We start from the raw sequence: 40,493 nt of genomic DNA, 5'->3' as shown, positions 1-40,493 counted from the left end.
TTTCCGATTTTGTAACCCTCTGCGGTAATACGTGGGTTTATCAGCTTCACTTTCTGTTCTGGCTGGAAATGCTTTTCCCCAGCTTCAGCAGGAAGTGTTACGATAACATCATCGGCTTTCTGTACATCGGAGTAGAGGTTGTAGCTTCGGGACACTGCCGTCAAGCGTCCGTTGATCCTACGCTGTACAACCTCGTTTTCTCCTGCAAATTCCAAGTTTCCAAAAGTCTGTGCCATGTTCGGCACTACAAATTTTAATTCCATATATATTTACCTCGATTCTTTCTGTAAGTTTGTAGTTTCTATTCGGGCAGATAGATTGATACCAGCAAGCTCCCAGATTATCAAGGGCAAGCGTTGTGCTTTCAGCACCCTTGACAATCCGCTCTCTTGCAGGTCATTGGCAGACAAGCCCGAATAAAGGTAGTCTGCCGACACGTTTTCTGTCGGGGAACGGCATTTTTGCTTCATTGTATCAAACCGTCCTATACGTTTTTAGATTTACGTCTCTTTAAGAAATACGCAAGTCCCAAGCCACCACCAGATGTTGCAAGCAGGGCAAGAAACCCTAAGATATTTGTAGTGTCGCCTGTCTTTGGGGCGTTACTGGTTTTCGTTGGTGTGCTGGATTCTGGTGTATCTGGTTTTTCTGGTGTGGGCGTTTCGGGAACTTTCTTGATTGTTACCGTCTGTCCCTTATCTGTGATGTCCTTATGTTCTAATTGACACAGTATTACAATGATTTGCTAAGTGTTCCAGAAGTACCACGAGCAAACAGACAGGCGACTGGACGTTGTGTGCAACCTACCAATATCAAAAAGATACATGACATTATTCGCTGTGCATTGAATCAAGCAATCGGCTGGGAATACCTTGATACGAAAATGAGGAATCCTGCTTCTCTTGCTACTTTACCTACAATGAAAAAAGTAAAGCGTAAGGTCTGGAAGATTGATACTTTCAAAGAAGCAGTACGGCTTGTAGAGGACGATTTACTACTTATCTGTATGCACTTGGCGTTCTCGTGTTCTATGCGTATTGGAGAGATTACAGGACTTACGTGGGAAGATGTGATTATTGATGAAGAATCAATCAATAACAATCAAGCAAGAGTAATCATTAACAAGGAACTGTCCAGAGTATCTGTAACAGCTATGCAGAAGTTAAAGGAAAAAGACATTATCAAAATTTTCCCTACCTTAAAACCACATTGCACTACTAGACTTGTATTAAAGATACCTAAAACAGAAACAAGTAACCGTATTGTCTGGTTGCCTAAAACAGTAGCTTTATTGTTGGTTAAATTTAAAGAAGCCCAACAGGAGTTAAAAGAATTTTTAGGAGATGCTTACAATGATTACAACCTTGTAGTTGCATTGGAAAACGGAAATCCTGTTGAGAGCCGTATTGTAAGAGACAGATTCCAAAATCTCTGTGAAGAACATGGTTTTGAAGTTGTAGTTTTCCACAGTCTACGTCATTTGAGTACAGGTTATAAACTTAAAATGACAGGTGGAGATATTAAGTCTGTACAAGGAGACACAGGACACGCAGAAGCAGAAATGGTTACAGAAATCTATTCCGAAGTAATTGACGAAGATAGACGTTACAATGCTCAAAAGATGGACGAAGAATTTTATGGTTCTTTAAACGAACCAGCAAGCACAGAACCGACAGAATCATTAACAAATGAGGAAGAACTTCTATTACAGTTATTAAAGGCAATGTCGCCCGAAATGAAAGAGAAGCTTTTGAAACAGTCGCTTAATGCTTAAGGATATACTGTGACTGTTCCAGTCTTAAAAAAACTTGCTAACAAAAAGTGTTAGCAAAACTGTGAAAAATCTTCAAAATTTAAGTTTCAAGAAAAAAGTGTTAGCAAATATTTTCAGATATAGAGTACAAAAAACATATAGAAAACATCTACTTATTTCTTTATAACAAGCCACATAAAGATATAACAAAAAAAGCTGAAAACCTTGTGTTTAAAGGCTTTCAGCGTTATTATCTGGCGTTCCAGACAGGAATCGAACCTGCGACGTTTCGCTTAGGAGGCGAACCCTCTATCCTACTGAGGTACTGGAACTTATTTAGTTTTGGCTGTTGTTGCAACGCTCGCTTAGGAGGCTATTGTTATATCCATTTAACTAAGGGAACATAGTGCCTAATAAATGGCTTAAACACTGGGTTTGTAGCACTTTATCAGGTTTTGGTTTTCATAAACACTAATCGATTTCTGAATTAGAAAATATACATTTTTTCTTGCCATTGAACTGCAGAGACATATTTATTTTCCTTTAGTATTCTATACTATCCTTGCATTTCATGCAAGTCTTTTCTATTTTTCCTGTTAAAAACTATCTTATCTTTATTTTTATCTGATCAGATCAGGGTACGGGTCAAAGCGGATATTTGCAATCCGCTCCGCCACTTTCCCATAACCTTATATCACTGCTCATTGTTATTATGAGCACCCTGTCTTTTTAAAAATTAATAAATCCCTGAAGCCAGATATTTCCCTTAAATCTTCTTCCTACCGCTGGTTCTCCAAGCACCTTCTCCACCGGAACGCATACATCGAACTTTAATTCATTGATATGTAGACACATCTGATACAATTCTTCGTTTGTGGTAGTATTTACCACCGTTTCTACTCTCAGAATCTCTCCCAGCACTGAATATTGATCACATTCCACACCGAAGGGCATGAAGTAGGTATCTACAATGCTGAATACGTCCTCAGAAATCAATCTTCGGGACACTTTTGAATACATATCTATGTCATCCAGTGTAAGTGTCTCTATGGCCGTCTGATCGCCTTTGCGGGCCGCATTAAGGAGTGACAGTCTGTTCTGGCTCTGCTCATTTCTGATTTTCGTCTGTTCTTCATCCTTTTTCACGGGAAACAATATCTTTCCTCCCATTGATAATCCGGATAATGTGACAGACGTAGACTGCTTCGGAATAAGGCCGAGCTGCTTCTCCTTCATGTACTCAACACCGTTCTGCAGGTGGAAGATCAGGCTGATATCCACCCGGATATCCTCACAGATTCCCATGTATTCTTCCTTCTCAATGCGGCGTTCCACTGTAATATCAGCATAGGACGTGACTCCGTCACCGCGAAAGTAAGGAAAATAGTAATCCGCCTCGAAATGTTCTTCCGTATCGAGTTCTCCGCAGATAGCGATACCGATCTTCTTTCCATACTGTTTCTTATATTCACAAAAATCTGCATTTTCATCATAAGAAACTATGGTCTGATGAGTAAAGGTATTCTCAATCTTGCGGAGTAATTCTTTTTCTTCTCTTTTACATTTTATATCCGAGAAGCCGATTGCTTTCAAATACTGATGCATATATTACTCCCACTATGGATTATATTTCGCCAATAGTCTTTATTTTGTAAGTTCTGTATGTCCGCCCATGTATGGCTGTAATGGTGCCGGGATTCTCACAGAACCGTCCGCCTGCAGGTTGTTTTCCAAAAATGCGATCAGCATTCTCGGTGGTGCGACTACCGTATTGTTCAATGTATGAGCAAAATATTTGTTTCCATCTTCATCTTTTACACGGATTCCAAGTCTTCTTGCCTGCGCATCTCCGAGATTAGAACAGCTTCCTACTTCAAAGTATTTCTGCTGTCTCGGTGACCATGCTTCAACATCACATGATTTTACTTTCAAATCTGCCAAATCTCCTGAACAGCACTCCAGTGTACGAACCGGGATGTCCAGTGAGCGGAACAGATCCACTGTGTTCTGCCACAGTTTGTCATACCATGCCTTGCTCTCTTCCGGTTTACATACCACGATCATTTCCTGTTTTTCAAACTGATGGATTCTGTATACACCACGCTCCTCGATACCATGTGCACCCTTTTCTTTGCGGAAACATGGAGAGTAGCTTGTTAATGTTTTCGGAAGTTCACTTTCCTCAAGCATTGTGTCAATAAATTTTCCGATCATGGAATGCTCACTGGTTCCGATCAGATACAGATCTTCTCCCTCGATTTTGTACATCATGGCATCCATCTCGGCGAAACTCATGACACCGGTCACAACGTTGCTTCGAATCATAAAAGGTGGTACACAGTATGTGAATCCACGATCAATCATAAAATCTCTTGCATAAGAAATCACTGCTGAATGAAGTCTTGCGATATCGCCCATCAGATAATAAAATCCATTACCCGCAACTTTTCCTGCTGCCTCCAGATCAATTCCGTCAAAGCTTTCCATGATCTGCGTGTGATACGGAATTTCATACTCAGGTACTACCGGCTCTCCGTACTTCTGGATTTCAACATTTTCACTGTCGTCTTTTCCGATTGGCACAGAAGGATCAATAATATTAGGTATAATCATCATATTTCTCTTGATTTTTTCCTCAACTTCTTTTTCCTCTGCAGATAAAATTTCAATTTTTTCTCCATCTTTTGCAATCTGTGCTTTTACTTCTTCTGCCTCTTGTTTTTTACCCTGAGCCATCAATGCACCGATCTGTTTGGAAACTTTGTTCTTATTTGCTCTGAGTGCTTCTACCTCACCTTTTATGTCGCGGTTTTTCTGATCTAATTCCAACACTTCATCTACCAGTGCAAGTTTCTCATCCTGAAATTTATTTTTGATGTTCTGCTTTACTATATCTGGATTTTGTCTTACAAATTTGATATCTAACATGGTTATTCTCCTTTTTATTGGCTTGATCTTATTTATTTCATTTTTTTAGTTTGATTTTATTTCATTGGCTTCATCTTGTCGGTTTAATCTTGTTTGTCTCATCTTATTGGCTTCGTCTTATTACTTCGCATTTATAGATTCGTCTTTATTTTTGTTCTTGATTTATTCGCTTTTTTACTTGTTTTACACCAGATCTTTAATGTCAAGTCCGTATGCCTCCTGGTAGATTGCTCTGTCAAGTGACTCTGCCTCTTCCTCTGCCAGTTCGATATAACTCTCTCCCTTGACGATTTCCTTGATGTAGGTATAGCAGCCATCTCTGCTGTGCATTGCATTGATGATCCATCCATTGTTATTTCCGTCAAGCATTGTCAGCGCAAAACTTAAGTTTCCGCCCATCTCATGAAATGCATCGTATTTCACAATTCCAAGTTTCTGATAATCACCTTCTATTTTTCTTGTGATATCTTTAATATCCTGCTTATTCTTCTTCGCCATCTCCATCAGAGATTCAATGTCTTCAAACCTGTCAAGAACACTTTCCTCTAAAGTCTTTCCATCTTTTCCCTTCATAAACGAGGCATAACTTGTCTTTAACCTATTATATTTCATATTTACGTTCATCAACAATACAAATAACAAAACTTGTATCAAGAACAGTAAAATTATCAAATACGAGGCGTCAAGTCCCATATTTGCAAATAATCCGCCTTCCATCTATAGTTTCTCCTTTTACTGAATTTATTTTGAAACTTTTTCTTATATACACGCGTGTTATATCATGAATTAAAGTACAAATTCATGATCGGCATTCGCCGTTCGAAAAATGCAAGTGCTTGACTTAATCTCTGATCGACATTATCAAGTCGAATATACGTTCGAGCTCATCTTCGGAATAAAACTCGATTTCAATCTTTCCTTTACCTTGCGTTTTTTGATTTACGCTGACCTTTGTTCCTACGATTTTTTTCATCTTCTCTTCCAGATCTTCATAGATAAAATTGTTTGCAATCGATGGCTTCTTAGTCTCTTTTTTAGGATTTTTAAGAGATTTTATCAACTTTTCTGTCTCACGCACACTCAATTTTTCATCAAATATCTTATTAGCAAGAATGTATTGCTGTTCTTTATCGTCAATAGCAAGTAATGCTCTTGCATGTCCGGTTGAAATCATATCATCGATAATCATCTGTTGTATTCTGCTGTCCAGTCTTAATAAACGCATTGAATTTGTAACAGCAGTTCTGCTTTTTGATACTCTTTCCGCAACCTCATCCTGTTTTAGAGAAAATTCTTCCAATAACTTTTTGAAGGCCATTGCTTCTTCAATCGGATTCAGATTTTCTCTTTGGATATTCTCAATCAATGAGATTTCCACTATTTCCTGCTGTGTATAATCCTTTATTACAACAGGTACTTCTTTTACACCGGCCAGCTTTGCTGCTCTCCAGCGTCTCTCACCTGCAACGATTTCGTAATAATCTTTTTTCTTCTGTACGAGCAGTGGCTGCAATACTCCAAACTGTTTTATGGAATCTGCAAGTTCCAACAGTGCATCCTCATCAAAGTCTTTTCTCGGCTGTTCTCTGTTAGGTTCAACAAGAGATATTTTCACCATTTTTTCCCCGGAATCATTTATTTCTTTTTTCTCTTCAATGATTTCACTTTTGATTACACTTTCTGCTTTAATTACTTTTTTATCTGACTTATCTTCTGTCTTACTTTCAATCTTCTCATCTGATTTGAGTTCTGTCTTGATTTTAGTCTTTTCTTCTGGTTTGTCCTCTATACTGCTCTCAGGCTTTTCTTCGGCTGCAACCTTAGCTTCTTTTTCAATTTTTTCGGATGCTGCCTGTTTTTTTGCCTTTTCTTTATTATCTGCTCTTCTATCTGGAATCAAACTATCCAGGCCTTTTCCAAGTCCACTTCTCTTCACTGCCATCAGTCATCTTCTCCTTTATGAATCACTTCATCTGCTAACAATCTATAACTTTCCGCACCCGTCGACTTTGAATCGTATAAATTAATTGGCATTCCATAGCTCGGTGCTTCCGCAAGTCTGATGTTTCGAGGGATAATTGTCTTATAAACATTTTGATTAAGATTATCCTTCACATTTTCAACTACCTGAAGAGATAAATTGGTTCTGGCATCATACATAGTAAATACCACGCCTTCTATTTCCAAATCTGAATTAAGACGTTCTTTTACAAGTTCGATTGTATTTATTAACTGACTTAAACCTTCAAGTGCATAATATTCACACTGAATTGGAACAAGTACACCGTGTGCTGTTGTCAACGCGTTAATTGTCAGCATTCCAAGTGCTGGCGGACAGTCAATAATTATAAAGTCATAATCATCTACTATTCCAGATATTGCGTCTCTTATGATAAATTGCTTATTATCATTATCAATCAATTCTATCTCTGCTGCCGAAAGATTAATATCTGATGGCAAAACATCAAGATTTTCTAAAACATCTTTACGTATACATTCTTCAACTGTGCTCTCCCCAAGTATCAGATCATATATGTTGGCGCCATCATCATTTTTATCAACGCCAAGTCCACTGCTCATGTTTCCCTGCGGATCCATGTCAATTCCAAGTACTTTTTTACCCTGAACAGCTAAAGCTGCTGATAAATTGATTGCAGTTGTAGTCTTACCGACGCCGCCCTTTTGATTGGCAACAGCTATAATTCTTCCCATACTCTTACCCCTTTCTATTTGCACTTTATAATTATATCATCTTTTCTTTTTTTTATCTACCCAATGTTTCACGTGAAACATCGTTTTTATCTGTATTTTTTTACCAATTAAAGTATTATGTATAGTTTGATCAGCACTCAGAATTTATATTTTCACTTTTCCTAGTCTAAGGAAGCTGATTTATTGAGTATTAGTAGTTTTTTTGTAATTATATAATATTTTCAAATGTTTCACGTGAAACATTTCACATTTTATGTATTAGATATTTCATATGAGATATTTTATGTTTTAGATGTTTCACGTGAAACATTTAAATAAAGTGGATTTAATATTCTAACCCCCGCAATTGGTGATAACATACCAGACATCAGTTAATAAAAGACTCTTTATTTTGGCAGAGCAATAATGTACGCGACAACAAAAAGCAGTGCCAACAGGTAAAGGCAAGTTTTTACGTTGTGCTTGCACATAAGAAAACACTTGTCGCTACCTGTTGATAGGGCGAAAGCCCGCGAGTGAGATGAAGCAGAGCGGAATCGAACGGCACTGCGGATGACATGATATAATGAGCACTAGTGAGACACCGTGCTTGCACGAGTGGCGAACGGCGAATGAGGCTCATGAATTTGTACTTTAAATTCATGATATAACACTCCCCACTACTTTTCACAAAGTCACTTTACAGATTATGTCTTATTAAATTTTTCTTTACTTCTAAAGAAAAGTAATAAAAACTCCTTGGTTTTGGTCGAAGTTACAAACATAATCTATAATTATTATCCCCAGCACTCAATGTTTTCCCGCTTGAATTAATGCATACTTTCGGATGATCAAACATAAGAATACTATTGCTGTACATTTGATTTCAATTAATGTTTCACGTGAAACATTAATAAATTTTCATCATTTTTTTAACTGTAAGTAATAAATTTAGATTTCTTACTCTAAATTTGCTTTACTACTTATGCCTGAAGCAGGGAGTTTAATTGATGAAATCAAATAATAAATGGACAAGTATAATTCACAATTAATCCTTTAAATACAAGCATTTCTGTAGTATAATAAGATGGATAAGGAAAGCAGGTGATACATTGAATTTAAAGAAAAAATTATTCAAAAGTGCATTTTATTCAACATTATCTGTTGGGGCGATATATGGTATAAATAAAATCATCAATTGCATATGTACAATCGATGATTTGCTTTCAACAACAGCTTGTGAATATTATGAATCGAGTTTTGGCAAGGTATGTTATACAAAAGAAGGTGAAGGAACTCCTCTCCTATTAATACATGACTTAAATGTGTGTAGTTCGCTAAATGAATGGGATAAAGTCGTCTCAGAATTAGCAAAAAATCACACTGTATACGCACTTGACTTACTTGGATGTGGACGATCAGACAAAACAAATGTTGTCTACACCAATTATATCTATATGAAAATGCTTACCGAATTTATAGATAACGTCATAAAAGAGAAACCAGATGTAGTTGCAACAGGTGATTCTGCTTCTTTCGTCCTGATGGCCTGCATGAATGAAGACAAACTTATTAATAAAATCGTAATGATCAATCCATCAAGCCTTACAGAATTAGCAAAGGTACCCACTAACAAATTAAAATTCATTCACACTATGATGGGTGTACCAGTTTTTGGAACACTAATTTACAATATCGCCGTGAATCCTAAATCAATAAAGGATGATTTTGAATCTGATTTCTTTTATGACAGAGAAAAAATAGAAGAAAATACACTGAGAACATATATAGAATCCTCTCAATCCGGGAAAACAGGTTCCAAATACTTATATGCAAGTATAAAATCAAAATACACAAATGCAAATGTATTGCGCTGTCTAAACACAATTAATAACAATATCAGTATCATAGTTGGAAACTCAAACCCTGAATATGCACTTGCAGCAGCTCAATATGAAAACCAAATACCTGGAATGAATATTATAACAATAGAAGAAACCAAGAAACTTCCACAGCTCGAAAAACCTGATGAATTTATAGCAGCATTAAAAAAATTATTAGAATTTATTTAAGTAAAGCATTCATCAAATAGAAAAACAAAAAAAACAAGCAATTTACGGGTATATAAAAGTATGCCTGCAAATTGCTTGTTTTTTATTGTACTATTAATAAAAATTTAAAATGATCACATATTATTTCATATAGTCAAAACGGATATTCGTAATCCGCTTTGCTACTTGCAGTGTTCTCCGCTGAAGCACAATTACGTTTAGCCAAAATCCAGATGATTTTTCTGTTGCATAAAGATATTGATGATTTTATTAACATTTTCAATGCATTCTATTGAGTTATCCACATACTTATACACTCTTTTCACATAAAAACATCTCTACATGTGGAAAACGTAATTAAATCCACTTCTATCCGCTTCGATGCTTAACAATAATCTCATAGCAATACCATATACTTTATACTTTTTCCTAAACTTTTATTTATACTTATATTTTCACTATATACTTTCACTGTCTGAATCAAAAATCTTTTCACTTAAAATCTTTTCAGTGTATTCCATCAACGCAGAGGCTCTTTTGCTGCCACTCCTGCTTTCCGCGGAAATTTTTTTCCGGTATTTTTCACTTTCGCGATCTTAACAAATGATCTCCCAATCTCTGTTCCCGGCAATTGAAATTTCACTGTATCTTCTACCTTTCCGCCAAGTATTCCAATTGCATTTTTTGACTCACTTAACTCCTCATCTACTTCACCGGATTTATAAGATATAAATATACCCCCTACCCGTATATAAGGTAAACAGTATTCACTGAGCGTCGACAAATTTGCAACGGCACGTGAAACACACAGATCGAACTGCTCTCTGTACTCAGCCTGTTTTGCATAATCTTCTGCACGGCCATGAATTGCCCTGATTCCGGTCAATCCCAATTCTTCAATAACCGTATTGAGAAACTTCACTCTCTTGTTCAAAGAATCCAGTAAAACAACCTCCGAATGTGGAAAAGCAATCTTTAATGGGATCCCTGGAAAACCAGCTCCGGTTCCAACATCGATCACAGTCTCAACATTTTGGATGTCAATCGCCTTCACCAAAGCCAGACTGTCCACAAAATGTTTTTCATTTACCTCTTCATATTCTGTAATTCCTGTCAGATTCATCACCTTATTCCACTCCACGAGAAGTTCATAAAACTGATCAAATTGCTGTAACTGCTTTTCTTCCAATCTGATATTTAATTGTTCCAGCTTTTTCTGAAATATTTCACTCATATTTATTCCCAGCACTTTCTCTATCACAAATTCTTTTCAACAAATTATCCACGTCACAGCCTGTTCTATTTTCATATAAACATACACATTCTAATGTGCACTCAGATACTTTTCACATAAACATACACATTCTAACGTACACTCAGATACTTTTTACACAAGCATACACATTCTAATGTACACTCAGATACTTTTCACATAAGCATACACATTCTAATGCGCACTCAGATACACAAGCAGCACGGATATATCCGCCGGTGATACTCCGGATATACGGCTTGCCTGACCGATTGATGCAGGCTTAAATTCTGTCAGCTTCTGCTTCGCTTCAATACGCAGACTCTTGATTTCATTGTAATCGATATCTTCCGGAATCTTTTTATACTCCAGCTTTTTGAACTGCTCGACCTGTCTCAGCTGGCGGGAAATGTAGCCTGCATACTTGATATTAATATTGATCTGATCGATCACATCCTCCGGCAGCTGTCTGCGGTCTGGATCTATTGATTCCAACGCTTCATAGGACAGCTCCGGTCTCCGTATCATTTCCGCGAGAGTTGTTCCTGATATTAATTCGGTACTTCCATGATCTCTGAGGACTTTCTGAACCGGTTCCGTTGTCCCGACATGGGTACGCTCAAGACGCTTGATTTCTTCATCGATCATACCGATCTTTTCATGAAGCTTATTCAGTCGGTCATCATTGATCAGACCAATACGGTGTCCGATCTCGGTCAGACGCTGATCTGCGTTGTCCTGGCGCAGGAGCAGACGGTATTCCGCCCTGGAGGTCATCATCCGATACGGCTCATGGCTTTCCTTTGTGACAAGATCGTCGATTAAAACGCCGATATAAGCCTCCGAACGGTCTAAGACTAACTGTTCCCTGCCTAACACCTTTAAAGCGGCATTTATCCCCGCTACAAGGCCCTGAGCAGCAGCCTCCTCGTATCCCGAGCTGCCATTGAACTGTCCGCCGCTGAATAAACCGCTGATCTGTTTAAATTCCAGAGTCGGTCTAAGCTGTCTCGCATCGATACAATCGTACTCGATCGCATATGCATTCCTCACGATTTTTGCATGCTCCAGCCCCGGTACACTGCGGTACATTTTATACTGCACATCCTCCGGCAACGAGCTTGACATTCCACCGATATAGACTTCATTCGTGTGAAGTCCCTCCGGCTCAATGAATACCTGATGCCGTTTTTTATCCGCAAATTTTACGACCTTATCCTCAATAGATGGACAATAACGCGGCCCGGTTCCCTCGATCATACCGGAAAACAGTGGTGAACGGTCAAGATTTTCACGGATGATCTGATGTGTGTTCTCATTGGTGTAGGTCAGCCAGCAGGATGCCTGATCGATCTGCACATCCTCCGGATCTGTTGTAAAGGAAAACGGCACCACTCTCTTATCTCCGAACTGCTCTTCCATCTTACTGTAATCCACCGAATTTTTATCAATTCTGGCCGGCGTTCCCGTCTTAAAACGGTACATTTTGATTCCCAGCGACTTCAGGCACTCTGTCAGATACTTTGCCGGCTGCAGTCCATTCGGCCCCGTATTCATGCTCACCTCTCCGTAAATGCAGCGAGCGCGCAGATAGGTTCCGGTACACAACACTACAGATTTACACTTATATATGGCACCCGAATACGTCTGTACTCCAGTAATCTTTCCATTTTCTGTGAGAATGTCTGTCACTTCCATCTGTTTGATATCCAGATTCTCCTGATTTTGCAGAACCTGTCTCATGGCTCTGCTGTATTCCTCCTTATCCGCCTGGGCGCGCAGTGAATGTACGGCCGGTCCTTTGGATTTGTTCAACATCTTGGACTGAATAAAGGTCCTGTCTATCACTTTTCCCATCTCACCGCCCAACGCATCCAGCTCACGCACCAGATGCCCCTTGGAACTTCCCCCGATGTTCGGATTGCACGGCATCAGGGCGATACTGTTCACACTCACTGTAAAACAGATCGTCCTCAAACCGAGTCTTGCGGATGCAAGTGCAGCTTCACATCCCGCGTGCCCTGCTCCGATTACCACAACATCATAATTATCATTATTTTCCCATACAGAATTTGCTGAATATTTCATTGACTAAATCTTCTCCTATCGCTTCACCTGTGATGCTGCCCAGAGACTCATATGCATCCATCAGATCGATGGAATAAAAGTCCTCCGGCATGTTTTCAGTTATACTTTCGTTTACTTTTTGCAAGGAGTTATAAGCTTCTTGCAAAGCCGTCTTCTGGCGGATATTTGTGATGTAAATCTCATCATTTAAATCTATTTCGCCGTGTAAAAACATTGATTTTAAAGTGTTTTCAAGCAATTTGATCCCCTGCTCTTCTTTTGCCGAAATTTCGATCATAGGGATCGTTATCTCAGAATTTCCATCCGAATTGCAGCATTTTTTAATTTCATTTTGCAAGATTTCCTTCGTCACGATGATATCTAAATCTGACTTATTTAATAGAATAATCGATTTCTTATCATAAATCAAATCCATAATCTTTTTATCATCCTCGTCCAGTTCTCTGGAAGAGTCCACCACATAGATAATCAAATCGGCATCCCGGGCATACTGCTTTGCCTTATCCACACCGATTTTTTCGATAATATCCTCCGTATCACGGATTCCGGCCGTATCAATAATATTAAGACAAAGCCCCTGCAGCTGAATGGATTCTTCCAGCGTATCCCGCGTCGTTCCGGCGATATCCGTCACTATGGCACGCTCTTTTCCGGCCAGCACATTCAGAAGGGAAGACTTTCCGGCATTCGGTTTTCCTACAATGACCGTCTGGATTCCTTCTTTCATGATTCTGCCGTCATCGGCGGAGTCAATCAGATCTTTTAACACGGCTGATATCTCGTCTACAGTAAGCTTCAGCGTAGCACCATACCCATCCACGCTGATGTGCTCCGGGTCATCGAGTGCTGTTTCTATAAAAGCAGTATGGTAAATTATTTTGTTTCTAATATCAGTTATTTTTTTCTTTACACTACCTTTTAATTGACCGACTGATGATTTTAAAGCATATTCGTTCCGGGAGTTGATCACATCAATCACTGCCTCCGCCTGAGATAGATCCATACGCCCGTTGAGAAATGCTCTCTTCGTAAATTCTCCCGGCTCCGCAGGTTTTGCTCCATGCTTAATTACAGTCTCAAGTAAACGGTTCACAACGAAAGTTCCTCCGTGGCAGTTGATCTCTACAGTATCCTCCCCTGTGAAGCTTCTGGGGCCTCTCATAAGCATTACAAGAACCTCATCTATCACTTCCTCACCATCACGGATAAAACCGTAATGGATGGTGTGTGAGGGGGCTTCTGCCAGCTTTTCTTTTCCCTTATATATTCGGTCGATTATCTGAAATGATTCTTCTCCACTCATTCTTACAATTCCAATTCCGGAACTTGTCATGCCTGTGGATATGGCAGCGATCGTTCTGTCTGGCATTATAGCACCTTCTCTCTTTCATAATAATTTAGATATCAAAGCAGAGTTTTCTATAATCTGCTCTGCTGTTTTACTCTGATCTCATGGCAGCTATTGCTGCCTGTATCTATAAAATTTACTTTCCCGCTAAGAACCAAAATTCACCAGTGATTATTTTCATCCTGCGCGCATTGCGCATCCCCCGGCGTTTTTTAATATAATAGGAAATCCAAAAGAATTTCCTATTATATTAAAAAACGCCGCTGCGTCGTGGGAAACTTCTGTTTCCTGATAGCAGCAGCGTTATAAAATTACTTATTTTTTCAATGTGACAACGATCTTTCTATATGGCTCCTCGCCCTCACTGTGAGTCGTTACATAGCGGTCTGACTGAAGTGCCGCGTGAATAATACGTCTCTCATATGGATTCATAGGCTCAAGCGATACCGGTTTCTTTGTTCTCTTTACCTTGTAGGCAATGTTCTTGGCCAGATTCTCAAGGGTCGCTTTTCTGCGCTTTCTGTAATCCTCTGTATCAAGCTTCACACGCACATAACCTTCCTGATTCTTGTTTGCCACACGGTTGGCAAGGTACTGGAGAGAATCCAGTGTCTGTCCTCTCTTACCGATGAGGATTCCCATATTGTCACCCTTCATATCGATGCAGAGAGCACCTTCCCCGTCAATCTCACAGGTGAGTTCTACTTCCATGCTCATCGCCTTCAGCGTATTCTGAATGAAATCTACTGTTGCTTTTTTTGTTTCTTCAGAAACTTTAGCAAGTTCAACATCTTTTTTTTGTGATGTTACTTCTGTTTTTGACCCATCTTCCGAATCCGCTTTTACTTCCTGTCTGTCCTTTTTCTCAAAGGCAGGTCTGTCAGATTTGAATTTATTATTGTCTGTTTTTTTGTAACTGTTATTCTTCTCTGACTTAAATGATTTTGACTCCTGCTTCGGTTTTGCATCGGTCCTGGAATCCTCTGTCTTAGATTCCGTTTTAATTTGTTCTTTTTTCTCTTCTTTTATTGTTTCTTTTGCTGTCTCTTTTACAACTTCCTGTACTTCCGGTTTCACAACTTTTTTGCGAACATCGATAACTGCCTGTTTCATTCCGATTCCTAAGAATCCTGCACTGCCCTTTTCAATGATGTCATATTCCAGTTCACTGCTTGGAATCCCTAATTGAATAGATGCCTCAGTAATTGCATCATCCACTGTTTTTGCTGATACTCTGATATCGCCCATGGTGAATCCTCACTTTCTCTATGAAAAAAACTATTTGTCATCTTTGTCTGAACCACTGTTGAAACTTCTGACCATATTTGCTTTTGACGCGAGACTTCCTGCTTTTGCATTCTTTGTATATTTTTCAGCGGCTTTTAACTTCTCTTCACGCTCTTTATCAGTCATCGTCGATTTCTTTGGCTCTACTGTTCTGGTACTTGTCTTCGCCATCTGAGTGATCTCTTTGGCTGCTGTTCCTTTTTTCTCACGCTTCTTCGCTGCCTTTTTCTGATTCTCTTCAAATAATTCTTCTGTAGTCTTTGTATTCAGATATTTGTTGATTGCAATCTGCTGTGCACAGCGGACAACCGCACTAATACACCAGTAAAGACCAAGACCTGAAGGCAGTGTAAAACACATAAATACTGAAAACAACGGCATAGTAAACATCATGCTTTTCATGGAGTTTGCCATCGGGTTATCAGGATCTGTCGACTGCTGTGGCTGAAGCTTCACACTTGCGAACTGTGTAACACCTGCCATGATTGGAATGATGACCGCCAAGATGATCATTCCGATTGAAAATGGATGAAGCGCATTCTGAAACATTGTTAACGGCGCCTCTGCCATATTGATTCCAAAAAAGTTATTGATGTGTTCCAACGACTGTTGTGTCGTCGTCGCAATAGAACTTATACTCGGTATCTTGTCCACCAGAGTATCCCATGTACTGTTTTGAAATTTATATAATACATCTATCAAAGTGTTAGCATGCGTATAATCAAATTTATCTGCACTGATCAGGACCGGCTTCACAGTACCGATGCCTTCCATGATCTTTCTGAAACCATCTGTTGCCATGATCTGATCGACCAGAGGCATATACATCTGTTTTACACTGTCCACGTATGCCGGTACATTACGAATTACCGCATACATACCGAAGAGAACCGGCATCTGGATCAGCAGGCCAGAACAACCGCCCATCGGTGATGTACCGTATTTCTCATAGATAGCCTGCATCTCTGCCTGCTGTTTTTCCATGGAAACCTGATCTTTTTTGTTTGCATACTTCTTAGTTATAGCCTGGATCTCCGGATTCATCATCGCAGACATCTTGGAAAACTTCTGCTGCTTGATTGTGAGCGGTATCATCAATGTGTAAATGATAACGGTCAGGATAATAATACACCATCCAATATTATGAACACCGAGTGTTGTATAAATCCAATCCATTAATTTTCCGATTATCCACGCAATCTGTGCAATAATCGGAGTCGTTGACGCTGTCGCCAATAAACCGTACATGTTTTATCCTCCTTCATATCGCCTCTGCTTCAAAATCCAAAAGATTCCTGCAGGGCTCCTCCCTCAGGGAACTGGATCAAATCCGCCCTTGGAAAATGGGTTGCAGCGTAAAATACGCCATAAAGCCATAATTCCACCTTTGCACGCACCGTATTTCTCGATGGCTTCTATTCCATACTGAGAACAGGTAGGTGTATACTTACAGGTAGAATGTGGCTTCATTCCAGATAAATACTTCTGATAAAACCGAATACATCCTATCAGAAATTTTTTTGAATTATCTTTCATATTGCATCACTCCCAGGGCAATTACCAGTTTTATTCATATATGTTATGAAGTTTTCCCAAATGGACAAGTGCACTGTCTATATCATGATACCCTGTTTCTCTGGCACCGGGTCGCGCTATTACCACTATATCATAGCCCTTTTGGAAATGTTCTTCTTTTAGTCTGTAGCTCTCTCTTACAAGTCGCGTGATGTGGTGTCTCACAACACTGTTTCCTACTTTTTTGCTAACTGAAATTCCGATACGATTATTACTCGAATGATTGGTTGCAATATACATTACTAAATACTTGTTTGCAAAGGATTTTCCCGTCCGATAGACATGCTGAAAATCTTTATTTTTCTTCAAAGATTCCATGTTGATCTCCTAGATTTCCTGCATCTGTTCCATAAAATAATAGAAGAAAAGGCCACATATATGCGGCCTACGCTGATAACTGTTTTCTTCCTTTTGCTCTTCTTGCCTGTAATACTTTTCTTCCACCTGGAGAACTCATTCTTGCTCTGAATCCATGAACCTTAGATCTTGATCTTTTTTTCGGCTGAAATGTCATCTTCATATATATACACCTCCGTTTCATACGTTTCATAAATAAAACTAAATTAAGACACTGCGATTTATTATATTAAGAAACAACCAAAAAGTCAAGTAAAACCGTGCATTTTCTGGGATATGCTTCTATTTTTATGTGGATAACTTGTTGATAAGTGGAAAATAACGTGTTTATAAAAAATAATTTGGAAAAGTGCGATTTTCTGGAAACATCTGATAATCACTGATGAAAAGTATTATTTTGCCATGTGAATTTTGAGGATAAAGTTATCCACACTGATTTGTCGTTGCTATAAACCCTGTTTTGATGTAAAATATAAGGGATTAAGGTATCATGGCTTCAGTGGCATCATACCTGGAAGTAGGAGTAATATAAATGAACATCGTAGAAGAAAAATGGAACGAAATACTACAGAAAATGAAAGTAGAATACTGTTCATCTACTACTGCATACAATGCATGGATTGCACCATTAACCGTTTATGAAGTAACAGATGATACAGTTTTTATTTTTGTTGCCTTGAAACCAAGCATCGAACACATTGAGGAAAAATACATTCTTCCTTTCAGAGTATGTGTCGCAGAAGTAACCGGAAAGGAATACGATATCGCATTCGTGACCGAGGACAATGCTTACATTAAGGAAAAGAAAGAATTTATTGCCAAAAAAAATCAGACAAACGCATTGTTTGAACAGGCAAACCTCAATCCCAAGTACACATTTGACACATTTGTAGTGGGAAGCAACAACAATTTCGCTCATGCAGCGTCAGTCGCAGTTGCGGAATCTCCCGGTGAGGTTTATAACCCGCTGTTTATATACGGAGGTGTTGGACTTGGCAAGACTCATCTGATGCATTCCATTGCACATCATATCCTGCAGAACGATCCCGGTAAAAAAGTACTCTACGTTACAAGTGAGACATTTACCAACGAATTGATCGATGCCCTGAAGCAAGGTAAAAAAAGCAATGAGATGGCGATGACCACCTTCCGTGAAAAGTACAGGACCAATGACGTGCTGCTCATCGATGATATTCAATTTATAATAGGAAAAGAAAGTACACAGGAAGAATTTTTCCATACATTTAACCATCTGCATGTCTCAGGAAAGCAGATCATCATCTCCAGTGATAAGCCCCCAAAGGACATTGAGACGCTGGAGGCCAGACTTCGAACCCGATTTGAGTGGGGTCTGATCGCGGATATTCAGTCTCCAAACTATGAGACAAGAATGGCGATTCTCCGCAAAAAGGAAGAGCTGGATAATCTGCAGAGATACCATATTCCGGACGAAGTCATGCAGTATATTGCCAACAACGTGAAATCCAACATCCGTGAGCTGGAAGGCTCCCTTAACAAATTGATCGCACTTGCGAATCTGGAAAACAAGGAAATCGATATTCCTCTTACCGCAGAAGCTCTGAAGGATATCATTTCTCCGGATGAAAACCGCGTGGTGACACCTGAACTGATCATGGACGTCGTCTCCGAACACTTTAATGTGCCGGTTACAGAGTTAAAAGGAAAGAAGCGTAACAGCGAGATCGTTCTTCCAAGACAGATTGTCATGTATCTGTGCCGGACCATGACGGACACCCCTCTGAAGACCGTCGGTATTATACTCGGAGGCAAGGATCACGCTTCTGTAAGCCACGGAGTAAACAAGATCACGAATCAGATAAAGACAGACGAGGCTCTCAGCAATACTATTAACATTATTAAAAAGAAGATTAATCCGATTTAAAGTTCATATATGCTTATTTTAAAGGTTTAAGCACTCACATACAGACCAAAAAGGCTGTTGTGAAGAAATCACAGCATTGTAGATAACTTGTGAATAATTGCAAAATAACTACTTGAAAACTTTTTGATAAATCGAATCACACAAAACTGAAAAAAGTTATCCCTATCTTTTCCAACGGTTATTTTTTAGTTTTATGCAGAGTTATCAGTTCACCTGATGCCTTGATTTTCAAGGGTTTGAAGTGGTTATTAACTTATCTACAGCCCCTACGGAGGATACGACGGAATTCTTTTATTTATTTTTTTATCTTAAAGCAGCGAAAGGAGTTATACACAGATGAAAATCATATGTCAAAAATCAAACCTGGTAAAAGGAGTTAGCATTGTTTCCAAAGCAGTTCCTTCTAAAACCACAATGCCTATCCTGGAATGTATCCTGATAGACGCTTCCACAGATTTTATAAAATTAACAGCCAATGATATGGAGTTAGGTATTGAAACAACCATAGAAGGAGAAATCATTGACAGAGGAATCATTGCACTGAATGCCAAGATATTTTCAGAGATCGTGCGTAAGCTTCCGGACAATGAAGTTACAATCGAGACGGACAGCAGTAATCAGACATTGATAACCTGTGAGAAAGCGAAGTTCAATATCGCTGCACAGTCAGGAGAAGATTTTTCTTATCTTCCCAATATCGAAAAAGAGGACTACATCACAATTTCTGAATTTACCCTGAAGGAGGTCATTCGCCAGACGATCTTCTCCATTGCAGACAATGACACGAATAAGATGATGACCGGAGAGTTGTTTGAGATCAATGACAATATTCTGAAGGTGACTTCTCTGGATGGACACCGTGTTGCCATTCGTAAGATTGAACTGAAGGAGTCTTATAGCTACAAGAAGGTAATCGTACCCGGTAAGACACTTCAGGAAATCAGTAAGATCATAAACGGAGAGGCTGAGAGCAACGTAGACATCTCATTTACGAAGAATCATATTGTGTTTGAGTTTGATAAGACTCTGGTTGTTTCCAGATTGATCGAAGGAGATTACTTCAAGATCGATCAGATGATCTCCAGTGATTATGAAACAAAGGTAAGAATTAATAAGCGTGAGTTATTGAACTGTATTGACCGTGCAACTCTGCTTATAAAAGAGGGCGATAAGAAGCCGATCATCATCAATATTGGTGACGAGGTGATGGAACTCAAAATCCAGTCACAGATTGGTTCTATGAATGAGGATATCACAATTGCGAAGGAAGGGAAGGATCTGCTGATCGGATTCAATCCGAGATTTATGATTGATGCTCTTCGGGTTATTGATGATGAGGAAGTGGATCTTTACTTCATGAATGCGAAAGCACCATGCTTTATCCGGGACGAAAACCAGAATTATATTTATCTGATTCTGCCAGTGAATTTTACAGCTGCTTAGTAAAGTTCAGAGTAAACGAAGAATGATGGAATGGTCTGTTATGATCAGACAGATAAGTACTGAAGTACTGCTGTGTGTGAAAGGATATATATAGACAACCATTTTTAATAAAAATCTGTGATTATTTTGCACAGTATCAAATTTCATAAAAAAGGAATCGAGGATTTATCATGGAAATTATTAAATTACGTGAAGGGGAAGAATACATTAAGCTTGGTCAGGCATTGAAGGCTGCCGGTCTGGTGGACTCCGGTGTGGAGGCAAAGGATGTGATACTGGACGGCCTGGTGTCTGTGAACGGTGAGATCGACACAAGGCGGGGAAAAAAGCTGTATGACGGGGATGTGGCCTCATTTGACGGGAATGAAATAAAAATTGAAAAACAGGCCAAAAAAGAGTAAAATAAGAGGGTATGGATGTTAATCAGATCTTTGAAATTAAAAAATTACAGAAATTATGATTTGCTGAGTATAGATTTTGATTCTCATACAAACATTCTATATGGCGATAATGCCCAGGGGAAGACAAATATTCTGGAAGCCCTTTATTTATCGGGAACTACCAAATCACATCGTGGGACGAAGGACCGTGATCTGATCCAGTTTGAGCACGATGAATCACATATCGAGACAGTTGTTGAGAAAAACGGAGTACATTTTCAGATTGATCTCCATCTGAAGAAGAACAGTCCAAAAGGAATAGCTATTGATAAGGTGCCAATCAAGAGAGCAAGTGAGTTGTTTGGCATTATTCATTTCGTGTTTTTTTCTCCGGAGGATCTGAATATTATCAAGGACGGACCGTCCGGCAGAAGAAGGTTTGTGGACTTGGAGTTATCTCAGTTAGATAAGGTTTATCTCAGTAATTTATCTAATTATAATCGAATAATCAATCAAAGAAATTCCTTGTTAAAGAATATCTACTATCAGAAAAACCTGATGGAGACGCTGGATGTATGGGATATTCAGCTAGTCGAGTATGGCAACAAGATAATAGAACGAAGAAAAGAATTTATAGATCAGGTCAATGAAATCATATCGGAGGTTCATTTCCGATTGACCGGTGGAAAAGAAAACCTCGTAATATCTTATGAGCAGAGCAATGGAAATATGACATTGGAGGCGGCTTTAAAGAAAAACAGGGAGAGGGATCTCCGTGTGAAGAGCACCTCGGTGGGACCGCACAGAGATGATTTGTGCTTTTCAGTGACCACCTGTTTTGCAGATAATTTGAATGGAGATCCGGAAGATTTAGGCGATAACTCAGATCAAAATCAAAAATCTGACAGTAGTGTGGATGGAAGTTATACTGTGGGAAAAGCAATTGATATCCGCAGATTTGGATCGCAGGGTCAGCAGCGAACGGCTGCATTGTCTTTAAAATTATCAGAGATAGAGCTGGTAAAGGAATTGATTCATGATACGCCAATCCTTTTGTTGGATGATGTATTGTCTGAATTGGACAAGAACAGGCAAAACTATTTGTTAGATAGTATTCACGATATACAGACCGTCATTACCTGTACAGGGCTGGATGAGTTTGTAAATCATCGTTTTTCTATAAATAAAGTATTTCATGTTAAAAATGGCACAATAGAGGATTGCCAATAAGGAGGATTTATATGGGTGCATCAAGTACAGAATTTGATCTCGAAATGGAACGTGTTTCTCAGGTAGACGAAGGGGAATATGGGGCGGACCAGATTCAGATATTGGAAGGACTGGAAGCTGTAAGAAAACGACCCGGTATGTATATCGGCAGCACTTCTCTGCGTGGACTTCATCATCTCGTTTATGAGATCGTGGACAACTCGGTGGACGAGGCACTGGCGGGATATTGTGATACAATTCGTATCACGATCAATAAGGATGGCACGGTTACCGTAATTGATAACGGACGTGGTATCCCTGTTGACATTAACCATAAAGCGGGTCTGTCTGCAGTTGAGGTTGTATTTACGGTACTTCATGCAGGCGGTAAATTCGGCGGTGGAGGATATAAGGTATCTGGAGGACTTCACGGTGTTGGTGCATCTGTTGTAAATGCGCTTTCTGAGTGGCTGGAGGTCGAGATCCGAAGAGAAGGAAAAGTATACAAACAGCGTTATGAACGCGGTCATGTTATGTATCCGCTGAAGGAAATTGGAACGTGCGAGGAACATGAGACGGGAAGTAAGGTTACATTTTATCCGGACACAGAGATCTTTGAAGACATTACATTTGACTATGATACGTTAAAACAGCGTTTCAGAGAGATGGCTTTTCTGACAAAGGGACTTAAAATTGTGCTTCGTGATGAGAGGCCGGAAGAGATTATTGAGAAGACCTTCCACTACGAGGGCGGTATCAAGGAATTTGTCACTTATCTGAACAGGAGCAAGACAGCACTTTATGATCAGATCATTTACTGCGAGGGTATCCGGGACGGCGTGGCCGTGGAGGTTGCCATGCAGCACAATGATTCTTATACAGAGAATACTTATGGATTTGTAAATAACATTACTACACCGGAAGGTGGAACACATATCGTTGGTTTCAGAAATGCACTGACTAAGACATTTAACGATTATGCGAGAAAGAATAAGATTTTGAAGGATTCTGAGTCAAATCTGAGCGGTGAGGACATCCGTGAAGGACTGACGGCCATCATCAGTGTCAAGATCGAGGATCCACAGTTTGAAGGACAGACGAAGCAGAAGCTCGGCAACAGCGAGGCCCGCGGGGCGGTGGACAACATCGTGAGTAACCAGCTGCAGATCTATCTGGAGCAGAATCCGGTAATCGCGAAGATGACCATAGAGAAATCTGTGATGGCACAGCGTGCGAGAGAGGCCGCGAGAAAAGCGAGAGATCTGACGAGAAGAAAATCAGCGCTTGAAGGTATGTCTCTTCCGGGAAAACTGGCAGACTGTTCGGACAAGAATCCGGCAAACTGTGAGATATATATCGTAGAGGGAGACTCTGCCGGAGGTTCTGCAAAGACTGCGAGAAGCCGTGCGACACAGGCAATCCTGCCTCTTCGGGGAAAGATTCTGAATGTGGAGAAGGCGAGACTGGACCGCATCTATGGCAATGCTGAGATCAAGGCTATGATCACGGCGTTTGGTACAGGGATTCACGACGATTTTGACATTTCAAAATTGAGATATCATAAGATTATTATCATGACCGATGCCGATGTGGACGGTGCCCATATCGCGACATTGCTTCTGACATTTATTTATCGGTTTATGCCGGAGCTGATCAAACAGGGATATGTGTACCTGGCTCAGCCGCCGCTCTATAAGCTGGAAAAAAACAAAAAGGCCTGGTATGCGTACAGCGATGAGGAACTGGATTCCATCCTGCAGGAAGTGGGACGTGACGGCAGCAACAAGATTCAGCGTTACAAAGGTCTTGGAGAGATGGATGCCGAGCAGCTGTGGGATACGACTATGGATCCAGAACACAGAATACTGCTCCGCGTGACGATGGATGAGGAGAACTCATCTGAGCTGGATCTGACCTTTACGACTCTGATGGGAGACAAGGTGGAGCCGCGTAGAGAATTTATTGAGGAAAACGCGAAATATGTGCGGAATTTAGACATCTAACACTATGAATATTTTTGAATTATAAATCGAATCTGAGAAGTTTTTATGATCAAAAATATTCTGCTTAAATAAAAGGAGATAACAATGGAAGACAATATTTTTGATAAGGTCCACGAAGTCGACCTGAAAAAGACAATGGAATCGTCCTATATTGATTATGCCATGAGTGTAATCGCATCCCGTGCACTTCCGGATGTAAGAGATGGTCTGAAGCCGGTGCAGAGAAGAATCCTCTACTCTATGATTGAGCTGAACAACGGTCCTGACAAACCGCATCGTAAATGTGCGCGTATCGTCGGTGATACCATGGGTAAATATCACCCGCATGGTGACAGTTCGATCTACGGTGCACTGGTTAATCTAGCCCAGGATTGGTCTACCAGATATCCGCTGGTCGACGGTCACGGAAACTTTGGTTCTGTGGACGGTGACGGCGCGGCGGCCATGCGATACACGGAGGCGAGACTGAGTAAGATTTCCATGGAGATGACGGCTGACATCAACAAGAATACCGTTGATTTTGCACCGAACTTTGATGAGACAGAGAAGGAGCCGACGGTGCTCCCTTCCAGATATCCGAACCTTCTGGTGAACGGAACATCAGGAATTGCTGTTGGTATGGCGACAAATATCCCGCCTCATAACCTGCGTGAGATCATTGGCGCGGTGGTGAAGATCATCGATGATGAGGTGGCAGTTGAGGCTTATAATCAGTCTATAGGAAATGCACCGGTACAGGCTGGCGAAGATCTGGCTGAAAGAGGTGCTGCTATCGGTATGGAAAGAGTCAATCCTACGGTTGCAGATCAACTGACGGAAGACAGTGATGGAATGCTGGAACTTCCGCAGAAGACCACTCTGGAAGATATCATGAAGATCGTCAAGGGTCCTGACTTCCCGACGGGGGCCGAGATTCTCGGAACCAGGGGAATTGAGGAGGCATACAGAACCGGGCGCGGCAAGATCCGTGTGCGGGCAATCACCAACATCGAGCCGATGCAAAACGGCAAGAATCGTATCGTGGTGACAGAACTTCCATTTATGGTAAACAAAGCCCGTCTGATCGAGAAGATCGCAGAGCTGGTCCGCGATAAGAAAATCGACGGAATTACCAACCTGGAGGATCAGTCCAGCCGTGAGGGAATGCGTATCTGCATCGAACTGCGTAAGGACGTCAATGCCAATGTCATGCTGAATCAGCTGTATAAGCACACACAGCTTCAGGATACATTTGGTGTGATCATGCTGGCTCTTGTGAATAATGAGCCACGTGTCATGAACCTTCTGGATATGCTCAAGCATTATCTGCTTCATCAGGAAGAGGTCGTGACAAGAAGAACAAAATATGAGTTAAATAAAGCAGAAGAGAGAGCACACATTTTGCAGGGCTTGCTCATCGCTTTGGATAATATTGATGAAGTCATCCGCATCATCCGCGGTTCGGCAAATGTAGCCATTGCCAAGGAAGAACTGATGAAGCGGTTCGGTCTTTCAGATGTGCAGGCACAGGCTATCGTGGACATGAGACTCCGTGCACTGACTGGTCTGGAACGCGAGAAACTGGAGGCGGAGTACAAGGAGCTGATGGAGAAAATCGAAGGGTTAAAGGCTATTCTGGCTGATCGAAAAGTACTGTTGGCAGTGATCAGGGAAGAAATACTGATCATCAGCGAGAAGTACGGGGATGAGAGAAGAACCCAGATCGGTTTCGATGAGTTTGACATTTCCATGGAGGATCTGATCCCGCAAGAAGATGTGGTGATCACTATGACGAAGCTCGGCTATATCAAGAGAATGAGTATGGATACCTTTAAGAGTCAGAATCGCGGCGGCAAGGGAATCAAGGGTATGCAGACACTGGATGATGATTACATTGAGGAGCTGTTTATGAGCAACACTCACCAGTTCATCATGTGCTTTACCAATACCGGACGTGTGTACCGCATGAAGGGATATGAGATTCCGGAGGCGTCCAGGACCTCCCGAGGAACGGCAATCATCAATCTGCTGCAGCTTATGCCGGATGAGAAGGTGACCGCGGTGATTCCGGTGGATGACAGAAAGTATCTGCTGATGGCGACTATGAAGGGAATCATCAAGAAGACACCGATCGCAGAGTATGCGAATGTCCGCAAGAAGGGTCTGGCGGCGATTACACTGCGTGAGGATGACAGACTGATCGAGGTGAAGATCACAGACGGAGAACGGGATGTGATCCTGGTGACGAAGTATGGCCAGTGTATTCGTTTTAATGAAAAAGACGTCCGTGCGACCGGAAGAACATCTATGGGTGTGCGCGGCATGAACTTAAATGACAGAGATGACGTGATCGGTATGCAGGTGGACGTACAGGGAGATTATCTCCTGGTTGCATCGGAAAAAGGAATGGGTAAACTGACCGACCTGAATGAATTTACCAGTCAGAACCGTGGCGGTAAGGGTGTGAAGTGCTACAAGATCACCGAGAAGACAGGCAACGTAGTCGGCATGAAAGCTGTCAACACAGAAGATGAGATCATGATCATCAACACAGAGGGAATTGTGATCCGTATGAGGTGCGAGGCAATCTCAATTCTCGGCCGTGTGACCAGCGGGGTGAAGCTGATCAACGTACCGGATGGCGTGACGGTGGCAAGTATTGCCAAGGTTCGTCCAGAGGAAGAGAGCGACGATGTCGTGGAGCCGGTGGAGACCGCAGAGGATGTCGTTGTAGATGAAGAGCCTGAGACGGATATAGAAGAATAAAACTTGGACTCGAATGACCGCTTTAGTCATTGGGGACAGGTTGAAGTTCAATTGGGGACGTAGCAAAGTTGCAACTTTGCTACGTCCCCAATTGCAAAATAAGGAGACACATGAAAACCAATCGCTGTATTTTTTGTATGCATGAGATCCCGGAGGGGGAGAAAAAATGTCCGCACTGCCACAAAGGCATCTGGCAGTATCAATGGAACCCGACCTGGCTGAAGCCGTATACTATGCTTGCGGGCAGATATATGGTCGGCCGGGTTCTTGGTGAGGGTGGATTTGGTGCAACGTATCTGGCTTTTGATGAAGTAACAGAAAAGTGTGTGGCAATAAAAGAGGCAGCACAGAAGCAGGAAAAACTGCTGGCGACAGCAGAGAGGCTGCCATCTTTGCCGTTCGGACTTGTAAATGTCTATGAGGTGTTTTCGGAAGAGGACAGAGCCTATATGGTCATGGAATATCTTCCGGGGCTGACGCTGAAGGAATGGATGCAGCGAGAGGGGCAGATTCCACAAGAGGAGGCCCTGGCTCTTCTGAAACCGGTCATGGAGGCATTGGCATGCCTTCATAGCGAGGGCGGTATCCACTGTGATGTCAGTCCGGATAATCTGTTGTTTGACGCGTCGAATCAACTGAAGCTGATTGATTTTGGAGCCATGCAGTTTGCAGATATAAAAGAGACGGATACGGAACTGAAAGAGGGGTATGGTCCCCTGGAACAGTATCAGGAGAAGGATAAGATTGGACCGTGGACGGACATCTATGCAGTCTGCGCAGTACTCTATGAGCTGCTGACCGGTCGGAAAGTTCCTTCGGCACCGGACCGCGTGGCGGAGGATGATCTTCATCCGATTCACGAGTATGCGCGGATCGATGTGGCAAGTGAACAGGCAGTCATGCGGGGACTGTCTCTGGATATTCAGAAGCGGTTCTTTGGTATGGATGGGCTGATGAAGGCACTGACATCGGAACACAAAAGTCAGGAAGATCAGCAGAAGGATCTGCAGCTGGCACAAAAAACACGCGAATGCTGGGGTGGTCTTTGGATTGAAATTACTACAAAAGTTGAAAGAGATAGTAAATTTATATCAAAGAAACAAAAAAATATTAAAAACCTTATAAAAATTGCTATTGTATTTGTATGTATCGTGTCAGTATGTTTCGGCGGATACTATGGTGGAAGGCAATATATGAGGGAACATAAGGAACTGATCTTTGATTATAAGCTAAAGAGTGCAATGAAAAAGGCAGAGAAAAAAAACCGTGAGATGGCCAGGGCGGAAGCACAAGGTGAAGTTATGTCATCCAAATCATATTTATCCAGTTCAGACCCGGAATTTGCGGAGACAGTTGCATTCATTAGAAAGCACGGTCTGCGGGATGAAGAGAATAAAGAGACAGAGAGATATTCTTATACGATCAAAGATGCCAGAGAATGGAAACTTTCCACGGAGGATCCTACCTTTTACCTTGATATGGATACAATACAGGAAATTGTAGAATATAAAATGAATTTAAGCGCTAATAGAAGAAGTGAGTTTTTTTATGGTTCTGCAGAGATTAGCACAGACGAGTCAGGAGTACCTTCCCAGTTGCATATATTTCAGAGTCTGTCAGAATCGATATATTTTGATAAAACTGAAGGTAAGACAGAAGGAAGATATATGAGTATAGAGGGATATCCACTGAACAAAAAGGCACGGGAAGTGTCATTGGGCGGTTCAAAAAAAGATGTCCGGTTATTTATGAAAGATGTGATGCCATACCTTGCTCCGGAGGTTATTCTGTATGACAATCAGATCGATGAAATTATCAACAGTGCAGAAGAGGCAGAATCAAAGAGATACAGTGTAATGCTAAATGCAAAATACAGATTGGCTTTTTCGGCGCCGGAGGAAAAGTCGGAAGGGTATTACATTAACGTTGCAAGAGAATAAAAATATGAGGTGAAGCATGGCAGGGGCAAATATTCCGGCAGGTGAGATTCTGCATCAAAAGTATAAATTGAATAAAGTGTTGGGAACAGGCGGCTTTGGAATTACATACCTGGCATTTGATGAAAGCATGGAACAATATGTGGTCATTAAGGAATATTTTCCATCCCGTTTCGTGGTCCGCGCAGAAGATGGGAAACACGTCCTGCATTCGGCAGAAAAAGAAAATCTGATATTATGGAAAAAAGGGAAGAATGATTTTCTGAAAGAAGCGAGGCGCATGGCAAAGCTGGCGCAGATTCGTGGAATTGTAAAAGTGTATGATTATTTTGAAGAAAACGATACGGCCTATCTGGTCATGGAGTATGTGCGTGGCATTGGGCTGGACGAGTACATGAACCGTCTGGACAGTCCGATGGATTTTGCACAGGCCTGGAATTTTCTGCGTCCGGTGGTGGATGCACTGGAAAATATGCATGAGAAGGGCTTGATTCACCGGGATCTCAATCCGTCGAATCTGTTGGTGACAGAGGACAGCATCAAGGTAATTGACTTTGGTGCATCAAGACGCTATCTTGACAATGAGAAGACCATGACGATTCTGGTGAAACGTGGCTATACGCCTCCGGAACAGTACATGGGAAGAGAAAAACAGGGTCCCTGGACCGATGTTTATGCATTCTGTGCGACAATTTACGAGATGATCACAGGAGTGCAGCCGGATCCGTCCATTGAGCGGATGCAGAAAGATGAATTATACCTTCCGTCCTCCTATGGTGTGGAAATTACGCCGGAGGAGGAGCAGGTTCTTGCAAATGGACTGGAGGTCGATCCATCCCGGCGCATCCGGAGTATGCGAAAACTTCGGGAGGCCGTGGAACAGACAGAGGAAAAAAGTATAGCTGCTGATAAATTGTCTGAAAAAAAATCCCGTAAATCTTTGATTTCAGCCGTTGCTGCAGTTCTGGCAGTGATCCTGTTCACAGCGGCCGGTGTGGGATACTATCGTTGGAATGCTTATTTTAAATTGGACGAATCGGATGCAGCAGCTGGCAATTACTCGATGCGTTCTGATACGTACCAGAAGTATCTTGATTTTGTGAAGGAGAATGCCACAGAGAAAGAAATCAACACGACAGAATCTGAGAGATATCCGGAAAGAAATGGAAGTATGATATATACATTACCACTGGAGGCAGTGCAGGAATGGGGACGCCCATGCAACCAGTTTCATTTTGAAATAACAGAAGAAAAACTGGTGGAAAAAATGAAAAATGCAGGATATGAGATGACTCTGGCAGATCAGGAGAAAGTTGAAATTAAGGTGGAAGTGCAACAATTTGGCGCTATTCGAACCATGTTTAACGTAAAAAACAAATATCAGATAAAAGAAAATCTCTGGCTTGTTTCCAGTGCGGACAGCTTTGATAGCCGTATTCATAAAGTCTGGGTTTACCGGACAGCAGATGGGATGAAGATGGAACAGATATGGACAGATGTGATTCAGATTCTGGACGCATCGGCGACAGACCGTGAGAAACTTTTATCAGAGGTTAGGAAAACTCAGGCAGAAGATGCGGCTATGGAGGGAGATAATTCTTATAGTGCGGTATGGACAGAAAACTGTATGCTGTATTACCTGAATCCAGAGGAGGCGGAATTTGAGGGACAGACTGGTGTGTGTGGTTTCATTGTGAAAAAGTATGGAGGGCTGGGTGCGGGATATGACTGGAAATAAAAACAGGTGTGTGTTCTGTATGGAACCATCGGAAAATCAAACAGAGAGCTGTCCGCATTGCCACAGATCTATCTGGGAATATGACTGGCAGGATGGTTGGCTTGAACCATTTACAATATTAAAAGATCGCTATGAAATCGGAGCGGCAGTCAGTGTCAGCAGCCAGAGTGTGGTTTATATAGCTTTTGACAGCACCTTGGAGAAACGAGTCGCGGTCAAAGAGTATACCATGGAAAAGTGGGATGCGGCGGGGCACGAAATCTGTGAAAAATGGTTCGGGCTGACGGATCTGACCGGAATCCTTCCGGTGACTGATTATTTTGCAACAGAGGATAAGGGGTATCAGGTAACGGAGTATGTACCGGGAGGCACATTGCAGCAGAGCCGGAACAACATGGAAGACAGCAGAAAAGGTTTTGAAAAAAATGATCTGGGAACAATTATGGAAGGGCTAACTTCGCTGCACAGCAGGGGGATGGTGTATGGTGTGATCTCTCCCGATCATTTGATACTGGATGGCGGGGGAAAGCTCTGTATGCTCCCCAATCAGTGGAAAGATGGCAGTGAAATAACAAAATATACGGCACCGGAACTGGAGCACAGACCAGAATATGCAGGACCATGGACAGATGTTTACAGCGTATGTGTTCTCGGATCGGAGCTGATGTTCGGTCAGATCTGTCAGACAGCGGACCAGCGTCTAAGCGGAGAGCGGGGGAAACAGGTTCGAAAGCTGGATGAAGAGGAACGGATACAGTACAAGATCTGGCAGGACGGAATGAATCTGGATATGCAGATGAGAGGGTTCTATCTGGGAAATATCGCAGAGGCGTTGGACATGAAAGAGACAGCGGATGCGGTCAAAAAGATGGAAGGTGTCGTACGGGGAAAATGGGCGGATCTCTGGCTGGAATTAACTACGGATGAAACCGCCCGGTTTGTCATACGTTCCGGGCACAGACGCATTTATATGTTAAAGAAGATTGGTTTGCTGGCATGCGGTGCAGCAGCGGCGGCTGGAATAGCTCTGGGAAGTGTTAGTCTGTATTTGTATACACATCCAGAGCAGGTAATCATGATGGAGGTCAATGAAGATTATAAGGCGTATACCACAAATCCACCGGTGGAGTATTATGAGAAGGATGACGAGGAGTATGACCGGATTATGGCATACGCTGAAAAAAATCATACGGAAAAAAGGACATCGGAAGAAGGGGAAGATCCTTTTTACATTAGTTATACTCTTCCGGAGAAAAAAACTGCTGAAAATTCAGATTTAAGAGGAACCGGAGAAACCTTTGCAATCCGAAAAGATACAGTGAAGGATGCATTTGCCCGTATCATGGACACAAATTTGACGGACGATGTAAAAACAGACTCTTATGCATTTTCAAAGGTTACTGTCCGTGGAGAGTATAATCCTTATATGACAGTTAGCACATCTTCTTCGGAAACATACAGCATCAAGGAAGAAGATCTTGAGATTACCGAGAAAATTGGCATTTCCTATGATTTGGTGAAAAACTATGTATGGCAGATCCAATTTGATGGAAAAAAGGAACGGTGCGAGAAGTTTCTGAAAAAAATGATACCGTTCGTTTTGCCGGAAAGCTATCTGACACAGTCAGAAATAGATGCGGCATTGGATGCTGTGACAAGTACCCCCACGTCTTATGAATTGGCAAAGAATGGTCGATTTTCCGTATCCTACAGTGAGAGCAGTGGATTGTATTCGATTACACTCTCTGCTCCGTATGCATAAAGAAAACGGGAGAAAGAAATCTTATATAAAGCAGATCTGCAGGACCATTTTGTAGAAGTGTCGGTCGGGGGAGCTGTGTAAATGAAAGTCGAGTGTAAGAAAAATGAACGAGAAAAAAAGAAGACGAAGAAATAAAAAATATAAGAGAATAGCCGTATTTCTTTTGATGGTGCTGTTTGCATGCGGCATATCTGCGGGAATCCTGTATGAGAGAAGCAGGCCGGTCGACAGGAGCGGAGACTATGCGGGTTCCTATGCAAGAGGATCCGCGCGATACAAAGAATATCTGGAGTTTGTCAAAAAGAATGCCTTGTCAAGGGAAGTTGTCGATGGCAAAGATACCTCCTATACAAAAAACGATGACGGCATGGTGGTGTATACGCTGGATAACACGGCAGTGAAAGAATGGGGCGAGGCTGGAAACATAGTACATTTTCAATATACAGAAGAGCTGGTGCTGGATTGTCTAAAGGAAAATGGATACACAGTGACACTGCAGGCCGAAGAAAATAAAAATCAAGTGCAGGTTCAAAACTGTGGAGTAATTAAAACCAGTTTTTTTCATCGGAAAATTTATGATGTGGGAGAGGATATACAGGTGGTCGTCGCAATAGATCAGATCAGCGGAGAAGTCTATAGCGTAGTGGTAGCTCACACAGAAAAAGAGGATTCTCATACAGAACAGGCAGCGGCACTTCTTTATATTCATATGTCTGAGGTGTTAGATTCTTCCGCGGATGCTGTTCAGGAGATAGCACAGGAAATCCATGAAAATGAACAGATAGCACGTAGTGGAGATACTGATAAAGTGGCGACTTATTATAATAGAATCGCACAGTTAAGCTGCTTAAAGTATCGGGATTATCCGGGATGGGCACAGGTGATAGCTCCATCCCAGTTTGTGAATAATAAAGAAATTTGCTGGTAATTTACAATTGATACAGGTACATTATAATTGTTTTCGAATTGGGCGTTGCTGTTCCATACTTTTTTGTTGTGCCTTATAAACGGCATATCGTTCATTATTCAAAATCCAGGCACCATCTATAACAAAGCTATCCCCATGGTTACAGGTGCCATAATTACCCATTGCAAAAGAAATAGTATCTCCCAATGACCCTCCTCTACCCATAACGGTATGACCATCCGTAATGACATGACCTCTTAATTTTTTTGCCAGATCATATGCTATTTGTCCTCCAGAATTATTTGAAATGGTCAAAGAATCCATGTTTAAATGGGTTTTATTTAAAGTATAAAATTCAAGTTCTGTATATCCATGTTTCTCAAAAAAATAGCTATCTACAGTATAATTATTAAGATCTCTTATTTCCAATCGCTTTTTACTTATATACACTCTTTCTAAACCACCGTGCTGCTGGACAAATTGATACAATTCATTTACTAACTGACTGCGATTACGCCCTTTCTTTGTGAATGTGTCAAATGCAGTTTTTTTAGTTGTATCCTTTACCCAGGAAATAAATTTAATTACCCCACATATAATCAGAATCAATAAAATTAAATTAATAAGCGTTTCCATAACTTTTCTCCTTCTCATATTTTTACAGATATTACAGCCGAATATTTAGCAATACGTAACATCATAAGACTTTAGTTTCCATAGATTTATCCATAGTCTGCTTATTAAAACAGATCTTTTGTGGACAACTTTCAAAATTTTGCTAAAATACAGGGAACTATAAATTTTTATATACAATTCCTGTGTAGCCGTCCTCTCTGCTGGTAAATTTGTACAATCCCATATCAACATCTGTCACTGCTTCTTTGTTGTTTGCTACGCAGGCGGCAAAGTTCTCTTTGTCATATCCGCTGATATTTCTTCTTTGGCAGAACAGCTCAGTAATCTCATTTTCCGTTTCAAACCCCATTCCTGAGAATCCGGCAACGTATATAGTTCCATCGAGACCAATATTGATAAAGACTTCTGAATCGCCGGTGAGTTCTTTATAAGTGATTTTGGTAAGAGTGGTTCCCACACTGCTGCTGTAACGACTTTCCGCGGTGTCGAAGGTGAGGCTCTGCCCAAAAGAATAATTGAGCTCTTCGACGAATGCATCCATTTCCTGTTTGGTGATGGATCCCAGAGGGGAAGGTATACTTTCCGGTGCACCTGGTACGAATTGGGAACCTCTTCTTTTCTCATATGTGAGAAGTGTCTGTACATTTTGCTTATCCGTTGCATCCATGTCTTCCGCATTGAGTTCCTCAGCGGAAATAGTCGGGTGATACCAGCTTTTGGTGCAGAAAAACTGATTCAGTTTCTCATCCTTGAACATGACGCCGTAGCGGGCAAAAATCTCATTGCGTGCAAGAAACAGTTCATAGTCCGTCAGATTGCTCAGCTCATTTTCTGACAGCGAGTGTTTTGCACTTTCCGGAAGAATGTACGGTCCTGTGGATGTGTTAGTCTCGGCATCGTAACCCGTTGAGGATACGACATAATCGGAAGATGCATAGCCTACTTCGTAATCAGAAGAGCTGGGGATAATTGCTTTTCTCTCAGCTGCAAATGTTGTCATGGTAAACGCACTGCTGGCTGCCAGTGTAAGGGAAAGGATTGCGATAAATTTCTTTTTCATAATGATACCTCCATATATTTGTTTTTTTATTTGCGGTTGTTGTGTTTCCTTTGATGATTTTAGTATAGATGGTGTTTTGGAAAATTTGTTTTTCGGTGTGAGATAAGCTGGATATTTTTATGGGCGGTAAAAATCCTGGAAGAAATTATCAGAGAAATATGTTATATTTAAAAGAGAAAATATCGCCGTGTGTGTGGGTAAATGTCCACCTTAATATAGAAGTATCAGGCACATTTATGACCGTCAGCAGATCAGGAAAGGATATCATTATGAAAAAAAATAAGAATAGTTTCTTTGAAGCATTATACTCGAACCTCAGTGCCAACTTTGCAGATCCGGGCAATCTGCTGGATGAAATCAACTCATCGGAGGTGGAGAGCAAGGTACCGCTCAGACTGAGGATTCTTGCGGAAGGATTTAGCCGAAAGATGACAGGGGATCAGGTCAATGAGGTCCTGGCGGAGGAAAATTGTGATACCTTGTATGCCCGCAGTTTTTTTGAGGCGACGATTTTGTATGCACTGGATCATGGGATGGACTATGAGCAGTGGAAAAAATTCTATGCGAACTGCCAGAGCTATACATCGGAGATTGAGAATAGATCGCAGTATTTCCCAGGGGGAAAGATCACGCTGCAGCAACTAAAAGAATATGTGTCAGATAATTCCACAGAAACTATGGAAACTGTGATGCTGACCCGCTGGATGGAAACAGAACTGAAAGAGACCGAGAGTGAGGAAGATTTCCATAACTTTGTGAAAAATAATCGAGAAAAATTTTCTACTGTGCGAGAAAAATCGAGATACTATTTCTGCAAATATCTCTACCTATATATAGAAGAAAAGTGTGAGTCTTATTACGAAAGCTGTGCAAAGTCCGATCAGCAGCGGCTTCAATATGGCAACATGCTGGATAAGACAGAACGGGGAGCTCTGGAGCGATTTGCGCTGGAAGAACTGAGCTTTTTAAAACCGCTGACAAAGTTGAAAAAGGATGCAGAGAAAGCAAAAAACAACATGTCTGTGGAAGAAAAAAGGGAGTATATCGAGAATACTGCACTGACACCGGGCGGCATCTTTGATGAATTTAACTACTTTTATTTTGGATACGTATCTGCGGACTGGATGGAGGTTTTATTCGAACTGTACGGTTCCTTTGACGAATGGCCGGAACCACTTCGGATCAAGGTGGCGCATTCCATGAACCTCTGCGGTATGGAGCCGGATGAGGAAGAGAAAATACAGGCACTGAAAACGCTCAGAGAAATGGAAGAGAAACAGAGGAAAAAAGAGGAAGCGCTGGATGATGCATATCAGAGAAATGACAGCGAGTCAAAAAAACTTTACCAGCAAGGCCGTGTGGGAGAAGATTATTTCCGCGAGTTTATCACTGGTGGCAGAGATATCAACCGATCCACGCTGATCTGTTTTCTGCTGTTCGTAAAGATGCGCATGCAGCTGAGTGAGGAGAACAAGATTACCATGAACAGGCTGAATCGCATTCTCCTGAACTGCAAGTTCTTACAGCTTAAGCCGGACAATGACTTCGATCAGTTCGTGATCCGGTTCCTCAGGTCACAGGAACCGATGGAGATTCTGGAGGAAGAGGTGGAAAAGCAGGTTGTGCAGGGAAAGAATTTTTATCTATATAAAGTATATAACGAGGCATACTGTCATCAGAAGGAACTGCTGGAGTATTTGATCTAGCAGGAAGACAGTAAATATAAAAGGACAATAAAAAATATAGAAAACACAAAAAAACATAAAAAAACAGGTTGATCAGGATTTGGAAAAGCTGCCACTTTTCTTAAAATCCTGATTAATCTGTTTTTTATATCATGGGAAATTTCTTCGATCTTCCTATGATATAAAAACGCTCCGCGGGGTTCGCACTACGGCGGAAGGGACTTATTTTACAGTCCCTTTTTAATTCTTAATAGGATATTCTCCGTAGAATTTCTGAAAAACAAATTTTCCAATTTGTCGTGTAGACTGGTCTTATAACAGAGAAACGCATAACAAGAAAACGCATTGCAAAAACAAATACATTGCAGCAAAAACATAGGAAAAAGGCATTTCAGAGAAAAGCGTAGGAAAAGGCAGTTCAGTAAAATGTATAAGAAAAAAACAGTTCAGCGAAATGGAAAAAGAAATTATGAGGAGGAGCATATGAATCAGAAAAAAGTACATGAAATGGTCTGTGTCATCGATAAGAGCAGATCTATGCACGGCAAGGAACAGGCGACAATACAGAGCTACAACGAGATGATCCAAAAACAGAACCAGGAGAGCAGCATCTACATCACCACAACGCTTTTTAGTGATGACAGCAGAGTTCTTCACACGCACACACCGATCAAAGAAGTGAAGCCGCTGACAGAGCGGGAATATTATACAGAAGGTAACACGGCACTCTTTGATGCCATTGGAAAAACATTTCTTCAGGTAGAGGAGCTTTTGAGAGGAGAAGTCGATCCCAGGGTGGTGGTCATGATCATCACAGATGGGCTGGAGAATGCAAGTACCTGCTTCAGCGGTGAGGAAATCCTGCAGCTCATCCGGAGAAAGCAGAAGGAGGGATGGGAGATCATGCTGTTCGGCACAAACCTGGAAATGATCGACATCGCAAAACGTGTCGGGATTAAAAAAGAAAATGTGCTGAAGTATCCGGACACGGAGGACGGACTTAGAACAAGCTACCAGATTGCTGGAAGAAGATTTACGGAAATGCTGAGTGTATAAATGCTGGTATACAAATGTAGATATCAGTTTTGAAAATGTGAAAAACAAATTTTCTCAAATGAAAGCTACAATAAAAATATGGTAAAGAAATTGTAAAAAGTATTGATGAGGAAAGTGAGGAGAAAAAGGATGAGTAAAATGAAAAAATCAAACAGAAAAGAGTCAAGAAAATTAAAATTGTGGAGAAAGCAATTGACGGCACTCGTTCTGGCGGCAGCTGTCATCGGAACATCGGTAGAAATGCCGGTCATGGTTGCCAGAGCGGCAGAGGAAACAATGACCACAAATGAAGCAGGAGAAGTTGTTTCTGAAGAGAAAAATAATGGTGAGCAGGAGAATACGGCTGTGCAGGAGGAAACTGCGGCAGAGGAGGCGGCTTCGGCGGCGGAGATGAATCCGGAAAATGAAAATTCCGATGAATCCACCACAACGGGATCGGCGGAAGAATCAAAAACAGAAGAAAATACACAGACAGAAGACGGCAATCAGGCAGAAGGCAGCAATCAGACAGAGGACGGCAATCAGGCAGAGGACGGCAATCAGACAGAAGCAGCAGAAGATCGATTTGCAGAGGCTGTTCTTATGGATCAGAATACCGTTTATGATGTGACCGGGTCTGCATATTTCAAAATTACAGCAGAAAAAAGTGAGACCTGTATATTTTCCACGACAGACAGTGAAGGAAAAGAGATTAAAATCAAGTTTCATATATATGATGAAGAAAAGAAGCTGATTGAGCATCCGGAAAAAGCTGATTCGGAAAAGGAAGATTCGGAAGAAGAGAAGGAATACATTTTCGAGGAAGGAAAAACCTACTATGTTGAAACCCTTCCGGAGGAAGAGACAATAGCCTACCAGATAAAATTCACAGCAATCAAGGATACGGCAGAGGAAACAGAGGCAGAAAATGATAAGGCAGCAAACAATTCCGGACAGGAGCAGAAGAAAAAATCTCTGACCGGAGACGATACCGGGAATATAGAGGCATGCACCACATACAGAAGCCAGGCAGACGCTCTGAACTGGGTGCGTTCCAAGGTCGGACAGGGAATTGATGCGGATGGGGTCTACGGTGTACAGTGTGTTGATTTGATACTGGCTTATTATGATTATCTCGGCGTGCCCCGTTCTTCAGGAAATGGAAAAGACTATGCGACGAACAGCCTTCCGGCCGGATGGAGCCGGATCTACAAAGCGCAACCACAGCCGGGCGATATTCTGGTATATGGCGCCAGCGGCTCCAATCCATATGGACATGTCGCGATCTACGAAGCAGACAGAATTACGTATCATCAGAACTTCGGCGGCAACAATAACCCGGTTCAGAGGGTGACATACCGATACGATGGACTTAGTAACCCGTACTGGGGCGTCATCCGTCCAAACTTCTCGAATGGAGAGGTATCCGTTTCCTTTACGGACGTCAAGACCACGATGGTAGATACATGGAATGCGGAGTTATATGGGAAAATCCAGAATCCAAGTCGTGCAAATGTATCACAGGTAGGATTTTTGGTATGGAATGGATCAGGGACGCTGGTAGCCAGCCACATAGAAAATTGCGGGCTTACCGCATCTGTGATCACCCAGACCCAGAACATTGTCGCTGATTCACTGCCATCAGGACTGGTATCCGGCACATATCACACATTTCAGTTATATGCAGTAATAAACGGAAAAAATTTTTACAGCGACAAAGTCGGATTTACAACAGGGGGAACAGCTCCTTCGCCTGATCCTACTTCGGTATCCGTGAAAAAAGTGACCCTTAACAGTGCGAAACGTGCAGCTTATAATGCCATCAACTTATCCTGGGGCAGAAATTCCAGTGCATCGGGATACGTAGTATATTGTTCAACATCTAAAAATGGTTCTTACAAGTATGTTAAGACTACCAAGAGCAACTACAACACAAAGCTGAAGGTTACAGGACTCGTAACCGGAAAAACATATTACTTTAAGGTACGTGCATATAAGACAGTCAATGGAAAGAAATATTATAGTTCTTATTCCAATATTAGATCTGCGAAACCGTCACTTGGCGCAACAAAAATAATAAAATGCAGCAATTCTTCATCCAGAAGAGTCAGTCTCAAATGGAACAAATCCACAGGGGCATCCGGATATGTGGTATACCGTGCAACATCTGCAAACGGGACTTATAAGCGGGTAAAAACGACGAAGGGGAACGGAAGTGTATCTTATACAAATAAGGGGCTTACAAAAGGAAAAACTTACTACTATAAAGTCAGGGCATACCGTACGGTGTCTGGAAAAGCGGTGTATTCGGAATGGTCTGGCGTTAAGAAGGTGAGGTGCAGCAGGTAGTTGGTTAAGTGAAAAAAATAGTAAGTGGAAAAGAAACAGGTCGGTAAAAGTCGATCTGTTTCCTTCTATTTGGTTTTTCGAAATGTATAAGGGTATAGAACGAACATTAAAGTAATAAGAAATAAATGTCAAGCGTTTTTGAAAATGTCCCAAAATAAGTGAAACATTAGCCCCGGTTTTTACTGGGGCTGTTTTAATAGAATTAAGTAGTTCTTGTGTTAAGGTAAATTAGTTTCAAAATTATTTCTTGGTATCACAACTAAGCCCTTTGGTGGCATAGGGATCTGCCCTATGTACCTTCAAGGGACCAGTCTCTTGACCCATAATCCCTCGCCGGGATGGCAGGGAAAGGGACGGTGTTCCGTTCCTGA

Annotated in this window: 30 protein-coding genes, 1 tRNA gene and 2 pseudogenes; 15 read left to right on the top strand and 18 right to left on the bottom strand. The window is 41.4% G+C overall.

Annotation, left to right across the window (positions count from 1 at the left end; genetic code table 11):
• Both BUB85_RS13090 and BUB85_RS20995 read right to left on the bottom strand, forming a co-directional pair.
• A partial coding sequence (locus tag BUB85_RS13090; protein ID WP_073111222.1) for a YdcP family protein occupies window positions 1-263 on the bottom strand: 263 nt, incomplete at its 3' end.
• A 221-nt stretch (window positions 264-484) separates the two neighbouring features.
• Window positions 485-718: pseudogene (locus tag BUB85_RS20995) on the bottom strand (LPXTG cell wall anchor domain-containing protein); the annotation flags it as partial.
• A 3-nt stretch (window positions 719-721) separates the two neighbouring features.
• Here BUB85_RS20995 and BUB85_RS13085 point away from each other — a divergent pair.
• Window positions 722-1,774, top strand: a pseudogene (locus BUB85_RS13085) (site-specific integrase); the annotation flags it as partial.
• Between the two features lie 234 nt (window positions 1,775-2,008).
• Here BUB85_RS13085 and BUB85_RS13080 read toward each other — a convergent pair.
• The 6 genes from BUB85_RS13080 to BUB85_RS13055 form a co-directional block, all read right to left on the bottom strand.
• Window positions 2,009-2,085: transfer RNA gene (locus BUB85_RS13080), tRNA-Arg, on the bottom strand.
• A gap of 397 nt (window positions 2,086-2,482) precedes the next feature.
• The gene (locus tag BUB85_RS13075; RefSeq protein WP_073111220.1) at window positions 2,483-3,358 is read right to left on the bottom strand and encodes a DUF3881 family protein; all 876 of its coding nucleotides are present in this window, start codon (window positions 3,356-3,358) and stop codon (window positions 2,483-2,485) included.
• Window positions 3,359-3,397: 39 nt separating this feature from the next.
• Complete coding sequence (gene serS, locus BUB85_RS13070; RefSeq protein WP_073111218.1) at window positions 3,398-4,681, bottom strand: serine--tRNA ligase; 1,284 nt, start codon at window positions 4,679-4,681, stop codon at window positions 3,398-3,400.
• A gap of 183 nt (window positions 4,682-4,864) precedes the next feature.
• Window positions 4,865-5,398, bottom strand: coding sequence for a DUF4446 family protein (locus tag BUB85_RS13065; RefSeq protein ID WP_073111216.1), 534 nt, complete (start codon window positions 5,396-5,398; stop codon window positions 4,865-4,867).
• 124 nt (window positions 5,399-5,522) lie between these two features.
• Window positions 5,523-6,623, bottom strand: coding sequence for a ParB/RepB/Spo0J family partition protein (locus tag BUB85_RS13060; protein WP_242945423.1), 1,101 nt, complete (start codon window positions 6,621-6,623; stop codon window positions 5,523-5,525).
• A complete protein-coding gene (locus tag BUB85_RS13055; protein ID WP_073111213.1) occupies window positions 6,623-7,393 on the bottom strand; it encodes a ParA family protein in 771 nt (256 codons plus the stop codon). The genes BUB85_RS13060 and BUB85_RS13055 overlap by 1 nt, the downstream gene beginning before the upstream one ends.
• Window positions 7,394-8,484: 1,091 nt before the next feature.
• Here BUB85_RS13055 and BUB85_RS13050 point away from each other — a divergent pair.
• Window positions 8,485-9,444, top strand: coding sequence for an alpha/beta fold hydrolase (locus tag BUB85_RS13050; RefSeq protein WP_073111211.1), 960 nt, complete (start codon window positions 8,485-8,487; stop codon window positions 9,442-9,444).
• A gap of 499 nt (window positions 9,445-9,943) precedes the next feature.
• Here BUB85_RS13050 and rsmG read toward each other — a convergent pair whose 3' ends face one another.
• From rsmG to rpmH, 8 genes are all read right to left on the bottom strand, one after another.
• The gene (gene rsmG / locus BUB85_RS13045) at window positions 9,944-10,657 is read right to left on the bottom strand and encodes a 16S rRNA (guanine(527)-N(7))-methyltransferase RsmG (protein WP_073111224.1); all 714 of its coding nucleotides are present in this window, start codon (window positions 10,655-10,657) and stop codon (window positions 9,944-9,946) included.
• 213 nt (window positions 10,658-10,870) lie between these two features.
• Complete coding sequence (mnmG, locus tag BUB85_RS13040) at window positions 10,871-12,763, bottom strand: tRNA uridine-5-carboxymethylaminomethyl(34) synthesis enzyme MnmG (RefSeq protein WP_073111209.1); 1,893 nt, start codon at window positions 12,761-12,763, stop codon at window positions 10,871-10,873.
• Complete coding sequence (gene mnmE, locus BUB85_RS13035; RefSeq protein ID WP_073111207.1) at window positions 12,729-14,132, bottom strand: tRNA uridine-5-carboxymethylaminomethyl(34) synthesis GTPase MnmE; 1,404 nt, start codon at window positions 14,130-14,132, stop codon at window positions 12,729-12,731. Before mnmE ends, mnmG begins: the two co-directional genes overlap by 35 nt.
• Before the next feature lie 294 nt (window positions 14,133-14,426).
• The gene (gene jag, locus BUB85_RS13030) at window positions 14,427-15,359 is read right to left on the bottom strand and encodes an RNA-binding cell elongation regulator Jag/EloR (protein WP_073111205.1); all 933 of its coding nucleotides are present in this window, start codon (window positions 15,357-15,359) and stop codon (window positions 14,427-14,429) included.
• 30 nt (window positions 15,360-15,389) lie between these two features.
• Entirely contained in the window at window positions 15,390-16,646 is a 1,257-nt protein-coding gene (locus BUB85_RS13025; protein WP_073111203.1) for a YidC/Oxa1 family membrane protein insertase, read from the bottom strand.
• 63 nt (window positions 16,647-16,709) lie between these two features.
• On the bottom strand, window positions 16,710-16,934 hold the full coding sequence (yidD, locus tag BUB85_RS13020) for a membrane protein insertion efficiency factor YidD (RefSeq protein ID WP_073111201.1): 225 nt from the start codon (window positions 16,932-16,934) through the stop codon (window positions 16,710-16,712).
• A 30-nt stretch (window positions 16,935-16,964) separates the two neighbouring features.
• Window positions 16,965-17,291, bottom strand: a complete 327-nt coding sequence (rnpA, locus tag BUB85_RS13015) for a ribonuclease P protein component (protein WP_073111199.1) — start codon at window positions 17,289-17,291, stop codon at window positions 16,965-16,967.
• Between the two features lie 67 nt (window positions 17,292-17,358).
• The gene (rpmH, locus tag BUB85_RS13010) at window positions 17,359-17,493 is read right to left on the bottom strand and encodes a 50S ribosomal protein L34 (protein ID WP_073111197.1); all 135 of its coding nucleotides are present in this window, start codon (window positions 17,491-17,493) and stop codon (window positions 17,359-17,361) included.
• A gap of 369 nt (window positions 17,494-17,862) precedes the next feature.
• On the opposite strand from rpmH, the gene dnaA reads away from it, so the two are divergent.
• The 10 genes from dnaA to BUB85_RS12960 all read left to right on the top strand — a co-directional run bounded on the left by dnaA (window position 17,863) and on the right by BUB85_RS12960 (window position 33,378).
• Window positions 17,863-19,233 (top strand): chromosomal replication initiator protein DnaA, encoded by a 1,371-nt coding sequence (gene dnaA, locus BUB85_RS13005; protein WP_073111195.1) that lies wholly within the window; start codon window positions 17,863-17,865, stop codon window positions 19,231-19,233.
• Window positions 19,234-19,569: 336 nt separating this feature from the next.
• Window positions 19,570-20,676, top strand: a complete 1,107-nt coding sequence (gene dnaN, locus BUB85_RS13000) for a DNA polymerase III subunit beta (protein ID WP_073111192.1) — start codon at window positions 19,570-19,572, stop codon at window positions 20,674-20,676.
• A 170-nt stretch (window positions 20,677-20,846) separates the two neighbouring features.
• Window positions 20,847-21,077 carry an RNA-binding S4 domain-containing protein gene (locus BUB85_RS12995; RefSeq protein WP_073111190.1) on the top strand — a complete coding sequence of 77 codons (231 nt, stop codon included), beginning with the start codon at window positions 20,847-20,849 and terminating at the stop codon, window positions 21,075-21,077.
• A 15-nt stretch (window positions 21,078-21,092) separates the two neighbouring features.
• Complete coding sequence (gene recF, locus BUB85_RS12990) at window positions 21,093-22,286, top strand: DNA replication/repair protein RecF (protein ID WP_073111188.1); 1,194 nt, start codon at window positions 21,093-21,095, stop codon at window positions 22,284-22,286.
• Window positions 22,287-22,297: 11 nt separating this feature from the next.
• Window positions 22,298-24,268 (top strand): DNA topoisomerase (ATP-hydrolyzing) subunit B, encoded by a 1,971-nt coding sequence (gene gyrB, locus BUB85_RS12985; RefSeq protein ID WP_073111185.1) that lies wholly within the window; start codon window positions 22,298-22,300, stop codon window positions 24,266-24,268.
• Between the two features lie 84 nt (window positions 24,269-24,352).
• Complete coding sequence (locus BUB85_RS12980) at window positions 24,353-27,013, top strand: DNA gyrase subunit A (RefSeq protein WP_073111182.1); 2,661 nt, start codon at window positions 24,353-24,355, stop codon at window positions 27,011-27,013.
• A 110-nt stretch (window positions 27,014-27,123) separates the two neighbouring features.
• Entirely contained in the window at window positions 27,124-28,953 is a 1,830-nt protein-coding gene (locus tag BUB85_RS12975) for a serine/threonine protein kinase (RefSeq protein ID WP_084534040.1), read from the top strand.
• A 16-nt stretch (window positions 28,954-28,969) separates the two neighbouring features.
• A complete protein-coding gene (locus BUB85_RS12970; RefSeq protein ID WP_073111176.1) occupies window positions 28,970-30,688 on the top strand; it encodes a serine/threonine protein kinase in 1,719 nt (572 codons plus the stop codon).
• A 19-nt stretch (window positions 30,689-30,707) separates the two neighbouring features.
• Complete coding sequence (locus tag BUB85_RS12965) at window positions 30,708-32,450, top strand: protein kinase domain-containing protein (protein WP_159434646.1); 1,743 nt, start codon at window positions 30,708-30,710, stop codon at window positions 32,448-32,450.
• Window positions 32,451-32,553: 103 nt separating this feature from the next.
• Window positions 32,554-33,378: an alpha-amylase family protein gene (locus BUB85_RS12960; RefSeq protein ID WP_073111171.1), complete on the top strand. Its 825-nt coding sequence runs from the start codon at window positions 32,554-32,556 to the stop codon at window positions 33,376-33,378.
• Window positions 33,379-33,399: 21 nt separating this feature from the next.
• Here the strand turns inward: BUB85_RS12960 and BUB85_RS12955 are convergent, their stop codons facing one another.
• Window positions 33,400-33,993, bottom strand: coding sequence for a hypothetical protein (locus BUB85_RS12955; protein WP_073111169.1), 594 nt, complete (start codon window positions 33,991-33,993; stop codon window positions 33,400-33,402).
• Between the two features lie 157 nt (window positions 33,994-34,150).
• Complete coding sequence (locus tag BUB85_RS12950; protein ID WP_073111167.1) at window positions 34,151-35,053, bottom strand: YARHG domain-containing protein; 903 nt, start codon at window positions 35,051-35,053, stop codon at window positions 34,151-34,153.
• Between the two features lie 269 nt (window positions 35,054-35,322).
• On the opposite strand from BUB85_RS12950, the gene BUB85_RS12945 reads away from it, so the two are divergent.
• The 3 genes from BUB85_RS12945 to BUB85_RS12935 all read left to right on the top strand — a co-directional run bounded on the left by BUB85_RS12945 (window position 35,323) and on the right by BUB85_RS12935 (window position 40,122).
• Window positions 35,323-36,759, top strand: coding sequence for a hypothetical protein (locus tag BUB85_RS12945; RefSeq protein ID WP_143160719.1), 1,437 nt, complete (start codon window positions 35,323-35,325; stop codon window positions 36,757-36,759).
• Between the two features lie 462 nt (window positions 36,760-37,221).
• Window positions 37,222-37,794, top strand: coding sequence for a vWA domain-containing protein (locus BUB85_RS12940; RefSeq protein ID WP_159434645.1), 573 nt, complete (start codon window positions 37,222-37,224; stop codon window positions 37,792-37,794).
• Between the two features lie 129 nt (window positions 37,795-37,923).
• Window positions 37,924-40,122 carry a fibronectin type III domain-containing protein gene (locus BUB85_RS12935; RefSeq protein WP_073111160.1) on the top strand — a complete coding sequence of 733 codons (2,199 nt, stop codon included), beginning with the start codon at window positions 37,924-37,926 and terminating at the stop codon, window positions 40,120-40,122.
• Window positions 40,123-40,493 lie beyond the last annotated feature (371 nt).

The organism is Hespellia stercorisuis DSM 15480 (assembly GCF_900142165.1).
In the GTDB taxonomy this organism is placed as follows: domain Bacteria; phylum Bacillota; class Clostridia; order Lachnospirales; family Lachnospiraceae; genus Hespellia; species Hespellia stercorisuis.
Note: the sequence above shows the minus strand (reverse complement) of the source record. Positions and strands in the feature narration are given on the sequence as shown.

What these genes read in the sequence shown, in the direction of transcription:
- recF (WP_073111188.1), top strand. Translation starts at nt 21,093, where the DNA reads ATGTTAATCAGATCTTTGAAATTAAAAAATTACAGAAATTATGATTTG.
- BUB85_RS12965 (WP_159434646.1), top strand. Translation starts at nt 30,708, where the DNA reads ATGGAACCATCGGAAAATCAAACAGAGAGCTGTCCGCATTGCCACAGA.
- BUB85_RS12945 (WP_143160719.1), top strand. Translation starts at nt 35,323, where the DNA reads ATGAAAAAAAATAAGAATAGTTTCTTTGAAGCATTATACTCGAACCTC.
- BUB85_RS13055 (WP_073111213.1), bottom strand. Translation starts at nt 7,393, where the DNA reads ATGGGAAGAATTATAGCTGTTGCCAATCAAAAGGGCGGCGTCGGTAAG.
- serS (WP_073111218.1), bottom strand. Translation starts at nt 4,681, where the DNA reads ATGTTAGATATCAAATTTGTAAGACAAAATCCAGATATAGTAAAGCAG.
- rnpA (WP_073111199.1), bottom strand. Translation starts at nt 17,291, where the DNA reads ATGGAATCTTTGAAGAAAAATAAAGATTTTCAGCATGTCTATCGGACG.
- BUB85_RS12935 (WP_073111160.1), top strand. Translation starts at nt 37,924, where the DNA reads ATGAGTAAAATGAAAAAATCAAACAGAAAAGAGTCAAGAAAATTAAAA.
- gyrB (WP_073111185.1), top strand. Translation starts at nt 22,298, where the DNA reads ATGGGTGCATCAAGTACAGAATTTGATCTCGAAATGGAACGTGTTTCT.
- rpmH (WP_073111197.1), bottom strand. Translation starts at nt 17,493, where the DNA reads ATGAAGATGACATTTCAGCCGAAAAAAAGATCAAGATCTAAGGTTCAT.
- BUB85_RS12960 (WP_073111171.1), top strand. Translation starts at nt 32,554, where the DNA reads ATGAACGAGAAAAAAAGAAGACGAAGAAATAAAAAATATAAGAGAATA.
- BUB85_RS13075 (WP_073111220.1), bottom strand. Translation starts at nt 3,358, where the DNA reads ATGCATCAGTATTTGAAAGCAATCGGCTTCTCGGATATAAAATGTAAA.
- BUB85_RS12970 (WP_073111176.1), top strand. Translation starts at nt 28,970, where the DNA reads ATGGCAGGGGCAAATATTCCGGCAGGTGAGATTCTGCATCAAAAGTAT.
- BUB85_RS12980 (WP_073111182.1), top strand. Translation starts at nt 24,353, where the DNA reads ATGGAAGACAATATTTTTGATAAGGTCCACGAAGTCGACCTGAAAAAG.
- yidD (WP_073111201.1), bottom strand. Translation starts at nt 16,934, where the DNA reads ATGAAAGATAATTCAAAAAAATTTCTGATAGGATGTATTCGGTTTTAT.
- BUB85_RS12975 (WP_084534040.1), top strand. Translation starts at nt 27,124, where the DNA reads ATGAAAACCAATCGCTGTATTTTTTGTATGCATGAGATCCCGGAGGGG.
- BUB85_RS12995 (WP_073111190.1), top strand. Translation starts at nt 20,847, where the DNA reads ATGGAAATTATTAAATTACGTGAAGGGGAAGAATACATTAAGCTTGGT.
- dnaN (WP_073111192.1), top strand. Translation starts at nt 19,570, where the DNA reads ATGAAAATCATATGTCAAAAATCAAACCTGGTAAAAGGAGTTAGCATT.
- BUB85_RS13065 (WP_073111216.1), bottom strand. Translation starts at nt 5,398, where the DNA reads ATGGAAGGCGGATTATTTGCAAATATGGGACTTGACGCCTCGTATTTG.
- BUB85_RS12940 (WP_159434645.1), top strand. Translation starts at nt 37,222, where the DNA reads ATGAATCAGAAAAAAGTACATGAAATGGTCTGTGTCATCGATAAGAGC.
- BUB85_RS13060 (WP_242945423.1), bottom strand. Translation starts at nt 6,623, where the DNA reads ATGGCAGTGAAGAGAAGTGGACTTGGAAAAGGCCTGGATAGTTTGATT.
- dnaA (WP_073111195.1), top strand. Translation starts at nt 17,863, where the DNA reads ATGAACATCGTAGAAGAAAAATGGAACGAAATACTACAGAAAATGAAA.
- mnmE (WP_073111207.1), bottom strand. Translation starts at nt 14,132, where the DNA reads ATGCCAGACAGAACGATCGCTGCCATATCCACAGGCATGACAAGTTCC.
- mnmG (WP_073111209.1), bottom strand. Translation starts at nt 12,763, where the DNA reads ATGAAATATTCAGCAAATTCTGTATGGGAAAATAATGATAATTATGAT.
- BUB85_RS13025 (WP_073111203.1), bottom strand. Translation starts at nt 16,646, where the DNA reads ATGTACGGTTTATTGGCGACAGCGTCAACGACTCCGATTATTGCACAG.
- BUB85_RS12955 (WP_073111169.1), bottom strand. Translation starts at nt 33,993, where the DNA reads ATGGAAACGCTTATTAATTTAATTTTATTGATTCTGATTATATGTGGG.
- jag (WP_073111205.1), bottom strand. Translation starts at nt 15,359, where the DNA reads ATGGGCGATATCAGAGTATCAGCAAAAACAGTGGATGATGCAATTACT.
- rsmG (WP_073111224.1), bottom strand. Translation starts at nt 10,657, where the DNA reads ATGAGTGAAATATTTCAGAAAAAGCTGGAACAATTAAATATCAGATTG.
- BUB85_RS12950 (WP_073111167.1), bottom strand. Translation starts at nt 35,053, where the DNA reads ATGAAAAAGAAATTTATCGCAATCCTTTCCCTTACACTGGCAGCCAGC.